Genomic DNA, 57,127 nt, shown 5'->3' with positions numbered 1-57,127 from the left:
TGCGCCGCGGGTTCGCCACCTTCCTCGTCTTCCTCGCCGTGCTGATCGCCGCCGCGGGGTTCGTCACCCTGCTGGGCTCCATGCTCGCCGGCCAGATCGTCAAGATGGTCGAGGAGTTCCCGGACTACCTCGACTCCGTCATCAACTGGATCAACGGCCACTTCCACACCGAGCTGAGACGGGTCGACATCCAGGAGGGCCTGCTCCGCTCCGACTGGCTGCGCAACTACGTGCAGAACAGCGCGACGGGCGTCCTGGACGTGTCGGCCCAGGTCCTCGGCGCCCTTTTCCAGCTGCTGACGGTCGTGCTGTTCTCGTTCTACTTCGCCGCCGACGGCCCCCGGCTGCGGCGGGGGCTCTGCTCCGTCCTGCCGCCCGCCCGCCAGGCCGAGGTCCTGCGCGCGTGGGAGATCGCCGTGGACAAGACCGGCGGCTACCTGTACTCACGCGGGCTGATGGCGCTGATCTCCGGCGTCGCGCACTACATCCTCCTGGAGATCCTCGAGGTGCCCTACGCCCCCGCACTCGCCGTGTGGGTGGGCCTGGTGTCCCAGTTCATCCCGACCATCGGCACCTATCTCGCGGGCGCCCTGCCCATGCTGATCGCGTTCACGGTCAACCCCTGGTACGCGCTGTGGGTGCTGATCTTCGTGGTGATCTACCAGCAGTTCGAGAACTACATGCTGCAGCCCAAGCTGACGTCCAAGACCGTGGACATCCACCCCGCGGTCGCCTTCGGCTCCGTCATCGCGGGCACCGCCCTGCTCGGTGCCGTCGGCGCGCTGATCGCCATCCCGGCGGTCGCCACGCTGCAGGCGTTCCTCGGGGCGTACGTCAAGCGCTACGACGTCACGGACGATCCACGGGTCCACGGGCGCCGGGTCCGCCGGGTGGGGCCCGCGCGGTCCACGCGACTGCGCAAGCTGTGGGCCCGGCGCCCGGAGCAGGGACGCCCGGGGGTGGAGGGCTCGCAGGAGAACGGGGACGGCGGGCCCTCGTGAGGGCGGGGGGCCGGCGGGAGCGGGGTCAGCCCTGCGGCTCCTGCGGCTTGGCGTCGAAGTCCCGCAGGTCGCGGTCCTTGAGCTCGGTGCGGGTCTCGGTGCGGTGGCCACGGGCGATGTAGTCCCGCACCACCGCCTCGACGGCGTCCTGGGGCGAGCCGATACCGGCCAGAACCATCACTTCCACCACCAGTTCGGCGTCGAGACTGATGTCGACCCTGGCCATGGCGCCCCCTCTTCCGACTCGTCCCTGCATCCAACCACCCGGCCCGCCGGGCCGGGAGACGTACGCTCGGAAGTGCCGCGTGGTGCGCTTGACACAAAAATCGAACATCCATTCTCATGGAGGTTCGGGCAGGGCTCGTGACGGGTGATTCGAGTGGGTTTGGGTGAGGTTGCACCCGGGTTATCCACAGGCTGGACCCGCATCGGGGCCCATTGTCAGTGGCAGGCATTAGCGTCTTTGACGTGAAGCGATCGAATCAAGCAAACCGGGTGGAACCCATGGCAGGAACCGACCGCGAGAAGGCCCTGGACGCCGCGCTCGCACAGATTGAACGGCAGTTCGGCAAGGGCGCGGTCATGCGCATGGGCGAGCGGTCGAGGGAGCCCATCGAGGTCATCTCGACCGGGTCGACCGCGCTGGACGTGGCCCTCGGCGTCGGCGGCATCCCGCGCGGCCGGGTCGTGGAGATCTACGGCCCCGAGTCCTCGGGCAAGACGACCCTGACCCTGCACGCCGTGGCGAACGCGCAGAAGGCCGGCGGTCAGGTCGCGTTCGTGGACGCCGAGCACGCCCTCGACCCCGAGTACGCCAAGAAGCTCGGCGTAGACATCGACAACCTGATCCTCTCGCAGCCGGACAACGGCGAGCAGGCCCTGGAGATCGTGGACATGCTGGTCCGCTCCGGTGCCCTCGACCTCATCGTCATCGACTCCGTCGCCGCGCTCGTCCCGCGCGCGGAGATCGAGGGCGAGATGGGCGACAGCCACGTCGGTCTGCAGGCCCGCCTGATGAGCCAGGCCCTGCGGAAGATCACCAGCGCGCTGAACCAGTCCAAGACCACCGCGATCTTCATCAACCAGCTCCGCGAGAAGATCGGCGTGATGTTCGGCTCCCCGGAGACCACGACCGGCGGCCGGGCGCTGAAGTTCTACGCCTCGGTGCGCATCGACATCCGCCGCATCGAGACGCTCAAGGACGGCACGGAGGCGGTCGGTAACCGCACCCGCTGCAAGGTCGTCAAGAACAAGGTCGCGCCGCCCTTCAAGCAGGCCGAGTTCGACATCCTCTACGGCCAGGGCATCAGCCGCGAGGGTGGCCTGATCGACATGGGCGTCGAGCACGGCTTCGTCCGCAAGGCCGGCGCCTGGTACACGTACGAGGGCGACCAGCTCGGCCAGGGCAAGGAGAACGCGCGCAACTTCCTCAAGGACAACCCCGACCTGGCCAACGAGATCGAGAAGAAGATCAAGGAGAAGCTGGGCGTCGGCGTGCGTCCCGAGGAGCCGGCCACCGAGCCCGGCGCGGACGCCGCCTCCGCCGCCACGGCCGACGCCGCACCCGCGGTGCCCGCGCCCACGACCGCCAAGGCCACCAAGTCCAAGGCCGCGGCAGCCAAGAGCTGACCCGTGACCCGACGAACCGACTGGGCCGAGTACACCGACGGCTCCGCCGGACCGGGCGACGGCACGTACGGGGCGGCTGCGGCCCCGTACGAGACGGACCCCTTCGCCACGGGCCTCCGCGAGGACGACGAGGCGCGCCACGGTGACGGCGAGGCACGCCGCGGAGGCGGACGGGGCCGAGGGGCGGGCGGCACGCGCGGACGTCGGCGGCGCGAGCGCGCGGAGCCGTCGGCCGAGGACGGAGGTGCCACTTCCTCGTCGAGGGCCGAGAAGGGGGAGCCTCCGCGGGACCCGGTCGAGCAGGCACGGGCGATCTGCCTGCGCCTGCTCACCGGGACCCCGCGCACCCGCAGACAGCTGGCCGACGCCCTGCGCAAGCGGGAGATCCCCGACGAGGCCGCGGAGGAGGTGCTGTCCCGGTTCGAGGAGGTCGGCCTGATCAACGACGGCGCCTTTGCCGAGGCCTGGGTGGAGTCCCGGCACCACGGCCGCGGGCTGGCCAGACGCGCCCTCGCCAGAGAGCTGCGCACCAAGGGCGTCGACTCCGCCCTCATCGACGCGGCGGTGTCCCAGCTGGACTCCGAGCAGGAGGAGGAGACCGCGCGCGATCTGGTCGACCGCAAGCTGCGTGCCACCCGGGGCCTCGACCGCGACAAGAGACTGCGCCGCCTCGCCGGGATGCTGGCGCGCAAGGGCTATCCCGAGGGCATGGCCCTGCGGGTGGTCCGCCAGGCGCTGGAGGAGGAGGGCGAGGACACGGAGTACCTCGGCGACGAGGCGTTCTGAGGCGCTGCCCGACCCGGGGGCACCCGCGGCCGGGCGGTCGGGCCGGGCAGGCGATGACCGCGCCGGTCTACCGGGCCCGCCGCCCACCGGACCGGTCACCCACCGGACCGGTCGACTACCGGACCGGTCGACTACCGGGGCCGGACGCCGCCACCGGCAGGCCCGCCGCGCGCCAGGCCTGGAAGCCGCCGATCAGATCGGTGGCCCGGTGCAGCCCCAGACGGTGCAGGGACTCCGCCGCCAGACTGGAGGCGTAACCCTCGTTGCACACCACGACCACCCGCACGTCGTGGTCCGTCGCCTCGGGGAGACGGTGGCTGCCCTGCGGGTCCAGCCGCCACTCCAGCTCGTTGCGTTCGATCACCAGGGCGCCAGGGATCAGACCGTCCGCCTCGCGCAGAGCGGCGTACCGGATGTCGACCAGCAGCGCCCCGCCGGCCTCCGCGGCGTCGTACGCCTCGTCCGGTGCGATCCGCCGGTATCCGGCGCGTACACGTTCCAGCAGGGCGTCGATCCCGGTGGGCCCGCTCACTGCCAGTCCCCGGGGCGCTCGACCTGTTCCAGGCGCAGGGTCTGCCCGCTGCGGCTGTAGCGGCGGATCTGCGGCAGCGGCGGGTAGTAGGCGTGCACGGAGACCGCGTGGCGGTCGGACGACTCGTTGAGGACCTCGTGCACATGGTGCCGCCCGAAGGTGCGCCCTTGACCGGCGGTCAGTCGGCGTTCCCGGTCCACGCCGTCGCTGAGTTCGAGGGTCTTCCAGCCGTCGGCGGGCAGGCGGGCGGCGAGCGCGTTCTCCTTGAGTTCGCCCGCGGCCGCGACGAAGGCGCCCAGGGATTCGGCGTGGTCGTGCCAGCCGGTGCCCGTGCCGGGCGGCCAGCCGATCAGCCAGGCCTCGCTGCCACCGGGCCCGGCCAGTCGCACCCATGTGCGGCCCTCGGGGTCGAGTGGCAGGGAGGCGACCAGTTCGGCGTCGGCCGCCGCACGCCGGACGAAGTCGAGAAGCTCGGCCTGCGTCGGTGCCGCCGTCGGGGCGGACGGGGCAGCGGAGGCGGGAGAGGGTGAGGAGGAAAGGGAGGGAAGGGAGGGAAGGGGCACGGGTACCGTCCTGGGAGTTCGCGAGGGAGCGTGCGGCGGCGGGCAGGAGCCGCGCCGGGCGCGAAGAAGAGGGCGCTTCAGCAGGACGGACGACACACGCAGCCCGCATAGCGGACGAGGTCCATATGGACCCTCCGCCACAGGCGCACACAGGTGTCGGTCACGATCCGGAGTAGACCACGACGGTGTGGACCGGTCAACTCAGCGTCACCATGCGGACGGTGCCCGCACACCCGGGGAGCGGAGGCCGGGCCCGGGAGCGGCCGGCCGACGGCCCGCTCAACGGGACCCGGCGGCCGCCCCCGCTCCCTCCTCGGCCTCCGATGCCGCCCCGGCCGTCGCCCCGCCCAGCGCCGCCTCGGCAGCCGAGTAGAGGTCGGCCGGGCGCACCCCGTTCAGCGCCGTGACCAGGTGACCGTCGGGCCGCACCAGCAGCACGGTGTGCGCCGCGGCGCCCGGATAGTTCTCGGCGACCAGCAACTCGGCGCGGTGGGGCAGTGCCGTCACCGCGGCCGCCAGCCGAGGCATGACCCCGGCCGTCACCCAGTGCTTGCGCTCCCACACCCCCGTACCCGGCGCGATCAGCACCACCAGCAGCGCCCCGCGCCCCAGCCGGTCCCGGAGCCGTACGAAAGTTCCGTCCTCGGCAGTGACCCGCACGTCGGTGACGGGCGTCCCCGGCGGTGTGCCGACGGACACCTCCCCGGCGAGGCCCTCGGGCGCCAGCGGCGAGTCGGCGTAGGACCCCGTGGCGCCCAGCGTTCCGCGCCCGAGGTGACCGTCCGTCAGCAGCGCGTCGTTGCCGCGGGCCGCGCCGGGGACGTAGGAGCGCAGTCCGCCGCCACCGCGGAGCAGGGGAAGCAGCTGGTCGGCGGCGCGCAGCCGTGCGGAGATCGCCGCCCGCCGCTCCTTGTGATAGCTGTCGAGCAGCGCCTCGCGAGGCCCGTGGTGCCAGGCCAGGGCCAGCTTCCAGGCGAGGTTGTCGGCGTCGAGGAGTCCCTCTTCGAGGCCCTGTGTGCCGAGCGCGCCCAGCAGGTGCGCCGCGTCCCCGGCGAGCAGCACGCGGCCCACCCGCCAGCGCCGGGCGAGCCGGTGGTGGACCGTGTGGACGCCGGTGTCGAGGAGTTCGTACGCCGGGGTCGCGCCGTCGGCCCACCCGGTGAGGGTCTCGCGCACGCGGTTCACCAGGAGCTCCGGCGTGACGAGGTCCTTGCCGGGCGGCAGCAGCCAGTCCAGGCGCCACACGCCGTCCGGCAGCGGGCGGCCGACCACCTCACCGGCCGACGGCCCGGTCGTCCGCCACGGCGGCATCCGGTGGAGCAGCGCCTCGTCGGGCCACGGCAGTTCCGTGCGCAGCGCGGCGACGGCGTATCGTTCCACCGCCGTGCGGCCGGGGAAGCGGATGTCCTGGAGCTTGCGGACGGTTGAGCGGGGGCCGTCGCAGCCGACCAGCCAACTGCCGCGCCACCAGGTCCCGGCGGGGCCGCGGGTGTGGGCCGTGACGCCGGAGCGCTCCTGTTCGATGCCGTCCAGGCGGCTGTCCACGGCGACCTTGGCGAGCCGTTCGCGGGCGAGCGCCGTGCGCAGGACCCCGGCCAGCTCGTGCTGGGCGATGTGCAGGGGGGCCGGATCGGCGTCGCCGAACACGACCTCGCGCGTCACCTGCTTGCGCCGCATCGACCGCCATCCGGCCCAACGCGCGCCCAGCCCCGTCAGCGGTGTGCCGGTCAGCCGCTCGACGAGCGCGACGGCCTCCTCGCGCAGGACGACGGTGCGCGCGGGGCGCGGTTCGTCCTTGCCCGGCCCCTCGTCGAGGACGACGCAGGGCACCTCCTGCCGCGCCAGCGCCAGGGCGAGCGTGAGCCCGACGGGCCCCGCTCCGGTGATGATCACCGGGTCCACGGTGCGGCGCCCCCTGCCCGTGGCGGTGTCCCGGGGGACGTGGGTGAACAGGACGTTTGAGCAGGGTGCACGGTCACAGAACGTATGCAACCTATTGCCGCAGCTTGCGTCAAGCGACGGAGGCCGTGGCGATCACGCCACGACCTCCGTCGATGGTCATACGAGATGACCGAGTGTCAGGTGTTGCTAGGCCTTGCCCACGGTTCCGGCATCGGCGGTCTCGACGTCGTCCGCATGCAGCACCGCACCGGTCGACTTCTTCGCCCGCCGCAGCCGGCGCTCCAGCCAGCTCGCGAAGCTCGTGAGGGCGAAGTTGAGCGCGATGTAGATCACGGCGACCACGGTGTAGCTGGCGATCACGTTGGCGCCGTAGTAGCCGCTCATGGTGTTGGCCGACGCGAGCAGCTCCGGGAACGTGAGGATCGCGCCGCCGAGCGCGGTGTCCTTGAGGATCACGACGAGCTGGCTGACGATGGCCGGCAGCATCGCGGTGACCGCCTGCGGCAGCAGGATCAGCCGCATGACCTGGCCCTTGCGCAGCCCGACCGCCATGGCGCCCTCGGCCTGGCCCTTGGGAAGGGCGAGGATGCCCGACCGGACGATCTCGGCGAGGACCGAGGCGTTGTACAGCACCAGGCCGGTGACGACGGCGTACAGCGGGCGGTCGTCCGAGCTGACGTTGGTGTACTCCGCGAACAGCGCGAGACCGAAGATCATCAGGACCAGCACGGGGATGGACCGGAAGAACTCGACCACGACCCCGGCCGGTACCCGGACCCACGCGTGGTCGGAGAGCCGGGCGATGCCCAGTGCCGCGCCGAGGGGCAGGGCGATGACCACCGCGAGCACCGCTGCCTTCAGGGTGTTCTGCAGACCCGGCCAGATGTACGTCGACCACGCCTCGGTGCCGGTGAAGAACGGCTTCCACAGGGCCCACTCCAGCTGACCCTTGTCGTTGAGGGTGCCGAACACCCACCACAGCAGGGCGGCCAGGGCGACCAGGAAGACGACCGTGAACAGGACGTTGCGACGCTTGGCGCGGGGGCCCTGGGCGTCGTAGAGGACCGAGCTCATCGCTTCACCGCCACCTTCTTGCCCACCCAGCCGAGGATCAGGCCGGTCGGCAGCGTCAACACCACGAACACGAGAGCGATGACCGCGGAGATGAGCAGCAGTTGAGCCTCGTTCTCGATCATCTCCTTCATCAGCAGCGCCGTCTCCGCCACACCGATGGCCGCGGCGACCGTGGTGTTCTTGATCAGGGCGATCAGCACGTTCGCCAGCGGAACGACGGACGAGCGGAACGCCTGCGGCAGAACCACCAGCCGGAGCACCTGGCCGAAGCTCAGACCGAGGGCCCGAGCCGCCTCCGCCTGGCCGACGGGCACCGTGTTGATGCCGGAGCGCAGCGCCTCGCACACGAACGACGACGTGTAGAGGACCAGGCCCAGGACGGCGAGCCGGAAGTTGATCGTCTCGAAGTCATTCCCTCCGCCGAGGGTGACCCCCAACGTCTGGTTCAGTCCCAGCGACGCGAACAGGATGATCACGGTCAGCGGGATGTTCCGGACGGTGTTCACGTACGCGGTTCCGAAGCCGCGCATCAACGGCACCGGGCCGACCCGCATGGCGGCCAGTATGGTGCCCCAGATCAGGGAGCCGACGGCCGACAGCACAGCGAGCTGCACTGTCGTCCAGAAGGCTCCCAACAGGTCGTACTTGTCGAGAAAGTCGAACACGATCTCCCGCGCTTCCGCGTGTAGGGACGCCCGATCCGGTGCGCCGCCCCTGCCGTGGGGCGGCGCACCTCGTCAGGCCCGGCCTCAGCTCTTGATGTCGCCGATCTTCGGCGCCGGCTCGTTCTTGTAGTTGGCCGGGCCGAAGTTGTCCTTGACGGCCTTGTCCCAGGACTTGTCCGCGACCATCTCTTCGAGGGCCTTGTTGATCTTGTCCTTGAGGTCGCTGCCCTTCTTGACGCCGATCCCGTAGTTCTCGTTCGTCAGCTTGAAGCCGCCGAGCTTGAACTTGCCCTTGAACTGGGCCTGGGAGGCGTAACCGGCGAGGATCGAGTCGTCCGTGGTCAGCGCGTCGACGGCGCCGTTCTGCAGACCGGGCAGGCAGGCCGAGTACGTCGGGTAGGGCTGCAGCTGGGCCTTGGGAGCCAGCTTCTTCTTGACGTTCTGGGCCGAGGTCGAACCGGTGACGGAGCAGAGCTTCGCGTCGTTCAGGTCCTCCGGCGACTTGATCTTGTCGTCGTCGGCGCGGAGCAGCACGTCCTGGTGGGCCAGGAGGTAGGGGCCGGCGAAGTCGACCTTCTCCGAGCGCTCGGGGGTGATCGAGTACGTGGCGGCGATGAAGTCGACGTCACCGCGCTGCAGCATGGTCTCGCGGTCGGCGCTCTTCGACTCCTTCCACTCGATCTGGTCCTCGGTGTAGCCGAGCTTCTTGGCGACGTACGTGGCGACGTCCACGTCGAAGCCCTCGTAGCCGTCCGGGGTCTTCTGGCCGAGGCCGGGCTGGTCGAACTTGATGCCGATGGTGATCTTCTTGTCGCCACCACCGGAGGAATCGTCGTCGCCGCCGCACGCGGTGGCGGTCAGGGCGAGGGCGAGCACGGCGGCCGAGGCGGCGGAGACCTTGCGAAGCTTCATGGTGAACATCCTTTGGCTGTGATCGAGCTGTGATCGGACGATCAGAGGATCAGGCGATCAGACGCGGCCGTCGACGGTGCGTCGCCACGGTGGGCGACGCGGGGCGTCGGAGCCGCCCCGGAGAAATCAGTGGTGCAGGATCTTCGACAGGAAGTCCTTGGCACGGTCGCTGCGCGGATTGCTGAAGAACTGGTCCGGCGTGGCCTCCTCGACGATGCGGCCGTCGGCCATGAACACCACGCGGTTGGCCGCCGAGCGGGCGAAGCCCATCTCGTGCGTGACCACGATCATGGTCATGCCGTCCTCGGCGAGCTGCTTCATGACCTCGAGGACCTCGTTGATCATCTCGGGGTCGAGGGCCGACGTCGGCTCGTCGAAGAGCATGACCTTCGGGTCCATCGCCAGCGCCCGCGCAATGGCGACACGCTGCTGCTGACCGCCGGAGAGCTGCGCGGGGTACTTGTCCGCCTGGGCGCCCACACCGACCCGGTCGAGCAGGGCGCGGGCCTTCTCCTCGGCCTTCTTGGCGTCGACCTTGCGGACCTTGACCTGGCCCAGGGTCACGTTCTCGAGCACCGTCTTGTGCGCGAAGAGGTTGAAGGACTGGAAGACCATGCCGACGTCGGCCCGCAGCCTGGCCAGCTCCTTGCCCTCGGCCGGCAGCGGCTTGCCGTCGATCGCGATCGAACCGGAGTCGATGGTCTCCAGCCGGTTGATGGTGCGGCACAGAGTGGACTTGCCGGACCCCGAGGGCCCGATGACCACGACGACCTCGCCGCGGTGAATGGTCAGGTCGATGTCCTGGAGCACGTGCAACGCGCCGAAATGCTTGTTGACACTGTCCAGGACGACCAGATCGCCGGTCGCAGCCTTGTCTTCCTTGGCCACCGATACTTCGGTCATCGCTCTCGGGCTCCGTCCTCCTGGGTTTCGGAGGACAGTAGTGACCCGGGCCACGCCGCGTCTCTACATCTGAGCGAGATCTGAGCATCACGATCCGGTAGCGATCGGACACGAGTCGTAGCGCTTGTGAGCTGGGCGCATATCGGCCGGATAACTTCGAGCGGCCGCAACCCGCAGCCTCTTGACGCCGTCCCCCTGTATCGGAGTCACTGCACAGGACGCACGCGCGCGTGCCGGTGGTTCCTCGCCCGGAACCTTTGCCCGCCCGCCCGATCCCCACCCGCGCCGAGCGTACGGCCGATGAACCGAAGGGAGCCCGGATGAGACTGCTGCTCGTCGAGGACGACAACCACGTGGCCGCCGCCCTGTCCGCGATCCTGGCACGGCACGGCTTCGACGTCACCCATGCGCGCAGCGGCGAGGAGGCGCTCCAGGCGCTCGTTTTCGAGGTCGACGGCTTCGGTGTCGTCCTGCTCGACCTGGGCCTGCCCGACCAGGACGGCTACGAGGTGTGCGGCAAGATCCGCAAGCGCACCAGCACGCCGGTCATCATGGTCACCGCGCGCTCGGACGTCCGCTCCCGCATCCACGGCCTCAACCTCGGCGCCGACGACTACGTGGTCAAGCCGTACGACACGGGGGAGCTGCTGGCCCGGATCCACGCCGTCAGCCGGCGCACCGCCCACGAGGACGTCACCGGCAGCACCGAGACCGTCCTGCGCCTCGGGGCCGTGCGCATCGAGCTGCCGACCCGCCAGGTGAGCGTGAACGGGTCGGCGGTCCAGCTCACCCGCAAGGAGTTCGACCTGCTGGCCCTCCTCGCCCAGCGACCCGGCGTGGTATTCCGCCGCGAGCAGATCATCAGCGAGGTCTGGCGCACCAGCTGGGAGGGGACCGGGCGCACCCTGGAGGTGCACGTCGCCTCCCTGCGCGCCAAGCTGCACATGCCCGCGCTGATCGAGACCGTCCGCGGCGTCGGCTACCGCCTCGTCGCCCCCACCGCCCAAGGGGCCGGGTGAGCACACGCCTGCTGCCGCTGCTCATCGTCCTGTTGGCGGCCGTACTGCTCGCCCTCGGTGTGCCGCTCGGCGTCAGCGTCGCGCGCGCCGAGCAGCAGAAGGTCGTCATCGACCGCATAGACGACACGGCACGCTTCGCCGCGCTCGCCCAGTTCGTCACCGAGGACGGGTCGGGCGGCTCACGCCGGACGGACACGGACGAACGCCTGGCGACCCTGCAGACCGAGCTGACCAGCTACTACGAGGTCTACGGCATCAAGGCGGGCGTGTTCTACCGCAACCACATCCCGATGGCCAACGCGCCCACGACGTGGTTCCTGCCGCAGACCGGCGAGGTGCGCGACTCCTTCGACGAGGCGCTGCTCAGCCGCCGCAGCCACGACCCCGAACAGGTGTGGCCCTGGCAGGACGGCCGGCTGGTGGTGGCCTCGCCGGTGATCCGGGACGGCGACGTGGTCGCGGTCGTGGTCACCGAGTCGCCGACGGACTCGATGCGGTCGAGCACCCTGCGCGGCTGGCTGGTGATCGCCGCCGGGGAGTTCGCCGCGATGCTGCTCGCCGTCGGCGCCGCACTGCGGCTGACCGGCTGGGTGCTCAGGCCGGTACGGGTGCTCGACGCCACCACCCACGACATCGCCACCGGGCGGCTCAAGTCCCGCGTCGCGCCGTCCGGGGGACCACCGGAACTGCGGCGCCTGGCGGGGTCCTTCAACGAGATGGCCGACCACGTGGAGGACGTGCTGGAGCAGCAGCGCGCCTTCGTCGCCGACGCCTCGCACCAGCTGCGCAATCCGCTCGCCGCACTTCTGCTCCGCATCGAGCTGCTCGCCCTCGAACTGCCCGAGGGCAACGAGGAGATCGCCTCCGTCCAGACCGAGGGCAAACGGCTCGCCCGGGTCCTGGACGACCTGCTCGACCTGGCCCTGGCCGAGCACAGCCAGGCCGACCTCAAGGTCACCGACGTCGGCGCGCTGACCGCCGAGCGGGTGGCGGCCTGGGCGCCGACGGCGGAGGCCAAGGGCGTACGACTGGTCGGCGACTGCCCGCCGGCCACCGGCTGGGCCGACCCGGTGGCCCTGTCCAGCGCCCTGGACGCGGTCATCGACAACGCGGTGAAGTTCACGCCCCCCGACGAGACGGTGCGGGTCGAGGTCGCCTCAGCCGGGGACGCCGCCACCGTCGTCGTCACCGACAACGGTCCCGGGCTCACCGACGAGGAGCTCGCGCGCGTGGGGGACCGTTTCTGGCGCAGCGGGCGGCACCAGAACGTCAACGGCTCCGGCCTGGGCCTGTCCATCTGCCGGGCACTGCTCGCGGCGGGCGACGGTTCGATCTCCTTCGGCCACCACGAGCCGCACGGCCTGCGGGTCACGGTCAGGGTGCCCCGGACGGGCACGGCCCCGGTGGAGCCGCAACAGCTCCGTCCCTAGGGCTTGACCGACCGGTAGTAGCGCCGGGCGCCCTCGTGCAGCTCCAGCGGGTCGGTGTAGATCGCGGTGCGCAGGTCCACCAGCTGCGCGGAGTGCACATGTGCTCCGATGCCGTCGCGGCTGTCGAGCACGGTCCGGGTCAGCCACTCGGTGAGCCGCGGATCGACGTCCGCGCGGGTCACCAGCAGGTTGGAGACCGCCATGGTGGGCACCACGGCGCCGTTCTGGACGGTGGGGTAGGCCGACTCCGGCATGTTGGTGGTGCGGTAGTAGCGGGTGGCACCGCCCGACTCGTGCAGCTCGGTGACCAGGTCGTCGCCGATGGGCACGAACCGGAACGCGGAGCTCTCCGCTATCTCCTTGAGGCCGTCCGTCGGCACCCCGCCGGACCAGAAGAACGCGTCGAGCTCGTCGCCGAGGCGCCCGGGACCGGTGTCGATCCCGTCCGCCCGGGGCGTGATGTCCGTCTCCGGATCGATGCCCACGGCCTTCAGCAGCCGGGTCGCTATCAAGCGCACCCCCGAGTTGGGCAGACCGATGGCCACCCGCTTGCCGCGCAGGTCGGCCACGGACTGGATGTCCGAGTCGCTCGGTACGACGAGCTGCACGTAGTCGTCGTAGAGCCGGGTGACCCCGCGCAGTCCCTCGGCGCCCGGGCCGCCGGCCAGCTTGTACGTCTCCACCGCGTCGGCCGCCGCGATCGTGAAGTCGGCCTCGCCGGACGCCACCCGCTCGACGTTCTCCTGCGAGCCCGCGCTGGTCATCAGCCGCACGTTCAGATCCGGCATGTCCTTGCGCAGCTCGGTGCGCAGCAGCTCGCCGTACTTCTGGTAGACGCCCGCGCGGGTGCCCGTACTGAACGTGATCGTCCCGCTCGGGGGCTTCTCGCCCAGCGGCAGCAGCCACCACAGCAGCAGCCCGAGCACGACGGCACCGGCGACCGCCCCCTGGACGGCCCGGCGCCTGCCGATACGGGAGAGCAGCGTGGACATGGGGGCGATCCTGCCAGCCCGCACCCACCCTGACCAGGGCCCCGTGTCAGTGGCGGTCGCTACAGTCGTCGGCATGAGCAACACCCCGCCCGCCGAGGCCGGCACCCAGTCCGCCGGGAGCGGCACGCCGTCCGCAGAAAGCGGTACGTCGCCCGCCGACCTGGTACGCGCCTTCCACCTCGCCTTCGGCCTGGACGCGCGCAGCACACCGACCGAGGTCCCGCCCGGCCTCGCCGCGCACCGGGGCGAGCTGCTGGCCGAGGAGGCCGCCGAGGTGGCCGAGGTCTCGGTCGGGGGCCCGCTCGACCGGCTGGCGCACGAGCTGGCCGACGTGGTCTACGTCGCGTACGGCACGGCCCTCGTGCACGGCATCGACCTGGACGCGGTGATCGCCGAGGTCCATCGCTCCAACATGACCAAGCTGGGCCCCGACGGCCGCGTCAGCCGCCGGGCCGACGGCAAGGTCCTCAAGGGCGACCACTACGAAGCGCCCGACGTCTCGGGCGTACTGCGCCGGCAGGGGTGGACGCCGCCGACGGCCAGGGCCGCGACGACGCCGGACGCCTGAGCGCGGCGCACGACGACCCCGGCACCGTGTGCCGGGGTCGTCCGGGGGGCCGTGGCCGGGCCGGGGTCAGTCGCCGACCGAGGCTTCCGCCTCCGTGGCCCGGGGCGCCCCCTCCGCGGGGCCGCCGGGACGGTCGGGGGTGTCGCGGCGCCGGAAGACGCGCATCGCCAGCGGCTCGGTGAAGCGTGCGGTGAGGGGGCCGAGGACGACCAGGATCAGGACGTACGCCGTGGCCAGCGGGCCCAGGGACGGCTCGATGCCGGCCGAGACCGCGAGGCCCGCGATCACGATGGAGAACTCGCCGCGCGCCACCAGCGCGCCGCCCGCCCGCCAGCGGCCCTTGACGGAGATCCCGGCCCGCCGCGCCGCCCAGTACCCGGTGGCGATCTTCGTCAACGCGGTCAGCAGCGCCAGCGCCAGCGCGGGCAGCAGGACCGGCGGAATGCTGGCCGGATCCGTGTGCAGCCCGAAGAAGACGAAGAAGACCGCCGCGAACAGGTCCCGCAGCGGGCTCAGCAGCGTGTGCGCGCCCTCCGCGACCTCGCCGGACAGCGCGATGCCCACCAGGAAGGCGCCCACCGCCGCCGACACCTGGAGCTGCTGTGCGACACCGGCGACGAGGATCGTCAGGCCCAGCACCACCAGGAGCAGCTTCTCGGGGTCGTCGCTGGAGACGAAGCGGGAGATGAGCCGGCCGTAGCGCACGGCGACGAAGAGCACGAGGCCGGCCGCGGCCAGCGCGATCGCCAGGGTGATGCTCCCGGTCATCAGACCGGCGCCGGCGACCAGGGCCGTGACGATCGGCAGGTACACCGCCATCGCCAGGTCCTCCAGGACCAGCACGCTCAGGATCACCGGTGTCTCGCGGTTGCCGACCCGGCCCAGGTCGCCGAGGACCTTCGCGATCACACCGGACGACGAGATCCACGTCACGCCGGCCAGGACCACGGCGGCCACCGGACCCCAGCCCATCAGCAGCGCGGCCACCGCGCCCGGCACGGCGTTGAGCGCGCAGTCGACGAGGCCCGCCGGGTAGTGGGACTTGAGGTTGGTGACCAGGTCGCTGGCCGTGTACTCCAGGCCCAGCATCAGCAGCAAAAGGATGACACCGATCTCGGCGCCGGTCGCGACGAACTCCTCGCTCGCGCCGAGCGGGAGCAGACCGCCCTCGCCGAAGGCCAGACCGGCCAGCAGGTACAGCGGGATGGGGGAGAGGCGGTAGCGGCCGGCGAACCGGCCGAGGAGCCCGAGCCCCAGGATGATGGAACCGAACTCGATCAGCAGAACCGCGGAGTGCACCGGCTCACTCCTGCCCGAGTATCGCCGCGGCGGCGTCGACGCCCTCACGGGTGCCGATGACGATCAAGGTGTCACCACCCACGAGCCGGAAGTCCGGCGCCGGCGAGGGAATCGCCTCGGCCCGCCGCAGCACCGCCACGATCGAGGCACCCGTGTCGGTCCGCATCCGGGTGTCGCCCAGCGGCCGCCCGTTCCAGCGGGAGGTGGCGGCCACCTCGATCCGCTCGGCGACCAGCCCCAGATCGGTGGTGTAGAGCAGGCTCGCGCTGTGGTGGGAGGGCTTCAGCGCGTCGATCAGCGCGCCCGCCTCGGGGCCCGTCAGCCGCAGTGAGTGGGCGCAGGAATCGGGGTCGTCGGACCGGTACACGTTGACCGTGCGGGCGCCGTCGCGGTGGGCCACCACCGACAGGTGGCGGTGCTCGCGGGTCACCAGGTCGTACTGGACCCCGATACCCGGGAGCGGCGTCGCCCTCAGGCGTGGAGCTGGCACGTGCTTTCCCCTCATTCGTCCTGCGTTGCCTGCCGCGTGTCCTGCTGCTCGCGCTGCGTTTGCGCACGTGGGTGACGTGCCCGCGACCTCGCCATGCTGCCATCCGCACGTACGGTGGCGATATGGGTGTCGTGACGGATATACGCGGCCGGTCGCGGTCGGCGAAGCTGGTCGCGGGGGTGTCGTGCGAGCAGGCCGGGAGGAGCGGGAAGAGGAACGTGTCGCTGTTCTGGCGGATCTTCTCGCTCAACGCCGCCGGCCTGGTCGTCGCCACCGCACTGCTGCTGGGACCGGTCACCGTGTCGACCCCCGTGCTGGCCGGGGAGGCCCTCGTCCTGCTGGCCGGCCTCGTGGCGCTGCTCGCCGGCAACGCGGTCGTGCTGCGCATCGGACTCACCCCGCTGCACCGGCTGGGGCGGGCCATGTCCACCGCCGACCTGCTGGTCCCGGGGACCCGTCCCGAGGTCTCCGGGCCGGCCGAGGCGGCGCAGCTGATCGCGACGTACAACACGATGCTGGACCGGCTCCAGGCCGAACGCGCCGCCGGCGCCGGACGGGCCCTGGAGGCGCAGGAACGCGAACGCCACCGCATCGCCCGCGAGCTGCACGACGAGGTCGGCCAGACGCTCACCGCCGTCCTCCTCCAGCTCAAACGCGTCGCCGACCGGGTCCCCGGCGAACTGCGCGAGGAGGTGTCCCTCGCCCAGGAGGCCACCCGGGCCGGCCTCGACGAGATCCGCCGCATCGCCCGCCGGCTGCGCCCCGGGGTCCTGGAGGAACTCGGCCTGGCCAGCGCCCTGCGCTCGCTCGCCACCGAGTTCACCCACCACGGACTGACCGTCCAGCACCACATCGCCGGCGACCTGCCCCCGCTCGCCCCGGAGGCCGAACTCGTGCTCTACCGGGTCGCGCAGGAAGGCCTGACCAACACCGCCCGCCACGCCGCCGCCGACCGCGCCGCGCTCACCCTGCGCCCGCTGCCCGACGACGCCGGTGTCGAACTGCTCGTGCGGGACAACGGCACCGGCCTCGGGACGGCCGCCGAGGGTGCCGGTGTCCGCGGGATGCGGGAGCGGGCCCTGCTGATAGGAGCCGACATCCACTTCGAACCCGCCCCCGGAGGGGGCACCGACGTACGCCTGCGCGTCCCCGCGCCGCCGGGGGACCGTTCCGCAGACCGAACCGGAGACAGCCCCTGATGCCGGCACGGCCCCCGATCCGCGTCCTGCTCGCCGACGACCACACCCTCGTACGCCGGGGGGTCCGCCTCATCCTGGACGGCGAACCCGATCTCACGGTGGTCGCGGAGGCCGGTGACGGTGCCGAAGCGGTCGCGGCCGCGCGGGCCACCGAGGTCGACCTGGCCGTCCTGGACGTCGCCATGCCCCGCATGACCGGCCTCCAGGCGGCCCGCGAACTCTCCCGCCGCCTGCCCGAGCTGCGCATCCTGATTCTGACCATGTACGACAACGAGCAGTACTTCTTCGAGGCCCTCAAGGCGGGCGCCTGCGGATACGTGCTCAAGTCCGTCGCCGACCGGGACCTGGTCGAGGCGTGCCGGGCCGCCGTGCGCGACGAGCCGTTCATCTACCCCGGCGCCGAACGGGCCCTCGTCCGCTCCTACCTCGACCGCGTGCAGGGCGGCGGGGGTCTGCCCGAGCGGCCCATCACCGAGCGCGAGGAGGAGATCCTCAAGCTCGTCGCCGAGGGCCACACCTCGAAGGAGATCGGCGAGCTGCTGTTCATCAGCGCCAAGACCGTCGAACGCCACCGCGCGAACCTCCTGCAGAAACTGGGGGTGCGTGACCGCCTGGAACTCACCCGGTACGCGATCCGAGCGGGGCTCATCGAGCCGTGACCGCGCGCGTCCTCGGACCCGGGCGAGCGGCGGGCCCCGCCCGGGTCGTACGGCGCGGCCCCCCTGGGGGCGAGCGGCGGGGCGAGCGGCGGGACCCCGGGCAGGGCGTGGGTTGCGCCCGTCAGGACCGTGCGGCGGGGGCTGCGCCGTCCTGAGGGTGTGCGCCGCGCGCGGGCCTTCCTGCGCGCGCCCGCGCCCCACGGGTACTCGGGGCGGTCGTGCTTCCGTGTCGCGCGGTCCCGGCGACAGCCGGCCCGTTCGGGTCGGTCGCCCGGCGGGCGGGGGCGGCCCTGCCGGACGGGGCGGGCCGCACCCGACGGAGGAGACACCCCGGGGCGCTCCCCCAGCGCCCCCGCCCGCACTCCCGTCCGCGGCCGGCAGCAGCGGTCTCGCACCGCGCGGTTCGCCCGGCAGCCGCCGCCCCCTTGTGCTGCTGGGTCGCCCGTCGAGGCGGGCGGCCCAGCAGGGAAGTGCGGGGGCCGTACCGGGCGCAGGGCGAGGCCCGGGAGCTCCACCCGGCGCGCCCGCACCGGTGCGTCCGGTCAGCAGCCGATCGGCGCGGAGCCCACGGCCACGTCGTCGAACCAGACCGTGTCGTCGCCGCTCGCGTAGCTCTCCCAGCCCAGGCGCAGGGCGGTCGGCCGGGGCGCGGTGTCGCGGGCGAGCCACTGCTGGTCGACGTCCTGCGTCGGCACCCCGTCGGCGTGCAGGCCGGGAACCTGCTCGTCGCCGAGCCAGGTGTCCAGATGGCCGGCCGAGGTGTCGATCGCGAACCGCAGGCACTGCCAGCCGTCCGTCGGCAGCGGCCGGCTCAGCGCGACCCCGGCCGGGCTCTGTGCGGGCAGGGTGGCGTCGTCGCTCTCCCGGTTCCACTGCAGCGCGCCGTTCTGACCGCCCACCCGCAGCGCCCGGCCGCCCTGGGCCGAGTCCGGCATCGACACGAAGGTGACGTGGGAGACCGGCAGCGCGGTGGTGTGCCGTACCCACATGCGTACGTACAGCACCGGGCCGACCGCCGACAGGTCCGCGGTGTGGGCGACGAAGGCGTGGTTGCAGTAGCCGGCCCGGCCGTCCACCCGGAGCGACCTGCCGCCCTCGTGCGCCACCGCCGAGTCGACGACGGCCGAGCCCGTGCCCTGACAGTCGGGCGCGGTGAACCGCCAGTCGCCGGACGGCTCGGGGCCGGCCTGGTCCTCGAAGCCCGAGCAGATCACGGCGTCACCGCACTCCGCGGACGGCGGCGGAGTCGTCGGAGGGGGCGTGGTGGGCGGAGGCGTCGTGGGCGGTGTGCCGCCCACGCCGCCGCACGAGAGGCCGTTGAGCGCGAAGTCGTCCGGCACCGGGTCGGCGGACCGCCAGGTCCCCTGCAGCCCGAACTCGGCGGTGCCGCCCGTGGCCAGCGCGCCGTTCCAGCCGGCGTCGGCGGCGACGACGGACGCGCCGGTCTGGGTCACGGTCGCGTTCCACGCCGACGTCACCTGCTGATCGCCGGTATAGGTCCAGGTCAGCCGCCAGTCGCTCACCGCGGGGCCGAGGTTGGTGATCCTGACCTGTGCGGTGTAGCCGCCCGCCCACGCGTCGACCGTGTAGTCGACGCGGCAGGCGTCCGACGCCGCACCGCTCGCGGGCATGGCCGCCAGGACCGACACGACCAGCGCGACCGCGGCCACGACGGCGGTCCAGGGCCGGCGCGGTAATCGCAGAACTCGGGTGAGCACGGGGTGCCTCCAGTGAGGAGAAGGGACTCGATGTGTGGGAGCGCTCCCATGCATCACACCGACCATGACGGTGTACTGTCAATACGTGCGCGGCGATCGCCGCCACCGCGACCGCCTACCCTTGTTGCCATGAGCAGCATCGACCGGAGCCAGTCAGCGGGCGGCACGCGCACCTACGAAGTACGCACCTACGGGTGCCAGATGAACGTCCACGACTCCGAGCGATTGTCCGGTCTGCTGGAGGACGCGGGGTACGTCCGCGCCCCCGAGGGCGCCGACGGCGACGCCGACGTCGTCGTCTTCAACACCTGCGCCGTACGGGAGAACGCCGACAACAAGCTCTACGGCAACCTCGGCCACCTCGCCCCGAAGAAGGCGAGCCGTCCCGGGATGCAGATCGCGGTCGGCGGCTGCCTGGCGCAGAAGGACCGCGACACCATCGTGAAGCGGGCCCCCTGGGTGGACGTCGTCTTCGGCACCCACAACATCGGCAAGCTCCCCGTGCTGCTGGAGCGCGCCCGCGTACAGGAGGAGGCGCAGGTCGAGATCGCCGAGTCCCTGGAGGCGTTCCCGTCCACGCTGCCCACCCGGCGCGAGAGCGCCTACGCGGCCTGGGTCTCCATCTCCGTCGGCTGCAACAACACGTGCACCTTCTGCATCGTCCCCGCGCTGCGCGGCAAGGAGAAGGACCGCCGGCCCGGCGACATCCTCGCGGAGGTCGAAGCCCTGGTCGCCGAGGGCGTCAGCGAGATCACCCTCCTCGGCCAGAACGTCAACGCCTACGGCTCCGACATCGGCGACCGCGAGGCGTTCAGCAAGCTGCTGCGCGCCTGCGGGAACATCGAGGGCCTGGAGCGCGTCCGCTTCACCTCGCCGCACCCGCGCGACTTCACCGACGACGTCATCGCCGCCATGGCCGAGACGCCGAACGTGATGCCGCAGCTGCACATGCCGCTCCAGTCCGGCTCCGACCCGGTGCTCAAGGCGATGCGCCGCTCGTACCGCCAGGAGCGCTACCTGGGCATCATCGAGAAGGTGCGCGCCGCCATCCCGCACGCGGCGATCACCACCGACATCATCGTGGGCTTCCCCGGCGAGACCGAGGAGGACTTCGAGCAGACTATGCACGTGGTGCGCGAGGCCCGCTTCGCCCAGGCCTTCACCTTCCAGTACTCCAAGCGCCCCGGGACTCCGGCCGCCGAGATGGACGGTCAGATCCCCAAGGCGGTCGTCCAGGAGCGCTACGAGCGCCTCGTCGCCCTCCAGGAGGAGATCTCCTGGGAGGAGAACAAGAAGCAGGTCGGCCGCACCCTGGAGCTCATGGTCGCCGAGGGCGAGGGCCGCAAGGACGGCGCCACCCACCGCCTCTCCGGCCGGGCCCCCGACAACCGCCTGGTGCACTTCACCAAGCCGGAGCAAGAGGTCCGCCCCGGCGACGTGGTGACCGTCGAGATCACCTACGCCGCCCCGCACCACCTCCTCGCCGAGGGCGCGGTCCTCGACGTGCGCCGCACCCGCGCGGGTGACGCCTGGGAGAAGCGCAACACGGCCGAGCAGGCCAAGCCGGCCGGCGTCCTCCTCGGCCTGCCGAAGATCGGCGTCCCCGAGCCCCAGCCGGCCGTGGCGAGCGGCTGCGGCTGCGACTGACCGCAGGGGGTGCCGCCGGGGGCGGCGGTACGGGGATACGCTGCCGATCATGCTTGTCGCCGCCGCCGTCTGTCCCTGCCCGCCGCTCCTCGTACCTGAGGTCGCCGCGGGTGCCGCACCCGAGCTGGACGCGGCACGTGCCGCGGGCACGGACGCGCTGGGCGTGCTCGCCGCGTCCCGGCCCGACCGGCTCCTGGTCGTCGGTCCCGCGGACACCGCCGGTCCCGAGGTCTACCCGCAGGGCGCGCGGGGCTCCTTCCGCGGCTTCGGCGTGGACCTGGACGTGTACCTGGGCGCCGACGTCGGTGACGCGCGCGGTCCCGGCCTGCCGTACGGACTGGCCGTGGGCGCCTGGCTGCTCGGCAGGACCGGGTGGACCGACGCCCCCGTCGAGGGCATCGGGGTGGGGGAGGCGCTGTCCGCCGAGCGCTGTGCCGCCGTGGGCCGGGACATCGCCGCCCGGGCCGGACGGACCGCGCTGCTGGTGCTGGGCGATGCCAGCGCCTGCCGCACGCTCAAGGCCCCCGGGTACCTGGACGAGCGGGCCGCGCCCTTCGACGCGGAGGTGGGACGGGCCCTGGGTGCCGCCGACCCGGCCGCCCTCGTCGCCCTGGACGTCGCACTGGCCCGCGAGCTGAAGGTCTCCGGCCGGGCGCCCTGGCAGGTCCTCGCGGGAGCGGCCGAGAACACGGACCTCGCCGGCACGCTCCTCTACGAGGACGCGCCCTACGGGGTCGGGTACGTCGCGGCCACTTGGTCGTAGCGGCTGGGCGCGGCACCGTAGCGATCGACGTCCGCACACGCGCGTGCGCACTGGCGGCACACACGCGTACCGACCGGTTGGCCCAGGCCAGTACCGGCCGGCGGGCACACACGCGTGCCAACGGGCGGGCCCGCGGGCGGACCGGCGGGCACATACGCGTGCCAACGGGTGGGCCCGCGCGCACCGGCGATACTCGCGCGTGTCGAAACGGGTGGTTCTGGGCACGCCGCAGCCCACGCGTAACGCGTGGGCGAACTGACCGGCCCGTGCGTGGACCGGCCGTACACGCGCGTGCCGCGATCGGCGAGCCGGGGCGCGTGCGGAGTTGTCGACCCGCGCGTGCGGTGTGGCGGGCCCGCGCGGGCCGGAACCCGCGGGCGCGAAGGCGCCCCCCGCGGGCAGGCCCGCGCTTCCGTGCGCACGCGGTCACGCGGTCACGCGGTCACGCGCGGCCGGTCCGCCGATCCGGCTCCGGACCGTCGCCGACGTGCGACGCACCTGGGTGCCGACGTGCCGACGTGCCGACGTGCCGGTGTCAGGAGGCCGGAGGCGGCCCGGCCGGAGGGGTGCCGCCGGGCGTTCCGCCGGGGGCGGTGCCGCCTCCTTCCCCGTCTCCCCGGGCGTCCTTGTGAGCGAGACGGTCCATGGCGCCCTTGGCCTTGCCCGTGCCCGTCTGGATGCGGTCGCTGTACTTGCCCTTGGTCCGTTCGTCGACGGTCCGCGCCATCTTGTCGAGACCGCGGTCGATCTTGTCGCCGTGCTGCTGTGCGAGGTCGGAGACCTTGCCCTTCGCCGGTTCCAGTCTGGCCTTCAAGTTGTCCAGGAGACCCATGGTTCGCCTTCCCTCACGGGGCAGTCAGGTGCGGGCGCCCTTGTCGGCCTCGTTGTCGACGGCCTCCCCGGCCGACTGCTGCTTGGGGATGCCGACGCCCTCCGAGTCGCCGCCCTCGGCCGTGGCCCCGGCGGCATCGTCGGCCTCCGCCGTCTTCCGGGGACCGGCGTCGGCCGTCTCCGCTGCCTCGGCCGTGCCCGCTTCCGCGGCGCCCTCGACGTCCGGGGTGTCCGGGGTTTTGGTCCCCGTCTCGGCGACCGACGTCTCCTCGGTGTTTTCCGACCTCCGAAAAAGCCGTGCAAAAACGCCCATATCAACTCCATACGTTACTCGTGCGGGCGAAATCCCGCGGCATCCGGTGCGTCCGTTTGCGTGGCCGGGGCCATGACCCGGTGGTCCGGGGAGCGGGAACCTCGCAACGGGCAACGACTCCCGTCGTGGACCGTCACGTAACTCGTTCGAGGGTCGGCCTGGAGGTTTGCGAGACTGGTGCGGTGAGCAGCGCACCCCCCGCCCCCCGAGTCATCGCCGTAGTCGGACCCACCGCGGCCGGAAAGTCCGATCTGGGCGTGTTCCTGGCCGAGCGGCTCGGCGGCGAGGTCGTCAACGCCGACTCCATGCAGCTCTACCGTGGGATGGACATCGGCACCGCCAAGCTGACGCCCGGGGAACGCGGTGGCGTCCCGCACCATCTGCTGGACGTCTGGGACGTGACGGTCACGGCGTCCGTCGCCGAGTACCAGCGCCTCGCGCGGGAGCGGATCGACGTGCTGCTCGCCGAGGGACGCTGGCCGATCCTCGTCGGCGGTTCCGGCCTCTACGTCCGGGGGGCCGTCGACAACCTGGAGTTCCCCGGCACCGATCCCGAGCTCAGGGCCCGTCTCGAGGAGGAGCTCGAACGGCACGGCTCGGGTGTGCTGCACGCCCGCCTGGCCGCAGTCGACCCGGGGGCGGCGCGGGCCATCCTGGCGAGCAACGGCCGTCGCATCGTGCGCGCCCTCGAGGTGATCGAGATCACCGGCAAGCCCTTCACCGCCAATCTGCCCGGGCACGACTCCGTCTACGACACCGTGCAGATCGGCGTCGACGTGGCCCGCCCCGAACTGCACGAGCGCATCGCCCGGCGCGTCGACCGCATGTGGGAGGCGGGCCTGGTCGACGAGGTGCGGGCGCTGGAGGCGCAGGGGTTGCGCGAGGGGCGCACCGCGTCGCGCGCGCTCGGCTACCAGCAGGTCCTCGCGGCCCTCGCCGGCGAGTGCACGCCGGAGGAGGCGCGCGACGAAACCGTCCGCGCCACCAAGCGCTTCGCGCGCCGTCAGGATTCGTGGTTCAGGCGCGACCCGCGGGTGCACTGGCTGAGTGGGAATGTGGCGGACCGCACGGAACTTCCGCGGCTCGCCCTGTCGTTGGTCGAACGACCGGTTACAGCCTGATCACGTGATGGCATCGGGACGCCCCGGCCGTCATCGGGGCCTTCGGCGGCGTGCCATCATCGAGCTTCGATCGACCGAGTGAGTCCTAGTTGGGAGGGCGCGTGGCGATGGAGGCCGGCCCTCGCGACACCGCACCAAGCACCGAGCACGGCACCGCCGACGGCGGCGGCCCGGAGCCGGACGGCGGCGCCCTCAACCCGGACGGGCCCGACGAGACGCCGGAGGGCGTCACCGCGGACGGACCCGAGCCCGACGAGATGTACGGGGACGAGGTCGAGGTCGAGCTGCGCCCCCAGCGTCGGCTGCGGCTGTGGCAGCTCGCCCCCATCGTGTGTCTGGCCGCGGTCGGTTCCCTGATGTTCGCCTTCCCCCTCGCCTTCGACTTCGGCGACAGTGGCGCCGTGATCGCGATGCTGGGCCTGCTGATCTGCTCCTGCGCGGCCGGCTGGGGCATGATGGCCGCCCGCCGGGTCGGCTACACGTGGCCGGGCCTGCCCCAGCGGGGATCGGAGCGCCGTGCCGAGTGGCGGACGATCCTCGTGTACGCCTTGGCGGTCGCCGCGGTCGTCGTCCTGGCCGTGTGGCGGGTCGCCCGCCTGCGCGGCTGACGGACCGCCCGGCCGTCCCTCGTCGTCGCGGGGTGCCCACCCCGTACGATCGAGGAATGAGCACGCGGATCGCCTTCCTCAAGGGTCACGGCACCGAGAACGACTTCGTGATCGTCCCTGACCCGGAGAACGCCCTCGACCTGCCCCCCGCCGCCGTCGCCGCGCTGTGCGACCGCCGCGCGGGTCTCGGCGGGGACGGACTGCTGCACGTGGTGCGCTCCGCGGCCCACCCCGAGGCGAAGAGCATGGCCGCCGAGGCGGAGTGGTTCATGGACTACCGCAACGGCGACGGCTCCGTCGCCGAGATGTGCGGCAACGGCGTGCGGGTCTTCGCCCGCTACCTCCAGCGTGCCGGGCACGTCTCCGAGGGCGACCTGGCCATCGCGACGCGCGGGGGAGTGAAGCGCGTGCACATCGCCAAGGCCGGGCCCGGCAGCTCGGCCGAGGGCGACGTCACCGTCGGCATGGGCCGCGCCCTGCTCCCCGAGGGCGACGTCGAGGTGAGCGTGGGCGAGCGCACCTGGCCCGCGCGGAACGTGAACATGGGCAACCCGCACGCGGTCGCCTTCGTCGCCGACCTGGCCCACGCCGGAGATCTGTACGCTCCGCCGCCCTTCGAGCCCGCCGGCGCCTACCCGGACGGGGTGAACGTCGAGTTCGTGGTCGACCGGGGCCCCGCCCACGTCGCGATGCGGGTGCACGAGCGCGGTTCCGGGGAGACCCGCTCCTGCGGCACCGGCGCCTGCGCCGTCGCCGTCGCCACCGCCCGAAGGGACGGCGTCGACCCGGCGGTCACCGGCACCCCGGCCACCTACACCGTCGACGTGCCCGGCGGCACCCTGGTGATCAACGAGCGCCCCGACGGCGAGATCGAGATGACGGGACCCGCGGTGATCGTGGCGGAGGGCGAGTTCGACTCCGCCTGGCTGGAAGGGGTACTCGCCTGAACCACAGCCCGGTCCATGACACTCAGTGCGAAAACGTAAACCCTCGGACCATCGCTCGAATGGGTGATCCGTTTCACGCTCGGCGAGAGGCGGTCGGCCGCACGTGATGGGCTCGATAGCATCAAGCACCGGCCCGGACGGGGGACCGACACCATCCCCTGAGCCGTGTCCGCCCTGGGATTCCCCGTCCGCCGGTCCGCGCAGCCGGAGGTGCCCATGAATGCGGAGGCCGTGAACCCGACGAGCCCGGGCCCTGTGCCGCCCGCGGCCACCGGTGCCGTGACCCCGGCGCCCCGCAGAAAGGCCCGTCCCCGGATCGACCTGCGACGACTGGGCCGGGCGGCGCTGCTCGGCTCCGCCACCCGCAGCCGGGCACTGCCCGACGCCATCGGCCACGTCGTCGAGGCCCACCGCGCCCACCACCCCGACGCCGATCTCGACCCGCTGCGCCGCGCCTACGTCCTGGCGGAGTCCTCGCACCGGGGCCAGATGCGCAAGAGCGGCGAGCCGTACATCACCCACCCCCTCGCCGTCACCCTGATCCTCGCCGAACTCGGCGCCGAGACCACCACCCTGACCGCCTCCCTCCTCCACGACACCGTCGAGGACACCGAGGTGACGCTCGACCAGGTCGGCGAGCAGTTCGGCGCCGAGGTCCGCTACCTCGTCGACGGCGTCACCAAACTGGAGAAGGTCGACTACGGCGCCGCCGCCGAGCCCGAGACCTTCCGCAAGATGCTCCTCGCCACCGGCAACGACGTCCGTGTGATGTCGATCAAACTCGCCGACCGGCTGCACAACATGCGCACCCTCGGCGTCATGCGCCGGGAGAAGCAGGAACGCATCGCCAAGGTCACCCGTGACGTCCTCATCCCGCTCGCCGAACGGCTCGGTGTACAGGCGCTCAAGTCCGAGCTGGAAGACCTCGTCTTCGCGGTCATGCACCCCGAGGAGTACGCACACACCCGGGAGCTGGTCCACGAGAACTCCGCCCGCACGGACGACCCGCTCGCCGCGGTCGCCGACGAGGTGCGGGGAGTGCTGCGCGAGGCCGACATCCAGGCCGAAGTCCTGATCCGCCCACGCCACTTCGTCTCCGTGCACCGCGTCTCGCGCAAGCGCGGCAGGCTCCGCGGCGCGGACTTCGGCCGCCTCCTGGTACTCGTCCAGGAGGACGCCGACTGCTACGCCGTCCTCGGTGAGCTGCACACCTGTATGACGCCCGTCGTCTCGGAGTTCAAGGACTTCATCGCCGTCCCCAAGTTCAACCTCTACCAGTCGCTGCACACGGCGGTGGCCCGCGCGGAGGACGGCCAGGTCGTCGAGGTCCTCATCCGCACCCACCAGATGCACAAGGTCGCCGAGGCCGGTGTGGTCGCGCTCGGCAACCCGTACGCCCAGCCGTCCGAGGAACAGAGCGCGGGCGACGGCGAGCGCGCCGACCCCACCCGCCCGGGCTGGCTCTCCCGGCTGCTCGACTGGCAGCGCGGCGCCCCGGACCCCGACACCTTCTGGTCCACCCTGCGCGAGGACCTCGCCCAGGACCGCGAGATCACCGTCTTCCGCCCCGACGGCGGCACCCTCGGCCTCCCCGACGGCGCGACCTGCGTCGACGCCGCCTACGCCCAGTACGGCGAGGACGCCCACGCCACCATCGGCGCCCGGGTCAACGGCAGGCTGGCGCCCATGAGCACGGTGCTGCGGGACGGTGACACGGTGCAGCTCCTGATGGGGCAGGACCCCGCCTCCGAGCCCGCCAGACAGTGGCTCGAGCACGCCCACACGCCCGCCGCGCGGATCGCCATCCAGCGCAGGCTCGCGGCCCACCCGGAACCGGCGCCCGAGGCGGAGGGCCCGGCACGCGGCCCCGCCGCACCCGAGGCCCACGCCCACCCCGACGCGCCGCGGCCGGCCACGGGCGCCCCGCCCGTACGCCCCGCCTCCGCCGACGTCCTCGTCGACCCCCCGGGCGCCACCGTGCGGCTGGCGGGCTGCTGCACCCCCGTACCGCCGGACGAGATCACCGGCTTCGCCGTGCGCGGGGGAGTGGTGACCGTGCACCGCGCGCAGTGCGCCGTGGTGACGCGCATGAAGAACGCCGGCCGCGCGGAGATCGGGGTGCGCTGGGGAGAGAACACCGGCTGCCGGGTGACCCTGCTCGCCGAATCGTTCGGCCGCCCGCACCTCCTGGCCGACCTCACCGAGGCCATGGCCCTCGAAGGCGCCGAAATCGTCTCCGCGACCGTCGAGCCCCCGGACCGCCAGCGGGTCCGGCACAGCTACACCGTCGTCCTCCCGGACGCGGCCCGGCTGCCCGCCCTCATGCGCGCCATGCGCGACGTGGCCGGCGTGTACGACGTCAGCCGTGCCCAACCCCAGCCGACGGGCGCCTGAACCGGCATCCCCTGAACAGCAGTCTGAACCGGCACACCGCGCGGGGACCCGTTCGGGTGCCGTGGGCGCGCGCCGTCGCCGCACCGCACGCGCGCGCTGATAGCCGTGGGGGATGCTGCACACCCCTCACGCCCCGACTCCGCGACCCCGCGCACGCTCCCGGCGCCGGCTCAGGGCCGCGGCGCTGCTCGCCTCCGCCGTCTCCGTCTGCCTGGTCGCCGCGAGCGCACCGCCGACGCCGCTGGGCGTCGGCGACCGCCTCTTCCCGCAGCTGGGCAACCCCGGCTACGACGTGACGGCGTACGACCTCTCCTTCACCTACTCCGGCGACAACAGCAAGCCGCTGGAGGCCGTCACCACCATCGACGCCCGGACCACCGCCGACCTGGACCGGATCAACCTCGACTTCGCCCACGGAAAGGTCGACTCCGTCGAGGTCGACGGGGAGCCCGCCGGCTTCGCCACCGCCGGCGAGGACCTCGTCGTCACGCCCGAGGACGAGATCGACGAGGGCGAGCGGACGCGGATCACGGTGCGGCACAGCAGCGACCCCGTGTATCCCGAGGACCGCCAGGGCGGCTGGGTGCGCACCGCCGACGGCCTCGCCATGGCCAACCAGGCGGACGTCGCCCACCTGGTCTTCCCCTGCAACGACCACCCCTCGGACAAGGCGCGGTTCACCTTCCGCATCACGGCCCCCGACGGGCTCACCGCCGTCGCGAACGGCCTGCCGTCGGACGTGGAGCGTGTCGGCGGCTCGACGACCTGGACCTACCGGACCGGGCACCCCATGGCCACCGAGCTGGCCCAGGTGTCCATCGGCCGCTCCACCGTGCTGCACCGCACGGGCCCGCACGGCCTGCCCGTCCGGGACGTGGTCCCGACCGAACACCGCGCGGCGCTCGAGCCGTGGCTGGCGAAGACCCCCGGTCAGATCGAGTGGATGGAGCAGAAGGTCGGGCGCTACCCCTTCGAGACCTACGGGCTGCTCATGGCCGACGCCACCACCGGCTTCGAACTCGAGACCCAGACGCTCACCCTCTTCGAACGGGAACTGTTCACGGAGCCGGCCTACCCCAAGTGGTACGTCGAGTCGATCATGGTGCACGAGCTGGCCCACTCCTGGTTCGGCAACAGCGTCAGCCCGGCCACCTGGTCCGACCTGTGGCTCAACGAGGGACACGCCACCTGGTACGAGGCGCTGTACGCGGAGGAGACCGCGGACAAGCCCATGGCGGCACGTATGAAGGCCGCCTACGGCGCCTCCGACCGCTGGCGCACCGCGGGCGGACCCCCGGCGGCTCCGAAGCCGCCGAAGAACGGCCGCAAGACCGGGATCTTCCGCTCCAACGTCTACGACGGTGCCGCGCTCGTGCTCTACGCCCTGCGCCAGGAGATCGGCCGCCCCGCCTTCGAACGCGTCGAGCGCGCCTGGGTCGCCCGCAACCAGGACGGCACGGCGACGACCGCCGACTTCGTCCGGCTCGCCTCCGGGATCTCCGGCCGCGACCTGAGCGACTTCTTCCAGACCTGGCTGTACGGGGCGAAGACCCCGCCGATGCCCGGCCACCCGGACTGGAAGCAGACCCCGGCCGCGAAGGCCCCCGCCAAGGCGGCCCGGAAGACGCACGGCGGATAAGCCGGTGACGAGACGGCCCGTGCCGTGCGACCATCTTCGGGACGGCGTGGCACGGGCCCCGGGAATCTCCCCGGCGGTTCGCACGTTGTACAGCATGTCGCGGCATGTGCGCCGCGCCCACCGTTTCCCCACTGCGTAAGGATCCAATGACCTCCTCTTCTTCCCCCTCCCAGGACACCAAGCGTCTCGCGCAGACCTATCCCGAGGGCCTCCGGGCCGATGCCCTGATGGAAGAGGACGTCGCCTGGAGCCACGAGACCGACTCCCAGTGGGACGGCGAGCAGTTCGACCGCTCCGACCGCGCGGCCCTGCGCCGCGTGGCGGGCCTCTCCACCGAGCTCGAGGACGTCACCGAGGTCGAGTACCGCCAGCTCCGCCTGGAACGGGTCGTCCTCGTCGGCGTGTGGACCTCGGGCACCGTGCAGGACGCGGAGAACTCCCTCGCGGAGCTCGCCGCCCTCGCCGAGACCGCCGGCGCCCTCGTGCTCGACGGCGTGATCCAGCGCCGCGACAAGCCCGACGCCGCCACCTACATCGGCTCCGGCAAGGCCCAGGAGCTGCGGGACGTCGTCCTCGAGACGGGCGCGGACACCGTCATCTGCGACGGTGAGCTGAGCCCGGGCCAGCTGATCCACCTCGAGGACGTCGTCAAGGTCAAGGTCATCGACCGCACGGCCCTGATCCTGGACATCTTCGCCCAGCACGCCAAGTCCCGAGAGGGCAAGGCGCAGGTCGCGCTCGCGCAGATGCAGTACATGCTGCCCAGGCTGCGCGGCTGGGGCCAGTCGCTGTCCCGGCAGATGGGCGGCGGAAAGGGCGGCGGCCTCGCCACCCGCGGCCCCGGTGAGACCAAGATCGAGACGGACCGGCGCCGGATCCGCGAGAAGATGGCGAAGATGCGCCGTGAGATCGCGGAGATGAAGACCGGCCGCGAGATCAAGCGCCAGGAGCGCCGGCGCCACAAGGTGCCCTCCGTCGCCATCGCGGGCTACACCAACGCGGGCAAGTCCTCGCTGCTCAACCGCCTCACGGGCGCGGGCGTGCTGGTGGAGAACGCGCTGTTCGCCACCCTCGACCCGACCGTGCGCCGCGCGGAGACGCCCAGCGGCCGCCTGTACACCCTGGCCGACACCGTCGGCTTCGTCCGGCACCTGCCGCACCATCTGGTCGAGGCGTTCCGCTCCACGATGGAGGAGGTCGGTGACTCCGACCTGATCCTGCACGTGGTCGACGGTTCGCACCCCGTCCCGGAGGAGCAGCTGGCCGCCGTGCGCGAGGTGATCAGGGACGTCGGCGCCACCGACGTACCCGAGATCGTCGTGATCAACAAGGCCGACATGGCCGACCCGCTGGTGCTCCAGCGGCTGCTGCGGGTCGAGAAGCGGTCCATCGCGGTCTCGGCGCGCACCGGCCGGAACATCGACCAGCTGCTCGCGCTGATCGACAACGAGCTGCCGCGTCCCTCGGTCGAGATCGAGGCGCTCGTGCCGTACACCCACGGCAAGCTGGTCGCCCGCGCGCACGACGAGGGCGAGGTGATCTCCGAGGAGCACACCCCGGAGGGCACCCTGCTCAAGGTCCGGGTGCACGAGGAGCTGGCGGCGGAGCTGACGCCGTACGTTCCGGCGCCGCTCGCCTGAGACCCGCGCGCCGCACAGCGGAGAGCGACCGAGGGCCCGTCCCCCTGCCACGGCAGGGGGACGGGCCCTCGTCAGGTGCGGCTCACCGACCGCCGTACGTCTTGCTCATGTTCTGGTACATCGCCTCGGCCGCCCGGCCCAGCTGCGGACCCGCCAGCCAGGTGTTCTCCAGCGGGCCGATCGAGGTGTTCGAGACCAGCTTGGTCTCCCCGCCCACCACGCGGAACCAGCCGCCGCCGGACGAACCGCCGGTCATGGTGCAGCCGATGCGGTACATCGTCGGCAGCGACGGGCTCAGCGACAGCCGGCCGGGCCGGTCGACGCACTTGAACATCTCCAGGCCGTTGTACGGCGGTGCCGCCGGGTAGCCCCAGGCGCCCATGCTGGACACCTCCCTCGCCGACGGGGCGGAGAAGTCCACATCGAGGGCGGCGCCGACGGTTTCCTCCAGCGACTTGCCGCCCTGTTCCGGCTTCACGTGCAGCACCGAGTAGTCGTACGCGGCCCCGTCGCCGCCGCTCTGGGAACCGCCCTTGATCCACTGGTCCGAGGTCGACGCCCAGTCGGCCCACCAGGTGCCGTACGGCGCCATCTCGGTGGTCGTCGCGTTCGCCAGCTCCGCCTCGGGCTTGCCGTAGTCGTTGTACGACGGGACGAAGGCGATGTTGCGGTACCAGCCGCCGCTGCCGCCGGCGTGCACGCAGTGGCCCGCCGTCCACACCAGGTTGGACTTGCCGGGGTGGTTCACGTCCTTGACCACCGTGCCGGAGCAGACCATCGAGCCCTCGGGGGAGTCGAAGAAGACCTTGCCCACCGGCGCGGCGTTCTCGTGGTACGGCTTCTCCTCGGCCACGGCCTCGACGGGCGCCGGCTCCGGGTCGGTGGCGCCCTGGTCGGCGGCCGCGTCCTTGGTGGTGACGGTCTTGTCGGCCTCCTTCGCGGACTTCATCCGGTCCGGCTGCCACAGGCCCTCGATCACCGGGTTGACGAAGTCCTTGGCCTCACTGAGCCACTTGTCCTTGTCCCAGTTCCTCCAGCCGCCGTCCTTCCACTGGTCGACGTCGATGCCGTGCTCCTTGAGCCGGTCCGCGAGGCCGGCCGGCAGACCGCCCTCGCCGCCACCGGCGTCGGCGGCCTGGGAGGTGCCGCCGCCGGGCTCGGCGTCGGCCTTGTCCTGCTCCGACCCCCCGCAGGCGGTCGCGGTGAGCGTCAGCGCGGCGACCAGGCCGGCCGCGGTGAGAGCGGTGCGCCGGCCGCGGCGTGGCGCGGCGGACGTACGTGTGGAACGCATGGTGCGAGGACCCCCGTTGAGACGTGTGAATGCGTGATGGTCTGTCATGAATGCGCGGTGGGGTGCCGGCCTCGGCCCGGCACACCCCACCGTCCGGCCGGCTCAGCGCAGGCGAGGCCCGCTCACTGACCGGCGAACTTGCCGCTCACCGCGTCGAACACGCCCTTGGCCTCCTCGCCCAGGCGCGGACCGGCCAGCCAGCCGGCCGTCACCGGGCCGATCGACGTGTTGGAGACCAGCGCCGGCTTGCCGTCGGACCCCGCGGCGATCCAGCCGCCGCCGGACGAACCGCCGGTCATGGTGCAGCCGATGCGGTACATCGTCGGGTCGGAGGCGTTGATCGACAGCCGGCCGGGCTTGTCCTGGCACTGGTACAGCTTCTGGCCGTCGTACGGCGGCGCGGCCGGGTACCCGATCGCCTTCATGCTCTCGACCTCCGGCACGGCGGGCGCGCCGAAGTCCACCGGCATCGCGGCGCCGACCGTCTCCTCCAGCGACTTGCCGCCGCTGCCCTTCTCCGGCGTCACGTGGATCACGGCGAAGTCGTACGAGGCGCCGTCACCGCCGGTGGCACCGCCCTGCTCGATCCACTGGTCCGAGGTCTGCGCCCAGTCGCCCCACCAGACACCGTAGGGAGCGACCTCCTCCTTGGTGGCGTTCTGCAGTTCCTCGATCGACATCTCGGCGTCGTTGTACGACGGCACGAAAGCGATGTTGCGGTACCAGCCGCCGCTCTTGCCGGCGTGCACGCAGTGGCCGGCCGTCCAGACCATGTTGGACTTGCCGGGGTGGGCCGGGTCCTTCACGACCGTCGCCGAGCACACCATCGAACCCTTGGGGGAGTCGAAGAGGAGCTTGCCGGCCGTGGCGGCACTGTCGTGGTACTTGGCCGGTACGGCCTGCGCATCGACCGGCGCCGGCTCCGGGTCGGTGACCCCCTGGTCACCGGAGATGTCGTTCTCGTCGACCTCCTGGTCCGGCTCCTCGGCGTCCCGCATCCGGTCCGGGTCCCACAGGCCCTCGATGATCGGGTTGACGAAGTCCTGCGCCTCGCGCAGCCAGTCGTCCTTGTTCCAGTTCTTCCAGGCGCCGTGCTTCCAGTCGTCGACGTCGATCCCGTGTTCCTTGAGCTTGTCCTTGATGTGGTCCGGGATCCGGATGCCGCCGTTGCCGTCGTCGACGGCGGAAGCGGAGGCCGAGGCGTCGCCGCCCGCCTCGGGGTCGCCGTCCTCGCACGCCGTGGCGGTGAGCGCGAGCGCTGAGACGAGCGCCACGGCGGCAGCCGTGGCGGAGGTCCCGCGCCGCCCGCGTCTGTTTCCGCGCGTGCTGAACGACGGCCGTATGGATCGCATGGTGTTGACTCCCCCTGCTGTGAACGAACGTGGTGCAGTGGCCGCGCCGTTCGGCGGATCCGGACCGGTCTCCCGGGTCCCGGTTCCGCACGGCGGCTGCCACCTGGAACGGCACCACACACTATGCGCCCGCTGTGGGGGACTTCCGACGGAACGGCAACGGTTCGGACACAGCCGTCCGACCGGCGCTGTTCGGCGGCGACGCCCGCACCGGCGAGGGACGCTGCGGACGCCCGCGCCGGTCGTCGGTGCGGCCGGGAACACGGCATCGAGCCGAACGATCTTCGGGCAACCCGTAACCCACCGCGCGTGCCGCGGTTGCTAGCGGTGGGGGGTCCGCTGTCGCGACGCGGTCCTCCGTGCCGAGGACGGGCCCGGCACGACGCGCCGGGTCGGGACAGCGGGAGGTCGAGAAGCCGTGGCGGGATCCGCGTACGAGGGTTTTGCGGGCGGCGACGGCGAGAACGCCGCACCTCGGAGCATGGAGCGGGAGAGCCCCGGACGCCGTGGCCGCCCCGGCCGCTCCGGCCGAGAGGAATCCGGCCCCGAGGGCGTCGAGCTGGGGCGGGTCCGGCCCGTGCACGTCCGGTGCGGGGCCGGCCGGTCCGAGGACGACGCCGGGCCGCGGAGCGTCGGGGCAAGCGGTGCACCGAGGCGTCAGCCGACGCGGGAGACCGCGGCGCGCACCTACCCGCGCGCCCTGCCGGTCGTTCCCGTACGCGCCCGTGGGCTGACCGTGGAGGACTCCGCCGGCCGCCGTTACCTGGACTGTTCCTCCGGATCGGGGGCCCTGGCCCTGGGGCACAATCACCCGGTCGTGCTGGAGGCGATCCGCAGGGTTCTCGACTCGGGGGCTCCGCTGCATGCCATGGGCCTCACCACCCCCGTGGAGGACGCTTTCGTCACCGAACTCCTGCGCACCCTCCCGCCCCGGCTCTCCGCCCACGCGCGCGTGCGGTTCTGCGGACCCGGCGGTACCGACCCGCTCGACACCGCGGTCGCCCTGGCGCGCGCCGCCACCGGGCGGGACCCGGTCGTCACCGTCACCGGCGCCCACCACCGTGCGGCCGCCGAGGCATGCTGCCCGGCCGGCGCGGGAGAACCGCCCGCCGGGGTACTCCTGGAACCGGTACGCGGCGCGGACGGTGTATTGACCGTGCCGGACGCCTGGCTGCGCGACCTGCGACGGATCACGGCCGAACGGTCCGTGCCGCTCATCGCCGACGAGACCGAGACGGGGGCCGGCCGGACCGGCGCCTTCTGGGCGGTCGCCCACAGTGGAGTCACCCCCGACGTGCTGATCCTCTCCAAGGCGATCGGCGGCAGCCTGCCGCTCGCCGCGGTGGTCCACCACGACGCCCTCGACGGCCGCGAGGTCCTCGACGACCGCCTCGACGGCCACCGCACCGGCTTCCCCCAGCACCGTGCGGGAGCGTCCGGCGCCGCCACCTTCCGCGGCAACCAACTCGCCCTGGCCGCCGGCGCGGCGACCCTGGCCCACGTCCGCGAACAGCGCCTCGCCGAGCACGCCGCCACCCTCGGCGGCCGGATACTGTCCCGACTGCGCGATCTGGCCGCGGAGTTCGCCTGTGTCGCGGAGGTGCGCGGGCGCGGTCTGATGATCGGCATGGAGCTGGCGCCGCCGTACGGTGCACTCGACGGCACCCCCGCCGACGCGGACCGGCCCCACACCGGGAGTGAACTCGCCGCCGCCGTCCAACGGGAGTGTCTGCACCGCGGCCTGATCGTGGATCTCACCGGACCGACCGGGAACGTCGTGCGCCTGCTGCCGCCCCTGATCGTCACCGAGGAGCAGACGTCGGCGGTTCTGGACCGCCTGGCCGACGCGGTGCAGGCGGTGGACCGGCGCCGCGACGGCCACGCCCCGTCCCACCGGGCGCCCGTCTCGCACTGACATCCGCCGCCGCTCCCCGCCCCCGCTCCCGCACGCCACGAGGACCGAGTTGCACACCACCCCCACGCATGAGCCGCCGCCCGCCGAGCCGCGGCCGACCGCCACCCCCTCGGACCACCCCGGCCCCCGTGACTCCCAAGACCGCCCACACCCCGGCGACCGCTTCGACGCCTACGCCGTGGCGCAGGCGTCGGCCACCGAGAACCTGCTTCGTTGCTGGGTCCGTGAGGCCGACGTGCCCGCGCCCGGCAACGGCGTCCTGCACCTGCTGCTCCCGGCCTGCGGCACGGCCCTGGCCGTCCCCGTGTCCTACTGGTCCCCGACCGGACTGCACCGCTTCGGCCTCCCCCGACTGGTCGGCGCCCCCGCCTCGGCGCCGCCCGTGGACGCTCTCACGCTCGCTGCGCTGCTCGGACGGGAGACCCCCGGCGTCCCGGGGCCCGCCGGGCCCGACCTCGTCGCGCGCGTGGCCGACTCCGTCCGCCGTACCGCCGTAATCCTCCGTGACCGCGCGGAACACCCCGGCGGTGCCACAGGTCGTCCGGCTCCCGCACCTGACGACCTGTTCCTCGCCGCCGAACAGGCGCTGCTGCTCGGGCACCCGCTGCACCCCACGCCCAAGAGCCGCCAGAACCTCACCGACGCGGAGGCGCGGCGGTACTCGCCCGAACTGCGCGGCTCCTTCCCCCTGCACTGGATGGCCGTCGCCCCGTCCGTACTCGCCACCGACTCGGCCTGGACCGAGCGCGGGCGCCCGGTCGCCGCACCCCGGCTGACCGCACGCCTCGCCGCGGACGGACCGGCCCCGACGGACGGATACGCGCTCCTTCCGCTGCACCCCTGGCAGTTCCGCGCCGTCACCCACCGGCCCGAGGTCGCCGCACTGCTGGAGGCCGGACTGCTCAGGGACCTGGGAGCCCGCGGCGCCCCGTGGCATCCCACCTCCTCCCTGCGGACCGTGCACCGCACCGGCGCCCCCGCCATGCTCAAGCTCTCGCTCGCGCTGCACATCACCAACTCCCGCCGCGAGAACCTCCGCAAGGAACTCCACCGCGGTGTCGAGGTCCACCGCCTGCTGCGACGCGGACTGTCCCGCCAGTGGCAGGCCGCCCACCCGGCCTTCGACATCGTCCGCGACCCGGCCTGGCTCGCCGTCGACGGACCGGACGGCGCCCCCGTGCGCGGGCTGGACGTCGTCATCCGTCACAACCCGTTCCTGCCCTCGGACGACGTCTCCTGCGTGGCCGGCCTCGCCGCGCCGCGGCCGCACACGCGGGCGGACCGCTCCGACGTGCGCACCGCCGGCGTTCCCGCCCCACGCTCCCGGATGGCCGAGGCCGTCACCGGGCTCGCCGGGCGGACGGGCCGTCCGGCAGGAGCCGTCGCCACCGAGTGGTTCGGGCGCTACCTGCACCACGTCGTACGTCCCGTCCTGTGGCTGGACGCCCACGCGGGTATCGCTCTGGAAGCGCACCAGCAGAACACGCTCGTCCTGCTGGACGCCGACGGCTGGCCCGCCGGCGGCCGCTACCGCGACAACCAGGGCTACTACTTCCGGGAGTCGAGACGTACGGAACTCGACGCCCGGCTGCCGGGGATCGGGGCGCACAGCGACACCTTCGTGGCCGACGAGGTCGCCGACGAACGCTTCGCCTACTACCTCGCCGTCAACAACGTGTTCGGCCTCATCGGCGCCTTCGGCGCCCAGGGCCTCGCCGACGAACGGCTGCTGCTCGCCGTCTTCCGCCGCTTCCTCGGCGAGCTGGCCTCCGGCCCGGCCCCGGGGGGCGGACGGCTTCCGGCGCACCTCCTCGACTCGCCCGTCCTGCGCTGCAAGGCCAACCTGCTGACCCGCCTGCACGGCCTCGACGAACTCGTGGGGCCGGTGGACACCCAGTCCGTCTACGTCACCATCGCCAACCCGCTGCGCGCCTGACCGGTCCGCCGCCCCGACCCCGTTCCCTCGGGCATCCCGCCCCTCCCCGAAAGAGCGACCTCATGACGTCCACCGACGCGAGTGCCGACGACACCCTGGACCTGCATCTGCCCGAGGAGTTCGTCGCGCTCTTCCGGAGCGCGGGGGACGATCCCGCCGGGACGGGGACGGCACGCGCGCGTGAGGATCTCCTCGACCGCGTCGCCGACTGGGGGCCGATCGGCACCCCCGTGGGCGCCTTCCACCTGACGCCCGTCGAAGTCGAACGGCATGTTCCGCTGATCGCGCGCTGGATGAACGACCCGGCCGTCGCCGCCTACTGGCAGCTGGCCGGACCCCAGAGTGCGACCGAGGACCACGTACGCGCCCAGCTCACCGGCGACGGCCGCAGCGTCCCGTGCGTCGGGGTGCTCGACGGGGTGCCGATGAGCTACTGGGAGATCTACCGGGCGGACCTCGACCCGCTGGCCCGGTACTGTCCCGTACGGCCGCACGACACCGGCCTCCACGTCCTGATCGGCGACGACGCCGATCGCGGGCAGGGCATCGGGACCGCACTGATCAGGACCGTCAGCGACCTCGCCCTCACCGCCCGGCCCGCTTGCACCCGGGTGCTGGCCGAACCGGACGTCCGCAACGCGCCTTCCGTCGCGGCGTTCCTCGGCGCGGGCTTCCGCCTCCACACGGAGATCGACCTGCCCGGCAAGCGAGCCGCCCTCCTGGTCCGGGAACGGACGGCGCCCGATTCCCGGTGACCCGCGCCGCCCTCCGACCCGTCCCGTCCGTCCAGGAGCCCCCTTGCACCGGCCGTCGCCACCGCCTCCGCACCGCCGCAGCACGTCTCGCCCCGGTTCTCCCTCGTCCCTCGCACGTGCCTTGCCGACCCGTTTGTCGGTGCCGGGCCGTAGGGTGGTCGCGCTATGACGAAGCCCTCACTCCCCGAACTCCTGCACGCCGCCGTCACCGCCGTCGGCGGCACGGAGCGGCCCGGCCAGGTGGCCATGGCCGAAGCCGTCGAGGAAGCCATCGACGGCGGCTCCCATCTGCTCGTCCAGGCCGGCACCGGCACCGGAAAGTCGCTCGGCTACCTGGTGCCCGCCCTGGCCCACGGGGAGCGGGTGGTCGTGGCCACGGCGACCCTGGCCCTGCAGCGCCAGCTGGTCGAGCGGGACCTGCCCCGCACGGTCGACGCGCTCCATCCGCTGCTGCGCCGCCGCCCGGAGTTCGCGATGCTCAAGGGCCGGTCGAACTACCTGTGCCTGCACCGGCTGCACGAGGGCGTCCCGCAGGACGAGGAGGAGGGCCTCTTCGACCAGTTCGAGGCCGCCGCACCCACCAGCAGACTGGGCCAGGACCTGCTGCGGATGCGCGACTGGGCCGACGAGACCGAGACCGGCGACCGCGACGACCTCACACCGGGCGTCTCCGACCGCGCCTGGTCGCAGGTCTCGGTGTCCTCCCGGGAGTGCCTGGGCGCCTCGAAGTGCGCCTACGGCGCCGAGTGCTTCGCCGAGACGGCCCGGGAGCGGGCCAAGCTCTCCGAGGTCGTCGTGACCAACCACGCGCTGCTCGCGATCGACGCCATCGAGGGCGCGCCCGTCCTGCCGCAGCACGAGGTGCTGATCGTCGACGAGGCGCACGAACTGGTCTCCCGGGTCACCGGCGTCGCCACCGGCGAGCTGACCCCCGGCCAGGTCAACCGTGCGGTGCGCCGCGCCGCGAAGCTGGTCAACGAGAAGGCCGCCGACCAGCTCCAGACCGCCGCCGAGGGCTTCGAGCGGCTGATGGAGCTGGCGTTGCCGGGCCGCCTGGAGGAGATCCCGGAGGACCTGGGCTACGCGCTGATGGCGCTGCGAGACGCCTGCCGTACGGTCATCTCGGCCATCGGCACCACCCGTGACAAGTCCGTGCAGGACGAGGACGCGGTCCGTAAGCAGGCGCTGGCCTCCGTGGAGTCCGTGCACGACGTGGCGGAGCGGATCACGAACGGCTCGGAGTGGGACGTCGTCTGGTACGAGCGGCACGAGCCCCGCGGCGGAGCCGCGTATCGGCCCAGTGGGGCCTCGCTGCGGGTCGCCCCGATGTCCGTCTCGGGGCTGCTGCGGGAGAAGCTCTTCACCGACCGCTCCGTGGTCCTGACCTCCGCGACCCTGAAGCTGGGCGGCGACTTCAACGGCGTCGGGGCATCGCTCGGCCTCGCCCCCGAGGGCACCGAGGGCGACGACGTGCCCCAGTGGAAGGGCGTCGACGTCGGCTCGCCCTTCGACTACCGCAGGCAGGGCATCCTCTACGTCGCCAAGCACCTGGCCCGCCCCGCCCGGGACGGCGACCGCGGCGACATGCTCGACGAGCTGACCGAGCTGATCCAGGCCGCGGGCGGCCGCACGCTGGGGCTGTTCTCCTCGATGCGCGCGGCCCAGCTGGCCGCCGAGGAACTGCGCTCGCGCATCCCGGAGTACCCGATCCTCCTCCAGGGCGAGGAGACCCTCGGCGAGCTGATCAAGAACTTCGCCGCCGACCCGCGGACCTGCCTCTTCGGCACCCTGTCGCTGTGGCAGGGCGTCGACGTCCCCGGGCCGAGCTGTCAGCTCGTCGTCATGGACAAGATTCCGTTCCCGCGTCCGGACGACCCCCTGATGAGCGCCCGCCAGAAGGCGGTGGAGGAGGCCGGGGGCAACGGCTTCATGGCGGTCGCCGCGACGCACGCCGCACTGCTGATGGCCCAGGGCGCGGGCCGGCTCGTCCGGGCGTCCGGCGACCGCGGGGTGGTCGCCGTACTGGACCAGCGGCTGGCGACGGCCCGGTACGGAAGCTATCTGAAGGCGTCCCTGCCGGACTTCTGGTTCACCACGGACCGCAACCAGGTCCGCAAGTCGCTCGCCGCGATCGACGCGAAGGCTCAACAGACCGAGGCCGCCGGACCGGGTGAGAGCGCGGAGCAGCCGCAGGGCGACTGAGCGGGTGGCCCGTACAGCGCTGGGCCCCGGAACCGGCGCAGAGGTCCCGGGGCCCGGTCGGGTCGGCGGGGCGCGGTCGCGCGTACCCGCCCGCCGTGGCGCTCAGACGCGACGCAGTACGGCCACCACCTTGCCGAGGATGGTCGCGTCGTCACCGGGGATCGGCTCGTAGGCCGCGTTGTGCGGGAGGAGCCAGACGTGGCCGTCCTCGCGCTTGAAGCGCTTGACGGTCGCCTCGCCGTCGAGCATCGCGGCCACGATGTCGCCGTTCTCGGCGACCGGCTGACGGCGGACCGTGACCCAGTCCCCGTCGCAGATCGCGGCCTCGATCATCGAGTCGCCGACGACCTTCAGCACGAACAGCTCACCGTCGCCGACCAGCTGCCGGGGGAGCGGGAAGACGTCCTCGACGGACTCCTCGGCGAGGATCGGGCCACCGGCGGCGATGCGCCCGACGAGCGGCACGTACGACGCGGCCGGCTTTCCGGCGGTGTCCGTGGGCTGCACCGAGGCGGCCTGGTCGGAGCCACGCACCTCGTAGGCGCGCGGGCGGTGCGGGTCCCGGCGCAGGAAGCCCTTGCGTTCCAAGGCCATCAGCTGGTGTGCCACGGAGGAGGTGCTGGAGAGGCCGACGGCCTGGCCGATCTCCCGCATCGACGGCGGGTAACCGCGCCGCTGCACGGAGTCGCGAATGACCTCGATCACCCGGCGCTGGCGGTCGGTGAGTCCCGAGCTGTCCGCCCGGATGCCGGGAGGTCGCCCCGGCAGGGAGCGCTTGTGCCCCTCGGGATTCGTGGCGTCGTTCATCGCGTGCACCGGCTCAGGTCGGCCCTGGGGGCGTTCCTGGGCAGTGATGGTGGCACTGTCGGCGGTGGTGGTCACGTCGGCCCCTCTCGATGGTCTCCCTGCTGCACAACGGTAGTAGCTTTCGAAAGGTTGCGCCAAACACACGTTCGAGTGAAAATCCGCGATTCTCTCGCACGTATTGCATGTCTGGGTGTATGGCTACCGTTGTGCCTGGCGGACAAAAGGGCCTATTGCTGTACTCTTCACCGCCGTGGTGACAGCCTCCGGGTTGTCGCTCCAGTCTGCCATCCGGCATCCCGTTCGACGGGGCGGGTCTCCCATCTGTTGCGGTAGCCCCACGCCCCCTCCCCGCGGTGCCCACGGTATCTCCGCATGCGCGCCCTTCGGGGCCCGGGGTGCGCGCGGGCGCGACACGCGTGCAGGGCGTGGATGTATGAGCCAATCCCCACATCTAGTGGTTGGATTGCATCAGCAGCCCACAAGTTGTGGTCCCCCGGGTCTTCGGGCCCGTCGCGATCGCCTATGCTGGGGGCTGCTTCGAGGGACCTGAGGGGCCTTTCGAGGCCGTTGAGTCTGCTGTGAGGAGGGTTCGGAGTCCATGCACTGCCCCTTCTGCAGGCACCCCGACAGCCGTGTCGTCGACAGCCGTACGACCGACGACGGCACGTCGATCCGCAGGCGCCGCCAGTGCCCTGACTGCTCCCGTCGGTTCACGACCGTGGAGACGTGCTCGCTCATGGTGGTGAAGCGGTCCGGGGTCACCGAACCGTTCAGCCGGACCAAGGTGATCAACGGGGTGCGCAAGGCCTGCCAGGGCCGGCCCGTCACCGAGGACGCGCTCGCACAGCTCGGCCAGCGGGTCGAGGAGGCGGTGCGGGCCACCGGAAGCGCCGAGCTGACCACCCACGACGTGGGACTGGCCATCCTCGGGCCGTTGCAGGAACTCGACCTCGTCGCCTATCTGCGATTCGCCTCGGTCTACCGGGCGTTCGACTCGCTCGAGGACTTCGAGGCCGCGATCGCGGAACTGAGGGAGACGACGGGGCGTCCCGGCGGAGGCGACGGCACCCGCGCGGGGAGCCAGGAGAACGACCGCGGGCCCACGGGGGCGGGACAGGTCCCCGAACCCGCAGGCGCCGCCGACTGACCGGCGGGCCGGACCCGGACTTCGGCGCCCGGGCCCGGCCGGACGGCGGCGAACAGAGACCTGTTGCGGGCGCAGCGAGAGATGCCCGCAACACCAGACAGAACACCGTGCCCACGGGAACAATCGGGGCACTTCAGGGCGTTTTCGCCCGTACAGGGAGGCGGCATGACAGAGACGGCGAGCGGTCCGGCACGGAGTTCCCGCGCCAAGGGCACCAAGGCGGGCAAGGGACTCCGCGTCGAGCGCGTCCACACCACTCCCGGCGTCCACCCCTACGACGAGGTGGCGTGGGAGCGTCGTGACGTCGTCATGACCAACTGGCGCGACGGCTCGGTCAACTTCGAGCAGCGTGGCGTCGAGTTCCCCGAGTTCTGGTCGGTGAACGCGGTCAACATCGTCACCAGCAAGTACTTCCGGGGTGCCGTGGGCACCCCGCAGCGCGAGGTGAGCCTCAAGCAGCTCATCGACCGCATCGTGAAGACGTACCGGAAGGCCGGCGAGGACAACAAGTACTTCGCCTCGCCCGCCGACGCCGAGATCTTCGAGCACGAGCTGGCCTACGCCCTCCTGCACCAGATCTTCAGCTTCAACAGCCCGGTGTGGTTCAACGTCGGCACGCCCCAGCCGCAGCAGGTCTCCGCCTGCTTCATCCTGTCCGTCGACGACTCCATGGAGTCGATCCTCGACTGGTACAAGGAAGAGGGCATGATCTTCAAGGGCGGTTCCGGCGCCGGCCTGAACCTCTCCCGGATCCGCTCCTCCAAGGAGCTGCTCTCCTCCGGCGGCAACGCCTCCGGCCCGGTCTCCTTCATGCGCGGCGCCGACGCCTCCGCCGGCACCATCAAGTCCGGCGGCGCCACCCGTCGCGCGGCCAAGATGGTCATCCTCGACGTCGACCACCCCGACATCGAGGACTTCATCGAGACCAAGGTGAAGGAGGAGGAGAAGATCCGCGCCCTGCGCGACGCGGGCTTCGACATGGACCTGGGCGGCGACGACATCACGTCCGTCCAGTACCAGAACGCCAACAACTCGGTCCGCGTGAACGACACGTTCATGAAGGCCGTCCAGGACGGCGGCAAGTTCGGCCTGACGTCCCGCATGACCGGCGAGGTCATCGAGGAGGTCGACGCCAAGGCGCTCTTCCGCAAGATGGCCGAGGCCGCCTGGGCCTGCGCCGACCCGGGCATCCAGTACGACGACACCATCAACGCCTGGCACACCTGCCCGGAGTCCGGCCGCATCAACGGCTCGAACCCGTGCAGCGAGTACATGCACCTGGACAACACGTCCTGCAACCTCGCCTCGCTGAACCTGATGAAGTTCCTGAAGGACGACGGCAAGGGCAACCAGTCCTTCGACGCCGAGCGCTTCTCCAAGGTCGTCGAGCTCGTCATCACCGCGATGGACATCTCCATCTGCTTCGCGGACTTCCCGACCCAGAAGATCGGCGAGAACACCCGAGCCTTCCGCCAGCTCGGCATCGGCTACGCCAACCTCGGCGCCCTGCTGATGGCGACCGGCCACGCCTACGACTCCGACGGCGGCCGCGCCCTGGCCGGCGCCATCACCTCCCTGATGACCGGCACGTCGTACCGCCGCTCCGCCGAGCTCGCCGCCATCGTCGGCCCGTACGACGGCTACGCCCGCAACGCCAAGCCGCACCTGCGGGTCATGAAGCAGCACTCCGACGAGAACGCCAAGGCCGTCCGCATGGACGACCTCGACACGCCGATCTGGGCCGCCGCCACGGAGGCCTGGCAGGACGTGCTCCGCCTCGGCGAGAAGAACGGCTTCCGCAACTCCCAGGCGTCCGTCATCGCCCCGACCGGCACCATCGGTCTCGCGATGTCCTGCGACACCACCGGCCTCGAGCCCGACCTGGCCCTGGTCAAGTTCAAGAAGCTGGTCGGCGGCGGCTCGATGCAGATCGTCAACGGCACCGTGCCGCAGGCCCTGCGCCGCCTGGGCTACCAGGAGGAGCAGATCGAGGCGATCGTCGCCCACATCGCCGAGCACGGCAACGTGGTCGACGCGCCCGGTCTCGCGCACGAGCACTACGAGGTGTTCGACTGCGCGATGGGCGAGCGCTCCATCTCCGCGATGGGCCATGTCCGCATGATGGCCGCGATCCAGCCGTGGATCTCCGGCGCCCTGTCCAAGACGGTCAACCTGCCGGAGTCGGCGACCGTCGAGGACGTCGAGGAGGTCTACTTCGAGGCGTGGAAGATGGGCGTCAAGGCGCTCGCCATCTACCGCGACAACTGCAAGGTCGGCCAGCCGCTCTCCGCGAAGACCAAGTCGGCCAAGGACGAGAAGGCGGAGATCACCGAGAAGACCGAGGCGGCCATCCGCGAGACGGTCGAGAAGGTCGTCGAGTACCGCCCGGTCCGCAAGCGCCTCCCGAAGGGACGCCCCGGCATCACCACGTCCTTCACCGTCGGCGGTGCCGAGGGCTACATGACCGCCAATTCCTACCCGGACGACGGTCTCGGCGAGGTCTTCCTCAAGATGTCCAAGCAGGGTTCGACCCTCGCGGGCATGATGGACGCCTTCTCCATCGCGGTCTCCGTCGGCCTCCAGTACGGCGTGCCGCTGGAGACGTACGTCTCGAAGTTCACCAACATGCGCTTCGAGCCGGCCGGCATGACGGACGACCCGGACGTGCGGATGGCGCAGTCGATCGTCGACTACATCTTCCGCCGCCTGGCGCTGGACTTCCTGCCCTTCGAGACGCGCTCCGCGCTCGGCATCCACTCCGCCGAGGAGCGCCAGCGTCACCTGGAGACGGGTTCCTACGAGCCGTCCGACGACGAGCTGGACGTCGAGGGCCTGGCCCAGTCGGCGCCGCTCGCCCAGGTGAAGGCCGTCGCCACGCCGAAGGCCGAGGCGGAGTCCGCCAAGCCCGCGCCGCAGCAGGCGCACACCAGCGCCGAGCTGGTGGAGATGCAGCTGGGCATCCAGGCCGACGCCCCGCTGTGCTTCTCCTGCGGCACGAAGATGCAGCGCGCCGGCTCCTGCTACATCTGCGAGGGCTGCGGCTCGACCAGCGGGTGCAGCTGACCCGTAGCCGCTCGTAGTGGCTCATGAGTGAGGGGCGACCGCCACGGCGGTCGCCCCTCACTCATGCCCGGCGCCGTCAAGGCCGGTGCCGGGCGCCCATCACACGGGTGAACGTCGAGGGGTCCCCCTCGAAGCCGTGCACGCCGGACCGGAACTCCCACGCCCCCGTCTCGTCCCGGACGAACTCCGCAACCGTCGCCGCCGTGGCGTCCAGGACACCGGTGAAGTCCTCCGAGGCCAGGTCCGTGTAACCCTCACGAATGCGCAGGCCCGGGTCGGCGACCCCGGCGAAGGTCCGCTCCTCGGTGTGCTGCTGGATGACGACGCCGACCACCACGCGCGCGTAGCGGTCGGCGAGCCGCTCCAGCTCCAGCGTCATGACCTCGTCGAACCCGAGGCCCTTGCCGTCCTTGCTGTCCCGGTCGAGATAGATCGTGCCGTCGGGCGAGCGGCTGTCGAAGTGCACCAGATAGGCCGGAACGCCGTACGGATCGTCCACCGTGTAGGTCCCGGCGACGAGGTCCAGGTCGGTGGCCGGCTGTCCCGCCGGACTCGGGTCCCACCGCAGCGCGACCTCGGCCTTGCGCATGCCCTTGCTGACGCCGTTCACAGACTTCCCCTTCCCAGGTCCCCCGCCCTGCCCGGCTCTCCGAACTGCCGGGCGGTGACGGCCGGTTGTCCATCCTGCCACGCACCGGGACGGGGGTGCGGGCAAGTGGTCCCGCGGAGAGTGACCGGTGCCACGTGCCCTGGCCTTACCATGGCGCGGTGCTGGTCAAGTGGATTCGCTGCACCGTGGTGGACCGCCGCGGTTTCGAACGGGGGCAGCGGAAGTGGGCGGGGCTTCCGGGGGAGCCGGGTTTTCGGGGACAGGGGGGTGGCTGGAGCCGGACGCGGCCGGACGTGGCGCACGTCTTCGCCTTCTGGGAGAGCCGTGCCTTCTACGACTCCTTCATGGCCCGTTCGCACGACAGGCTGGCCTCGGCCCAGGCCGGCACCTTCAAGGACGCCCAGGTCAGGCTCTTCGACCACCGGTTCGACGTGAAGACCGGGTTCGAGCCGCGGTTCACCGACGCCGACCTGCTCCGGGTGGCGCTGTGCCGGGTCCACGAGGAACGGGCCGAGCACTACGTCCTCATGCAGGAGAAGGTCTGGAACCCGGCGATGGCGGGCTCGCCGGGCATGGTCCGCGGCCTGTTCGGCGAGGCCCCCGGAGACGCCTACAACGAGTACCTCGTGCTGTCCATGTGGCTGTCGGCCGCCGAGCACGGGAAGTACCGCACCGAGCGCATCGAGCGGCTCGCTCTGCGCGCCCGGACGGAGGCCGACATCACGGCCCTGACCGGCGACATCGTGCAGCTGGAACCCTCCTGGACCGTTTGAACCCTCCGCCCGGCCTGCCGCCCGGGCGCGGAAGCTGTTCGACGTGGGTGTGATGTACGCCGTACAGGGGCCGTACGAGTGCTTGGTTCCGGCCGTCTCGATCTAGGGTTCTGGCATGGCACGACCACGGCGCATCGTTCTTGTCCGGCACGGCGAGTCGACCGGCAACGTCGATGACACCGTGTACGAGCGCGAACCCGACCACGCGCTGGCCCTCACGGACCGGGGCCGGGCGCAGGCAGCGGAGACCGGCAAGGCGCTGCGCGAGGTGTTCGGCCGCGAGCGGGTCAGCGTGTACGTCTCGCCGTACCGCCGCACCCACGAGACTCTCCAGGCCTTCCACCTCGAACCGGACCTGATACGGATCCGCGAGGAGCCCCGGCTGCGCGAACAGGACTGGGGCAACTGGCAGGACCGCGACGACGTCCGGCTCCAGAAGGCCTACCGCAACGCCTACGGGCACTTCTTCTACCGCTTCGCCCAGGGCGAGTCCGGCGCCGACGTGTACGACCGCGTCGGCAACTTCCTGGAGAGCCTGTTCCGCAGCTTCGAGGACCCCGACCACCCGCCGAACGTGCTCCTGGTGACCCACGGACTCGCCATGCGGCTGTTCTGCATGAGGTGGTTCCACTGGACGGTCGCGGAGTTCGAGTCGCTGTCCAACCCCGGGAACGCCGAGATGCGGATGCTCGTTCTCGGTGAGGACGGCAAGTACACCCTTGACCGGCCCTTCGAACGCTGGCGAGATCCGGAACCGTACGGGATCACCGGATAGAGTGGCAGGGCGATGACCGCTCATTCTTCTTCCGACGGGCGCCTGGACCGCGCCCTTTCCAGCCTGCGCGGACTGTCGGTGGGGGACGCGCTGGGCTCACAGTTCTTCGTTCCCGCGAACTATCCGCTGCTGGGACGCCGTGAGCTGCCGCCCGGCACCTGGCAGTGGACGGACGACACGGAAATGGCCTGTTCCGTGGTCTCCGTCCTGGCCGCCCACCACCGCATCGACCAGGATGCGCTGGCGCTCTCCTTCGCCCACCACCACGACTTCGACCGGGGCTACGGCCCTGCGGTCAACCGGCTGCTGCGGCTGGTCCGGGAAGGCGGCGACTGGCGCGAGCTGGCCGCGGCACTCTTCAACGGCCAGGGCTCCTGGGGAAACGGCGCCGCCATGCGCATCGCCCCGCTGGGTGCCTGGTACGCGGATGATCCGGAACAGGCGACCCATCAGGCGGAGATCTCCGCCTACCCGACGCACCAGCACCGTGAGGCGGTGGTCGGGGCCATGGCCGTCGCGGCGGCCGCGGCCCTGGCCGCCGATCCGGCCGGTCCGCCCCCGGCGCACGCGCTCCTCGACGGGGTGATCGCGCTCGTACCGAAGAGCGCGGTGGGCGCCGGACTGCGTCGTGCCCGGGACATGCTCGACTACGGCGACGCGGCCACGGTCGCGGCGGTCCTGGGCTGCGGCCGGCGTACGACCGCGCACGACACGGTTCCCTTCGCCCTCTGGTCCGCGGCCCGCGCCCTCGGGGAGTACGAGACCGCGTTCTGGACGACCGCGCAGGTCGGCGGAGACGTGGACACGACCTGCGCCATCGTGGGCGGTGTGGTCGCGGCGGGCAAGGGCGGAGCGCCCCCCGCCGAGTGGGCGGGACGGGTCGAGGCGCTGCCCGCCTGGATGACGGCGGGCGCCTGACCGGATCCGCGAGCCGGCCGGGCGGGCCCCGGCGAGCGTGCTGGGCGCCCGCCGCTGGCTTCCGCCCGGCCCGCGGTGTCGTGGGATCAGCCCATGCCCGGACCCGCCGAGCCGGACAGGGCCTCCAGGTCGTTCTTGCGTACCCGGATCACCAGCCACGCCGTGGCCAGGGCGAGTACGGCCATGGCGGCGGCCGGGACGAAGGCGGCCGAGATGCCCTGCGCCAGCACGTCGTGCGACCACGGGGCGGGCAGCTGGTGCGTCTGGGCGAACTCCGCCTTCTGCTCCGGTGATCCATTGGTGAGGAAGTCCGGTACCTGCTTCTCCGCCTCGTTCTTGCCGGCCGTGCCGAAGACCGTCGTCAGGATGGCGAGACCGATCGATCCGCCCACCTGCTGCATCGCGTTGAGCAACCCCGACGCCGCGCCCGCCTCGTGCTGGGCGACCCCGGAGACCGCGGTCAGGGTCAGCGTCACGAAGTTCAGGCCCATGCCGAAGCCGAAGATCAGCATCGGCCCCAGAATGCCGCCGACGTACGAGCTGTCGGCGCTGATGAGGGCCTGCCAGCCGAGCCCGACCGCGGCGAGCGTGGAACCCGCGATCATGAACGGCTTCGGGCCGAAGACGGGAAGGAACCGCTGCGACAGGCCCGCACCGAGCGCGATCACCACTGTGACCGGCAGGAAGGCCAGGCCGGCCTCGATGGGCGTGTAGCCGAGCACGTTCTGCACGAACAGCACGATGTAGAAGAACATGCCGAACATCGCAGCGGCCAGGCTCAGCATGATCACGTACGTGCCGGAGCGGTTGCGGTCGGCGAACATCTTCAGCGGGGTGATCGGTTCCTTGGCCCGCTGTTCGATGAGGACGAAGGCCAGCAGCAGGACCGCCGCGGCCGCGAACGAGCCGATGGTCAGGTTGTCCCGCCAGCCCTCGTCCGCGGCCCGGATGAAGCCGTAGACGAGAGAGGCCATGCCCGCGGTGGAGGTCACCGCCCCGGCTATGTCGAAGCGGCCGGAGTGGCGTTCGGACTCGCTGATGTAGAGCGGTGCGAGCACGGCGATCAGCACACCGATCGGCACGTTGACGAAGAGCACCCAACGCCAGTCGAGCCACTCGGTGAGCATGCCGCCCGCCAGCAGGCCGATGGCGCCGCCACCCGCCGAGACGGCGGCGAAGACGCCGAAGGCCCGGTTGCGCTCCGGTCCCTCGGGGAAGGTGGTGGTGATGAGGGCCAGCGACGTGGGCGACGCGATCGCGCCTCCCATGCCCTGCAGGACCCGCGCCGCCAGCAGCTGCCAGGGTTCCTGGGCGAAGCCGCCGAGCAGCGAGGCGAAGGTGAACAGCAGGATGCCGGTCATGAAGACCCGACGCCTGCCGAGGATGTCACCGGCTCGGCCGCCGAGCAGGAGCAGGCCGCCGAAGGTGAGCGTGTAGGCGCTGACGACCCAGGTGAGATCGGTGGTGCTGAACTCGAGCGCGTTTTGAATGTGCGGGAGCGCGATGTTCACAATCGTCGCATCGAGTACGACCATGAGTTGACAGGCCGCGATGACGGCGAGTGCGATGCCGGGATGTCCCTCCCGGCGGGCCGCTCCCGGCTTCTGGTCTTCGATCAGAGAAGAGGTTGTCACTGTGTGTCCCCCACGAATGAATTAGTGAACGCTCGCGTTCACTGTTGCTTCAACGTTAGTGACCCGGCGACAGTGAACGCAACCGTTCACTTGCTGAGGTGTCGCGCGTCCGATCCCCCGTTGCGGCCACGCGAGACGCATCTCGTCCCCGAATGTTCGTTTTCACCGTTTTTTGGAGACCTCCGACATGGTTGCTTCGCACTGGGCGGCCGCCTCCGCCCAGACGCCCTCCCGTCGGCGTGGCGCGGTCCTGGAACGCGCCATCCTCGAGGCCGCGCTGGACCAGCTCGGCACCGTCGGCTGGAACGGCCTGACGATGGAAGGTGTGGCCGCCGGTGCGCAGACCGGCAAGGCGGCCGTCTATCGGCGCTGGCCCTCCAAGGAGGATCTCGTCGCGGACGCGCTGCTGTCCGGGCTGCCGGACTTCGACACGGTCCCCGACCTCGGGAGTGTGCGCGAGGACCTGCTGGAGCTGTGTCGCAGGGCGCGCGACGCGATGTTCTCCCGACCCGGATTCGCACTTCGTTCGGTGATTCACGAATGCGACAGCATGCAGGCAGAACGCTTCCATGCGGTGATCATCAAGGGGGTGGTGGAACCGACCCTCACGATGATCTGCGAGGTCATCAACCGTGGAATGGAGCGGGGAGAGGTCCGTCGCGACGCGGCCAACGGATATGTCTTCGACGCCATCCCGGCGATGATGATGTACCGCTCGAAGATTTGTGCAAGTGAATGGACGGACGCCGAGCTCGAGGAAATGATCGACCAGTTGATGGTCCCGCTGCTGCGTCCCGACGCTCCCTGAACCGGGCCGCCGACGTGGTCTGAGCCGATCGGGGAACCGGGGTGTCGCACGGGGAACGCAGCGGCGTAGGCTAGGGGCGCCATGCCGTACGAACCACCTACTCACACCGTCGAGCGCTCCCTTCGCGCCACGACCGGAGCGAAGATCATTGCCGGTGTCGACGAGGTGGGGCGCGGCGCGTGGGCCGGTCCGGTCACCGTCTGCGCCGCGGTCACGGGACTGCGGCGGCCCCCGGCCGGTCTGACCGACTCCAAGCTGCTCACCGTCAAGCGACGCACCGAGCTCGCCGTGGAGTTGCATACCTGGGTCACGTCGTACGCCCTGGGGCACGCCTCTCCGGAGGAGATCGACGCGCTGGGCATGACGGCCGCGCTGCGGCTGGCGGCGGTGCGGGCCCTGGAGGCCCTGCCGGTCCGCCCCGAAGCCGTCATCCTCGACGGCAAACACGACTATCTCGGGGCCCCTTGGCAGGTTCGGACGGTGATCAAGGGCGATCAGTCCTGCGTCGCCGTCGCGGCGGCCTCGGTGCTCGCCAAGGTCCAGCGCGACAAAATGATGGCCGAACTGGGTGTCGACCATGCAGACTTCGGTTTTGCGGACAACGCCGGGTATCCGTCGCCCGTGCACAAGGCCGCACTGGAGGAGCGGGGCCCCACCCCGCACCACCGGTTGTCGTGGGCGTATCTTGATGCGCTGCCCCAGTGGCGGCACCTCAAGAAGGTCCGCAGTTGGGTGGACGGAAGCGCTCCGGAAATCGAGGGTCAGCTCGGCTTCGATTTCTGACGGTTCGGCCCGCAGGCATGTGCCACCCGCCGACGCGAGCCGCACCAACGTTTGATAAACATCAGCTCATGCCTCTCATTCCCGAGGAGCCTCAGATTCACGAGAAGGCCCAGGGTCCCCGCGCCACTCCGGCCAGTGGCCGCACCGCGCCGACCCCCCGCCCCGTACCCGGCCCCCGTCCCGCGGCACCGCCGCGCCCCGGCCGTCCCGGCCCGGTGCGCCCGGCTCCGCCGGCCCAACGCACGTCGCGCGACACGGCCGCGGCCAAACCCGGCCCCGTGGGTCCGGCTGTTCCGGCCGCTCCCGCCGCCCCGGCCGCCGCGCAGATCCAGCTGATCCCGGCCACGCCGGACGGCGCGCTCGACGCCGCCGAAGAGGCCGTCGACCTGCTGCTGGACTCGGGCCGCACCCCCGGTGACGTGCTGGTGATCACCACCGGCGACCCCCACCCGTGGGCGGCCCACGAACTGTCCTTCGGCGATGCCGCCTACTGGGCACAGCACGACGCGGGCGACGACGTCTTCTACGCCGACGCCGCCGTCGCGGACCGTGCCGCGTCGCGGGCCGTGGTCGTGGTCGCACTCAACGGCGGCCCCGAGGCCGCCGCCGTCACCGCCCTGACCGTGGCCCACTCCCGGGCCGGCGCCCTGCTGATCGTCTGCGGCGACCCGCAGCGGATCAACTCGGTGCTGGGCGCGGGCGTCTGAGCCCGTTCCACCGAGTGCGGCGGCCTGCGGCGCGTCACGGAAAGTGCCGGGCCGCGGCCCCCGCACGGCGCGCTCCCGCGGGCCGCGCGCACCTGACGTCCCTCCGTGCCCGCACCGGCTCGGACCGACGAGCTGAGCCGGTGGATGCGCGCCGGCCGCCGCGGGACGGGCGGCGTGCGGGTGTCGCCGGTTCCGGCGCACCCCGATCCGGTCGCACGCCGGCCGGATCGGGGGCGAGCCGTGTCACCGCTCGGATGGGCCCGTCGTGGTCCCCTGCTCCTCGCCGCCGGGGTGCTCAGCGGGCCGCGGCGCGGCGCAACACGTCCGAGGCGACACCGCCGGTGCGGGGTGGCGGAGGCGGCGCCTCCGCCGTGGCGAAGGGCTCCGGCACCGACGCCGCGTTGGGCCGGCGCCCGCCGCGGCCCTCGCCGAGCACCTGCCAGCCGTCCCGGGTCAGCGTGATGTACGCGCCGCAGCGCAGTCCGTGCAGCGTGCACGCGTCCCGCAGCCCCCACATCCAGGCGCCGTCCTCCTGCGTCCAACGCGCGTCGCCCTCACGGCAGTAGAGCAGTACGGCGGTGCGCACCGGCGTGCGGCGCCGCAGGTCGTGCGGGATGACGCGGCGCAGCTGGGAGAGCAGCGCGTTGCGGAACATCCAGCCGTCGGCGGGGGACCGGCGGCTGGTGAACGAGGCGCTGGCGCGCAGTCGTTCGTCCGGGTCGAGCACGGCCACGACCGCTGTCGCCGGTTCCGGCCGGTGTCGGGAGTGCAGCCCGCTGACGACCTCCCGAGGATTGCGCAGCAGCGGGATCCCGGCGGCGGCCCACTCCGCCGGTTCGAGCATGCGAGTGGCGGAAACGGCGGACGACGAAAACGAGGCCGCCGAGGACGGAGCGAATCCGAAGGTCACGTTCCTCCCTTCGGCTACGCGCCCACACTGCGGGCAGGGTCGGATTCGGGGAGCACGCACCGCAGCCAAGCCCTGCCGGATCACGGAGGGCCGTGCGGGGAGCGGACTTCGATTCTTCCTGTCGAACTGGGATGCGGCAACGAGCAATTGAGACCGAGGCCCCATATCGGCTGATGTGCGCTCTATATCCCTACCCGGAGCGCCGCCGGGCGACGCATGGGACGCGGCACGCGTCGTGCCCGTCTCCGATTCGCCGATTGTCAGTGCCATCGGGTTGCATGGGGGCATGGACCACGAGGAACTCCGTACCGAAGCCGACGCCGTCCTCGCCGAGCTGGTCGGTGATCGCGAGGGCACGGCACGGCTGCGCGAGGACCAGTGGCAGGCGGTGGCGGCCCTGGTGGAGGAGCACCGGCGCGCCCTCGTGGTGCAGCGCACCGGCTGGGGAAAGTCGGCCGTGTACTTCGTCGCCACCGCGCTGCTCCGCCGGCGGGGCGCAGGCCCCACCGTGATCGTCTCGCCGCTGCTGGCGCTGATGCGCAACCAGGTCGAGTCGGCCGCGCGGGCGGGGATCCGGGCGCGCACGATCAACTCGGCCAACCCGGAGGAGTGGGAAGCGATCTACGGGGAGGTCGAGCGGGGGGAGACCGACGTCCTCCTCGTGAGCCCGGAACGCCTCAATTCCGTGGACTTCCGGGATCAGGTACTGCCGAGGCTCGCGGCCACGACCGGTCTGCTCGTGGTGGACGAGGCGCACTGCATCTCCGACTGGGGCCACGACTTCCGCCCCGACTACCGTCGGCTGCGCACCATGCTGGCCGAGCTGCCGGCCGGGGTGCCGGTGCTGGCCACCACGGCGACCGCCAACGCGCGGGTCACGGCCGATGTGGCGGAGCAGCTGGGCACGGGCGGCGGGGACGCCCTGGTGCTGCGCGGGCCGCTCGACCGGGAGAGCCTGCGGCTGGGCGTGCTCGAGCTGCCGGACGCGGCGCACCGGCTCGCGTGGCTGGGGGAGCGGCTGGGGGATCTGCCCGGCTCCGGGATCATCTACACGCTGACGGTGGCGGCGGCCGAGGAGGTCGCGTCGTTCCTGCGACAGCGCGGGCATCCGGTGGCCTCCTACACGGGGAAGACGGAGAACGCCGACCGGCTTCAGGCAGAGGAGGACCTGCTGGCGAACCGGGTGAAGGCGCTCGTGGCGACGTCGGCGCTCGGCATGGGCTTCGACAAGCCCGATCTGGGGTTCGTCGTGCACCTGGGGTCGCCCTCGTCGCCCATCGCGTACTACCAGCAGGTCGGACGTGCGGGGCGCGGCGTGGACCATGCGGACGTCCTGCTGCTGCCGGGGCGGGAGGACGAGGCGATCTGGGCCTACTTCGCCTCGGTGGGCTTCCCGCCGGAGGAGCAGGTGCGGCGCACGCTGGCGGTGCTGGAGGACGCGGGGCGGCCGATGTCGCTTCCGGCACTCGAACCCTTGGTGGATCTCCGGCGGTCGCGGCTGGAGACGATGCTCAAGGTCCTGGACGTGGACGGCGCGGTCAAGCGGGTGAAGGGCGGCTGGGCCGCCACGGGCCGGCCGTGGACGTACGACGCGGAGCGGTACGCGTGGGTGGCCCGGCAGCGGCAGGCGGAGCAGCAGGCCATGCGGGACTACGTGGCGTCCACGGGCTGCCGGATGGAGTTCCTGCAGCGACAGCTGGACGACGACAAGGCGGCTCCGTGCGGCCGCTGCGACACCTGCGCCGGACCCTGGCTCGACCCGGCCGTCCCGTCCGCGGCCCTCGCGGCGGCGACGGGCGAGCTGGACCGTCCCGGGGTGGAGGTCGAGCCGCGCAAGATGTGGCCGACCGGGCTCGCCGCGGTGGGCATGGACCTCAAGGGCCGGATTCCGGTGGGCCAGCAGGCCCTCACCGGCCGGGCGCTGGGGAGGCTGTCGGACATCGGCTGGGGCAACCGGCTGCGCCCGCTCCTGTCGGCGCAGGCGGCGGACGGACCGGTCCCGGACGACGTGCTGGACGCCGTCGTGACGGTGCTGGCCGACTGGGCCCGCTCCCCGGGCGGTTGGGCCGACGGCTCCCCCGACGCGGTGGCGCGGCCCGTGGGCGTCGTCGCCATGCCCTCCCGCAGCCGTCCCCAGCTGGTCTCCTCGCTGGCCGGCGGAGTGGCACGGGTCGGCAGGCTCCCGCTGCTGGGCAGCCTCGCCCACACCTCCCACGCCGACGCCTACGCCGCCCACCGCAGCAACTCCGCCCAGCGGCTGCGCGCCCTGGCGGAGTCGTTCACCGTGCCGGACGAGCTCGCCACGGCCCTGGCCGGCATCTCCGGCCCGGTCCTGCTCGTCGACGACTTCACCGACTCCGGCTGGACGCTGGCCGTGGGCGCACGCCTCCTGCGTCAGGCCGGTGCCGGCCAGGTGCTTCCGCTGGTCCTCGCCCTGGCCGGATAGGGCGCCCGCGGGGCGTGGTGATGTGTCCCTGTCGACAGTTGTCCACAGGCAAAGCGGAACCTGTCGATCCGCGAGATCGTCGAGCCATGACGAACCACAGCGAAACGACTGGATCCTTCGAGAACGGCGACATCCCGGACGCCGCGGAGCCGGGTCGTGCGGACCACGTCCCGCTCGAGACCCCCGGGGACGAACAGCAGGTCACCCTGCGCACCCCCGCCGAACTCGCCGACGCCCTGCCGTACCTGCTCGGGTACCGCCCCGAGGACAGCATCGTCCTGGCCGCCCTGCGGGACAGGGGCGGGCGGGGCCGGTTCGGCGGTCGCGCGCGACTCGGCATCCCGGCGAACCCGGACGACTGGGCGGGCGCGGCCGGACAACTGGTCCACGGTCTGGTGACCGGAGGCGAACGGCGCGGGGTGCGACCCGAGCAGATGGTCGCCTATCTCTGCCGGGAACCGGGCCCGGGCGAGACCGGACGGGACGTGATGGAGCGACTGCGGCCGCTGGCCCAGAAGCTGCGCGTCGAGTGCGGAGCCCTCGACGTCCCCGTCGTGGAGGCGCTGTGCATCTCGGCCGGACGCTTCTGGTCGTACTGCTGCGACGAAGAGGCCTGCTGCCCGGCGGAGGGCCTCCCCATGGGACTGCCGGGCACGTCGGTGCTGGCCGCGGCTGCCACCTACGCCGGTATCCAGGTGCGCGGCTCCCTCCGTGAGCTGCGGGCCAGGATGCTTCCCCGGGAGGACGCGGCGGCGGGCGAACAGGCGGCGGCCCTGGACGCGGCCGCCACGACGCTGGTCTCCCGGATCCTCGACGCCGACGGCCGCGCGGAAGTGGCCGAGGAGACGCTGGACACGGCGGAGCGGGTGATGCGACGCCTCGCCGGGGCCCCGCCCGTCTCCGGGGTGTCGGCCCAAGACCTGCGCGACGACCACCTGCTCGGACACGAAGAGGCAGCGGTGTTGATCCTCGGACTGCAGGACCGCACGACACGTGACCGCGCGGCCGCGTGGATGGAGGGCGACGAGGCGGCCCCCGCGATGCGCCTGTG

Annotated in this window: 51 protein-coding genes (2 of these 51 running past the window's edge); 30 read left to right on the top strand and 21 right to left on the bottom strand. The window is 72.0% G+C overall.

The features are described 5' to 3' along the window. Positions 1 to 1,001, top strand: the 3' portion of a protein-coding gene (locus AB0P07_RS29900) for an AI-2E family transporter (RefSeq protein WP_365556034.1). Its footprint begins 283 nt before the window's first position; 1,001 of the gene's 1,284 nt are visible here — the last part of the coding sequence; its start codon lies beyond the left edge, outside the window; its stop codon occupies positions 999 to 1,001. Positions 1,002 to 1,026: 25 nt separating this feature from the next. Here the strand turns inward: AB0P07_RS29900 and AB0P07_RS29895 are convergent, their stop codons facing one another. Next, a complete protein-coding gene (locus AB0P07_RS29895; protein ID WP_365556032.1) occupies positions 1,027 to 1,227 on the bottom strand; it encodes a DUF2191 domain-containing protein in 201 nt (66 codons plus the stop codon). 278 nt (positions 1,228 to 1,505) lie between these two features. On the opposite strand from AB0P07_RS29895, the gene recA reads away from it, so the two are divergent. Together recA and recX are read left to right on the top strand one after the other, a co-directional pair. After that, on the top strand, positions 1,506 to 2,630 hold the full coding sequence (gene recA / locus AB0P07_RS29890; RefSeq protein ID WP_164411829.1) for a recombinase RecA: 1,125 nt from the start codon (positions 1,506 to 1,508) through the stop codon (positions 2,628 to 2,630). A 3-nt stretch (positions 2,631 to 2,633) separates the two neighbouring features. Continuing rightward, complete coding sequence (gene recX, locus AB0P07_RS29885; RefSeq protein ID WP_365556030.1) at positions 2,634 to 3,416, top strand: recombination regulator RecX; 783 nt, start codon at positions 2,634 to 2,636, stop codon at positions 3,414 to 3,416. 115 nt (positions 3,417 to 3,531) lie between these two features. Here recX and AB0P07_RS29880 read toward each other — a convergent pair whose 3' ends face one another. The 8 genes from AB0P07_RS29880 to AB0P07_RS29845 form a co-directional block, all read right to left on the bottom strand. Further along, positions 3,532 to 3,948 carry a rhodanese-like domain-containing protein gene (locus AB0P07_RS29880; RefSeq protein ID WP_365556028.1) on the bottom strand — a complete coding sequence of 139 codons (417 nt, stop codon included), beginning with the start codon at positions 3,946 to 3,948 and terminating at the stop codon, positions 3,532 to 3,534. Further along, positions 3,945 to 4,511 carry a cysteine dioxygenase gene (locus AB0P07_RS29875; RefSeq protein WP_365556026.1) on the bottom strand — a complete coding sequence of 189 codons (567 nt, stop codon included), beginning with the start codon at positions 4,509 to 4,511 and terminating at the stop codon, positions 3,945 to 3,947. The genes AB0P07_RS29880 and AB0P07_RS29875 overlap by 4 nt, the downstream gene beginning before the upstream one ends. 77 nt (positions 4,512 to 4,588) lie before the next feature. Further along, on the bottom strand, positions 4,589 to 4,660 hold the full coding sequence (locus tag AB0P07_RS29870; RefSeq protein ID WP_309544753.1) for a putative leader peptide: 72 nt from the start codon (positions 4,658 to 4,660) through the stop codon (positions 4,589 to 4,591). 130 nt (positions 4,661 to 4,790) lie between these two features. Continuing rightward, positions 4,791 to 6,413, bottom strand: coding sequence for an FAD-dependent monooxygenase (locus AB0P07_RS29865; RefSeq protein WP_365556024.1), 1,623 nt, complete (start codon positions 6,411 to 6,413; stop codon positions 4,791 to 4,793). A gap of 186 nt (positions 6,414 to 6,599) precedes the next feature. After that, positions 6,600 to 7,487, bottom strand: coding sequence for an amino acid ABC transporter permease (locus AB0P07_RS29860; RefSeq protein ID WP_365556022.1), 888 nt, complete (start codon positions 7,485 to 7,487; stop codon positions 6,600 to 6,602). Continuing rightward, positions 7,484 to 8,152: an amino acid ABC transporter permease gene (locus AB0P07_RS29855; protein ID WP_365556020.1), complete on the bottom strand. Its 669-nt coding sequence runs from the start codon at positions 8,150 to 8,152 to the stop codon at positions 7,484 to 7,486. The genes AB0P07_RS29860 and AB0P07_RS29855 overlap by 4 nt, the downstream gene beginning before the upstream one ends. A gap of 84 nt (positions 8,153 to 8,236) precedes the next feature. Beyond that, positions 8,237 to 9,064: a glutamate ABC transporter substrate-binding protein gene (locus AB0P07_RS29850; RefSeq protein WP_365556018.1), complete on the bottom strand. Its 828-nt coding sequence runs from the start codon at positions 9,062 to 9,064 to the stop codon at positions 8,237 to 8,239. Between the two features lie 126 nt (positions 9,065 to 9,190). After that, entirely contained in the window at positions 9,191 to 9,967 is a 777-nt protein-coding gene (locus AB0P07_RS29845; protein ID WP_007445015.1) for an amino acid ABC transporter ATP-binding protein, read from the bottom strand. Between the two features lie 320 nt (positions 9,968 to 10,287). Between AB0P07_RS29845 and AB0P07_RS29840 the strand changes: the two genes are divergently transcribed. Together AB0P07_RS29840 and AB0P07_RS29835 are read left to right on the top strand one after the other, a co-directional pair. After that, positions 10,288 to 10,986, top strand: coding sequence for a response regulator transcription factor (locus AB0P07_RS29840; RefSeq protein WP_365556015.1), 699 nt, complete (start codon positions 10,288 to 10,290; stop codon positions 10,984 to 10,986). After that, entirely contained in the window at positions 10,983 to 12,416 is a 1,434-nt protein-coding gene (locus AB0P07_RS29835) for a HAMP domain-containing sensor histidine kinase (RefSeq protein ID WP_365556013.1), read from the top strand. The genes AB0P07_RS29840 and AB0P07_RS29835 overlap by 4 nt, the downstream gene beginning before the upstream one ends. On the opposite strand, the gene AB0P07_RS29830 is transcribed toward AB0P07_RS29835, so the two are convergent. Then, entirely contained in the window at positions 12,413 to 13,408 is a 996-nt protein-coding gene (locus AB0P07_RS29830; protein ID WP_365556011.1) for a TAXI family TRAP transporter solute-binding subunit, read from the bottom strand. The genes AB0P07_RS29835 and AB0P07_RS29830 overlap by 4 nt on opposite strands. Before the next feature lie 73 nt (positions 13,409 to 13,481). Between AB0P07_RS29830 and AB0P07_RS29825 the strand changes: the two genes are divergently transcribed. Beyond that, on the top strand, positions 13,482 to 13,976 hold the full coding sequence (locus tag AB0P07_RS29825) for a MazG nucleotide pyrophosphohydrolase domain-containing protein (RefSeq protein ID WP_365556009.1): 495 nt from the start codon (positions 13,482 to 13,484) through the stop codon (positions 13,974 to 13,976). Positions 13,977 to 14,042: 66 nt separating this feature from the next. On the opposite strand, the gene AB0P07_RS29820 is transcribed toward AB0P07_RS29825, so the two are convergent. Both AB0P07_RS29820 and AB0P07_RS29815 read right to left on the bottom strand, forming a co-directional pair. Continuing rightward, a complete protein-coding gene (locus AB0P07_RS29820) occupies positions 14,043 to 15,275 on the bottom strand; it encodes a cation:proton antiporter (RefSeq protein ID WP_365556007.1) in 1,233 nt (410 codons plus the stop codon). Between the two features lie 4 nt (positions 15,276 to 15,279). Beyond that, complete coding sequence (locus AB0P07_RS29815) at positions 15,280 to 15,765, bottom strand: TrkA C-terminal domain-containing protein (RefSeq protein ID WP_365556005.1); 486 nt, start codon at positions 15,763 to 15,765, stop codon at positions 15,280 to 15,282. Between the two features lie 122 nt (positions 15,766 to 15,887). Here AB0P07_RS29815 and AB0P07_RS29810 point away from each other — a divergent pair, with 122 nt between their 5' ends. Both AB0P07_RS29810 and AB0P07_RS29805 read left to right on the top strand, forming a co-directional pair. After that, positions 15,888 to 16,964 (top strand): HAMP domain-containing sensor histidine kinase, encoded by a 1,077-nt coding sequence (locus tag AB0P07_RS29810; RefSeq protein WP_365556003.1) that lies wholly within the window; start codon positions 15,888 to 15,890, stop codon positions 16,962 to 16,964. Beyond that, a complete protein-coding gene (locus AB0P07_RS29805) occupies positions 16,964 to 17,623 on the top strand; it encodes a response regulator transcription factor (protein ID WP_102928752.1) in 660 nt (219 codons plus the stop codon). Before AB0P07_RS29810 ends, AB0P07_RS29805 begins: the two co-directional genes overlap by 1 nt. Positions 17,624 to 18,165: 542 nt before the next feature. Here AB0P07_RS29805 and AB0P07_RS29800 read toward each other — a convergent pair. Then, positions 18,166 to 19,341 carry a cellulose-binding domain-containing protein gene (locus AB0P07_RS29800; protein WP_365556001.1) on the bottom strand — a complete coding sequence of 392 codons (1,176 nt, stop codon included), beginning with the start codon at positions 19,339 to 19,341 and terminating at the stop codon, positions 18,166 to 18,168. A 129-nt stretch (positions 19,342 to 19,470) separates the two neighbouring features. Here AB0P07_RS29800 and miaB point away from each other — a divergent pair, with 129 nt between their 5' ends. Together miaB and AB0P07_RS29790 are read left to right on the top strand one after the other, a co-directional pair. Further along, positions 19,471 to 20,988 (top strand): tRNA (N6-isopentenyl adenosine(37)-C2)-methylthiotransferase MiaB, encoded by a 1,518-nt coding sequence (miaB, locus tag AB0P07_RS29795; RefSeq protein WP_365555999.1) that lies wholly within the window; start codon positions 19,471 to 19,473, stop codon positions 20,986 to 20,988. 49 nt (positions 20,989 to 21,037) lie between these two features. Continuing rightward, entirely contained in the window at positions 21,038 to 21,751 is a 714-nt protein-coding gene (locus AB0P07_RS29790; RefSeq protein WP_365555997.1) for a class III extradiol dioxygenase subunit B-like domain-containing protein, read from the top strand. Positions 21,752 to 22,286: 535 nt separating this feature from the next. On the opposite strand, the gene AB0P07_RS29785 is transcribed toward AB0P07_RS29790, so the two are convergent. Together AB0P07_RS29785 and AB0P07_RS29780 are read right to left on the bottom strand one after the other, a co-directional pair. Then, on the bottom strand, positions 22,287 to 22,583 hold the full coding sequence (locus AB0P07_RS29785) for an antitoxin (protein ID WP_365555995.1): 297 nt from the start codon (positions 22,581 to 22,583) through the stop codon (positions 22,287 to 22,289). Between the two features lie 24 nt (positions 22,584 to 22,607). Beyond that, complete coding sequence (locus tag AB0P07_RS29780; protein ID WP_365555993.1) at positions 22,608 to 22,895, bottom strand: hypothetical protein; 288 nt, start codon at positions 22,893 to 22,895, stop codon at positions 22,608 to 22,610. 182 nt (positions 22,896 to 23,077) lie between these two features. On the opposite strand from AB0P07_RS29780, the gene miaA reads away from it, so the two are divergent. The 6 genes from miaA (at position 23,078) to hflX (ending at position 31,244) form a co-directional block, all read left to right on the top strand. Beyond that, a complete protein-coding gene (gene miaA / locus AB0P07_RS29775) occupies positions 23,078 to 24,016 on the top strand; it encodes a tRNA (adenosine(37)-N6)-dimethylallyltransferase MiaA (RefSeq protein WP_365555990.1) in 939 nt (312 codons plus the stop codon). Between the two features lie 107 nt (positions 24,017 to 24,123). Then, positions 24,124 to 24,624, top strand: coding sequence for a hypothetical protein (locus AB0P07_RS29770; protein WP_164713163.1), 501 nt, complete (start codon positions 24,124 to 24,126; stop codon positions 24,622 to 24,624). Between the two features lie 56 nt (positions 24,625 to 24,680). After that, on the top strand, positions 24,681 to 25,571 hold the full coding sequence (gene dapF / locus AB0P07_RS29765; protein WP_365555988.1) for a diaminopimelate epimerase: 891 nt from the start codon (positions 24,681 to 24,683) through the stop codon (positions 25,569 to 25,571). Between the two features lie 216 nt (positions 25,572 to 25,787). Continuing rightward, positions 25,788 to 27,965, top strand: coding sequence for an HD domain-containing protein (locus AB0P07_RS29760; RefSeq protein ID WP_365555986.1), 2,178 nt, complete (start codon positions 25,788 to 25,790; stop codon positions 27,963 to 27,965). A 112-nt stretch (positions 27,966 to 28,077) separates the two neighbouring features. Next, a complete protein-coding gene (locus tag AB0P07_RS29755; RefSeq protein WP_365555984.1) occupies positions 28,078 to 29,604 on the top strand; it encodes a M1 family metallopeptidase in 1,527 nt (508 codons plus the stop codon). A gap of 146 nt (positions 29,605 to 29,750) precedes the next feature. After that, positions 29,751 to 31,244 (top strand): GTPase HflX, encoded by a 1,494-nt coding sequence (gene hflX / locus AB0P07_RS29750; protein WP_365555982.1) that lies wholly within the window; start codon positions 29,751 to 29,753, stop codon positions 31,242 to 31,244. Positions 31,245 to 31,326: 82 nt separating this feature from the next. Here hflX and AB0P07_RS29745 read toward each other — a convergent pair whose 3' ends face one another. Further along, entirely contained in the window at positions 31,327 to 32,535 is a 1,209-nt protein-coding gene (locus AB0P07_RS29745; RefSeq protein ID WP_365555980.1) for a hypothetical protein, read from the bottom strand. A gap of 122 nt (positions 32,536 to 32,657) precedes the next feature. Then, positions 32,658 to 33,887, bottom strand: a complete 1,230-nt coding sequence (locus AB0P07_RS29740) for a hypothetical protein (RefSeq protein ID WP_365555978.1) — start codon at positions 33,885 to 33,887, stop codon at positions 32,658 to 32,660. Positions 33,888 to 34,305: 418 nt separating this feature from the next. On the opposite strand from AB0P07_RS29740, the gene AB0P07_RS29735 reads away from it, so the two are divergent. The 4 genes from AB0P07_RS29735 (at position 34,306) to AB0P07_RS29720 (ending at position 40,695) form a co-directional block, all read left to right on the top strand. Further along, positions 34,306 to 35,802: an aminotransferase class III-fold pyridoxal phosphate-dependent enzyme gene (locus AB0P07_RS29735; RefSeq protein ID WP_365555976.1), complete on the top strand. Its 1,497-nt coding sequence runs from the start codon at positions 34,306 to 34,308 to the stop codon at positions 35,800 to 35,802. 49 nt (positions 35,803 to 35,851) lie between these two features. Next, positions 35,852 to 37,738: an IucA/IucC family protein gene (locus AB0P07_RS29730; protein ID WP_365555974.1), complete on the top strand. Its 1,887-nt coding sequence runs from the start codon at positions 35,852 to 35,854 to the stop codon at positions 37,736 to 37,738. Between the two features lie 62 nt (positions 37,739 to 37,800). After that, a complete protein-coding gene (locus tag AB0P07_RS29725) occupies positions 37,801 to 38,493 on the top strand; it encodes a GNAT family N-acetyltransferase (protein WP_365555972.1) in 693 nt (230 codons plus the stop codon). A gap of 165 nt (positions 38,494 to 38,658) precedes the next feature. Then, positions 38,659 to 40,695 (top strand): ATP-dependent DNA helicase, encoded by a 2,037-nt coding sequence (locus tag AB0P07_RS29720; protein WP_365555970.1) that lies wholly within the window; start codon positions 38,659 to 38,661, stop codon positions 40,693 to 40,695. A gap of 102 nt (positions 40,696 to 40,797) precedes the next feature. On the opposite strand, the gene lexA is transcribed toward AB0P07_RS29720, so the two are convergent. After that, positions 40,798 to 41,577: a transcriptional repressor LexA gene (gene lexA, locus AB0P07_RS29715; protein ID WP_365555968.1), complete on the bottom strand. Its 780-nt coding sequence runs from the start codon at positions 41,575 to 41,577 to the stop codon at positions 40,798 to 40,800. Between the two features lie 523 nt (positions 41,578 to 42,100). Here lexA and nrdR point away from each other — a divergent pair. Both nrdR and AB0P07_RS29705 read left to right on the top strand, forming a co-directional pair. After that, a complete protein-coding gene (gene nrdR / locus AB0P07_RS29710; RefSeq protein WP_365555966.1) occupies positions 42,101 to 42,649 on the top strand; it encodes a transcriptional regulator NrdR in 549 nt (182 codons plus the stop codon). A 165-nt stretch (positions 42,650 to 42,814) separates the two neighbouring features. Continuing rightward, the gene (locus AB0P07_RS29705) at positions 42,815 to 45,712 is read left to right on the top strand and encodes a vitamin B12-dependent ribonucleotide reductase (protein ID WP_125628513.1); all 2,898 of its coding nucleotides are present in this window, start codon (positions 42,815 to 42,817) and stop codon (positions 45,710 to 45,712) included. A gap of 76 nt (positions 45,713 to 45,788) precedes the next feature. Here AB0P07_RS29705 and AB0P07_RS29700 read toward each other — a convergent pair whose 3' ends face one another. Beyond that, a complete protein-coding gene (locus tag AB0P07_RS29700; RefSeq protein ID WP_365555963.1) occupies positions 45,789 to 46,322 on the bottom strand; it encodes a TerD family protein in 534 nt (177 codons plus the stop codon). A 158-nt stretch (positions 46,323 to 46,480) separates the two neighbouring features. On the opposite strand from AB0P07_RS29700, the gene AB0P07_RS29695 reads away from it, so the two are divergent. The 3 genes from AB0P07_RS29695 to AB0P07_RS29685 all read left to right on the top strand — a co-directional run bounded on the left by AB0P07_RS29695 (position 46,481) and on the right by AB0P07_RS29685 (position 48,788). Further along, positions 46,481 to 47,095, top strand: coding sequence for a YdbC family protein (locus AB0P07_RS29695; protein WP_365555961.1), 615 nt, complete (start codon positions 46,481 to 46,483; stop codon positions 47,093 to 47,095). Positions 47,096 to 47,210: 115 nt separating this feature from the next. Further along, entirely contained in the window at positions 47,211 to 47,870 is a 660-nt protein-coding gene (locus AB0P07_RS29690; protein WP_365555959.1) for a histidine phosphatase family protein, read from the top strand. Between the two features lie 12 nt (positions 47,871 to 47,882). Then, positions 47,883 to 48,788: an ADP-ribosylglycohydrolase family protein gene (locus AB0P07_RS29685; protein ID WP_365555957.1), complete on the top strand. Its 906-nt coding sequence runs from the start codon at positions 47,883 to 47,885 to the stop codon at positions 48,786 to 48,788. Positions 48,789 to 48,874: 86 nt separating this feature from the next. Here the strand turns inward: AB0P07_RS29685 and AB0P07_RS29680 are convergent, their stop codons facing one another. Beyond that, positions 48,875 to 50,422, bottom strand: a complete 1,548-nt coding sequence (locus AB0P07_RS29680) for an MFS transporter (RefSeq protein WP_365555956.1) — start codon at positions 50,420 to 50,422, stop codon at positions 48,875 to 48,877. Between the two features lie 187 nt (positions 50,423 to 50,609). Between AB0P07_RS29680 and AB0P07_RS29675 the strand changes: the two genes are divergently transcribed. The 3 genes from AB0P07_RS29675 to AB0P07_RS29665 all read left to right on the top strand — a co-directional run bounded on the left by AB0P07_RS29675 (position 50,610) and on the right by AB0P07_RS29665 (position 52,720). Next, positions 50,610 to 51,230, top strand: coding sequence for a TetR/AcrR family transcriptional regulator (locus AB0P07_RS29675; protein WP_365555954.1), 621 nt, complete (start codon positions 50,610 to 50,612; stop codon positions 51,228 to 51,230). A gap of 81 nt (positions 51,231 to 51,311) precedes the next feature. Next, on the top strand, positions 51,312 to 52,013 hold the full coding sequence (locus AB0P07_RS29670) for a ribonuclease HII (RefSeq protein WP_102927156.1): 702 nt from the start codon (positions 51,312 to 51,314) through the stop codon (positions 52,011 to 52,013). Positions 52,014 to 52,081: 68 nt separating this feature from the next. After that, a complete protein-coding gene (locus AB0P07_RS29665) occupies positions 52,082 to 52,720 on the top strand; it encodes a hypothetical protein (RefSeq protein WP_365555951.1) in 639 nt (212 codons plus the stop codon). Between the two features lie 295 nt (positions 52,721 to 53,015). Here AB0P07_RS29665 and AB0P07_RS29660 read toward each other — a convergent pair whose 3' ends face one another. Then, positions 53,016 to 53,630, bottom strand: coding sequence for a hypothetical protein (locus AB0P07_RS29660; protein ID WP_061442161.1), 615 nt, complete (start codon positions 53,628 to 53,630; stop codon positions 53,016 to 53,018). A gap of 286 nt (positions 53,631 to 53,916) precedes the next feature. On the opposite strand from AB0P07_RS29660, the gene AB0P07_RS29655 reads away from it, so the two are divergent. Further along, positions 53,917 to 56,076, top strand: a complete 2,160-nt coding sequence (locus AB0P07_RS29655; protein WP_365555949.1) for a DEAD/DEAH box helicase — start codon at positions 53,917 to 53,919, stop codon at positions 56,074 to 56,076. A gap of 86 nt (positions 56,077 to 56,162) precedes the next feature. Further along, positions 56,163 to 57,127, top strand: partial view of a DUF4192 domain-containing protein gene (locus tag AB0P07_RS29650; protein WP_365555947.1) — the 5' portion only. It continues 604 nt past the right edge of the window; 965 of the gene's 1,569 nt are visible here — the first part of the coding sequence; the start codon lies at positions 56,163 to 56,165; its stop codon lies off the right edge, out of view.

Origin of the sequence: Streptomyces sp. NPDC085944 (assembly GCF_040686295.1) — a bacterium.
Classification (GTDB): Bacteria; Actinomycetota; Actinomycetes; order Streptomycetales; family Streptomycetaceae; genus Streptomyces; species Streptomyces salinarius.
This window is presented reverse-complemented; position numbering and strand designations above follow the sequence as displayed.

Excerpts from the sequence above, each read along its gene's own strand:
- AB0P07_RS29895 (WP_365556032.1), bottom strand. The coding sequence starts at position 1,227 with ATGGCCAGGGTCGACATCAGTCTCGACGCCGAACTGGTGGTGGAAGTG.
- recA (WP_164411829.1), top strand. The coding sequence starts at position 1,506 with ATGGCAGGAACCGACCGCGAGAAGGCCCTGGACGCCGCGCTCGCACAG.
- AB0P07_RS29860 (WP_365556022.1), bottom strand. The coding sequence starts at position 7,487 with ATGAGCTCGGTCCTCTACGACGCCCAGGGCCCCCGCGCCAAGCGTCGC.
- AB0P07_RS29850 (WP_365556018.1), bottom strand. The coding sequence starts at position 9,064 with ATGAAGCTTCGCAAGGTCTCCGCCGCCTCGGCCGCCGTGCTCGCCCTC.
- AB0P07_RS29845 (WP_007445015.1), bottom strand. The coding sequence starts at position 9,967 with ATGACCGAAGTATCGGTGGCCAAGGAAGACAAGGCTGCGACCGGCGAT.
- AB0P07_RS29840 (WP_365556015.1), top strand. The coding sequence starts at position 10,288 with ATGAGACTGCTGCTCGTCGAGGACGACAACCACGTGGCCGCCGCCCTG.
- AB0P07_RS29830 (WP_365556011.1), bottom strand. The coding sequence starts at position 13,408 with ATGTCCACGCTGCTCTCCCGTATCGGCAGGCGCCGGGCCGTCCAGGGG.
- AB0P07_RS29825 (WP_365556009.1), top strand. The coding sequence starts at position 13,482 with ATGAGCAACACCCCGCCCGCCGAGGCCGGCACCCAGTCCGCCGGGAGC.
- AB0P07_RS29810 (WP_365556003.1), top strand. The coding sequence starts at position 15,888 with ATGGGTGTCGTGACGGATATACGCGGCCGGTCGCGGTCGGCGAAGCTG.
- AB0P07_RS29805 (WP_102928752.1), top strand. The coding sequence starts at position 16,964 with ATGCCGGCACGGCCCCCGATCCGCGTCCTGCTCGCCGACGACCACACC.
- miaB (WP_365555999.1), top strand. The coding sequence starts at position 19,471 with ATGAGCAGCATCGACCGGAGCCAGTCAGCGGGCGGCACGCGCACCTAC.
- AB0P07_RS29790 (WP_365555997.1), top strand. The coding sequence starts at position 21,038 with ATGCTTGTCGCCGCCGCCGTCTGTCCCTGCCCGCCGCTCCTCGTACCT.
- AB0P07_RS29785 (WP_365555995.1), bottom strand. The coding sequence starts at position 22,583 with ATGGGTCTCCTGGACAACTTGAAGGCCAGACTGGAACCGGCGAAGGGC.
- AB0P07_RS29780 (WP_365555993.1), bottom strand. The coding sequence starts at position 22,895 with ATGGGCGTTTTTGCACGGCTTTTTCGGAGGTCGGAAAACACCGAGGAG.
- AB0P07_RS29770 (WP_164713163.1), top strand. The coding sequence starts at position 24,124 with ATGGAGGCCGGCCCTCGCGACACCGCACCAAGCACCGAGCACGGCACC.
- dapF (WP_365555988.1), top strand. The coding sequence starts at position 24,681 with ATGAGCACGCGGATCGCCTTCCTCAAGGGTCACGGCACCGAGAACGAC.
- AB0P07_RS29760 (WP_365555986.1), top strand. The coding sequence starts at position 25,788 with ATGAATGCGGAGGCCGTGAACCCGACGAGCCCGGGCCCTGTGCCGCCC.
- AB0P07_RS29755 (WP_365555984.1), top strand. The coding sequence starts at position 28,078 with ATGCTGCACACCCCTCACGCCCCGACTCCGCGACCCCGCGCACGCTCC.
- hflX (WP_365555982.1), top strand. The coding sequence starts at position 29,751 with ATGACCTCCTCTTCTTCCCCCTCCCAGGACACCAAGCGTCTCGCGCAG.
- AB0P07_RS29745 (WP_365555980.1), bottom strand. The coding sequence starts at position 32,535 with ATGCGTTCCACACGTACGTCCGCCGCGCCACGCCGCGGCCGGCGCACC.
- AB0P07_RS29740 (WP_365555978.1), bottom strand. The coding sequence starts at position 33,887 with ATGCGATCCATACGGCCGTCGTTCAGCACGCGCGGAAACAGACGCGGG.
- AB0P07_RS29725 (WP_365555972.1), top strand. The coding sequence starts at position 37,801 with ATGACGTCCACCGACGCGAGTGCCGACGACACCCTGGACCTGCATCTG.
- AB0P07_RS29720 (WP_365555970.1), top strand. The coding sequence starts at position 38,659 with ATGACGAAGCCCTCACTCCCCGAACTCCTGCACGCCGCCGTCACCGCC.
- nrdR (WP_365555966.1), top strand. The coding sequence starts at position 42,101 with ATGCACTGCCCCTTCTGCAGGCACCCCGACAGCCGTGTCGTCGACAGC.
- AB0P07_RS29705 (WP_125628513.1), top strand. The coding sequence starts at position 42,815 with ATGACAGAGACGGCGAGCGGTCCGGCACGGAGTTCCCGCGCCAAGGGC.
- AB0P07_RS29690 (WP_365555959.1), top strand. The coding sequence starts at position 47,211 with ATGGCACGACCACGGCGCATCGTTCTTGTCCGGCACGGCGAGTCGACC.
- AB0P07_RS29685 (WP_365555957.1), top strand. The coding sequence starts at position 47,883 with ATGACCGCTCATTCTTCTTCCGACGGGCGCCTGGACCGCGCCCTTTCC.
- AB0P07_RS29675 (WP_365555954.1), top strand. The coding sequence starts at position 50,610 with ATGGTTGCTTCGCACTGGGCGGCCGCCTCCGCCCAGACGCCCTCCCGT.
- AB0P07_RS29670 (WP_102927156.1), top strand. The coding sequence starts at position 51,312 with ATGCCGTACGAACCACCTACTCACACCGTCGAGCGCTCCCTTCGCGCC.
- AB0P07_RS29665 (WP_365555951.1), top strand. The coding sequence starts at position 52,082 with ATGCCTCTCATTCCCGAGGAGCCTCAGATTCACGAGAAGGCCCAGGGT.
- AB0P07_RS29655 (WP_365555949.1), top strand. The coding sequence starts at position 53,917 with ATGGACCACGAGGAACTCCGTACCGAAGCCGACGCCGTCCTCGCCGAG.